Below are 54,841 nucleotides of genomic sequence, written 5' to 3'. Positions count from 1 at the left end.
GCGCAGCCACTCCGGTGCCGGCCGGCCGCCACGGAACCACTCCAACCAGCCCGGGGCCAGCCCGCGCACGTCGTCGCGGGGCAGGATCGACCCGGCCGAGTACTTGCCGGTGAGCAGGCCCATCCCCAGCGGCCCCCGGTTGACGCTCGCCAGGTCGTACTTGTCGCAGACGGCGAGCAGTTCGGGGGCGTCCCGCAGCACCGACAGGGTGTGCTGCACGGCGGTGGCGCCGGCGGCGGCGTGCCCGAACGTGGCGGCCCGGTCGGGTCGGTCAGTGCTCCACCCGTACGCCCGGATCAGCCCCTCGGCGACCAGGTCCTCGCAGGTGCCGACCAACGCCTGCGCACGCGGCACCGGCAGATCGGCGAGGTGCAACTGGTAGAGGTCGATCCGGTCGGTGCCGAGCCGGCGCAGCGAGGCGGTCACGGCCCGCCGCAGGTACGCGGGCGACGCGTCCTCCCCGGTTGCCTGCCGGCTCGACTCGTCGAAGGTGTAACCCCACTTGGTGGCGATCACGGTGTCGTCCCGGCGACCGGCGAGCGCCCGGCCGAGCACCCGCTCACCGTGCCCGGCGCCGTACGTGTCGGCGGTGTCGAAGAGGGTGATGCCCAGGTCGAGGGCCCGCCGCACCGCCCGCACGGACTCGTCGTCGTCGACCGCGCCCCAGCCCAGCGGTTGGGAGCCCTCCGCCCAGGGCCCGCCGATCGCCCAGCACCCCATGCCGAGGGCGCTGACCTCGATGCCGCTGCGCCCCAACGTCCGTGTCGTGACTGCCATCGGCAGATCGTGCCACTTCGCCGGGTCGGGGCGTAGCCGATCCGGGGCGGAAACCCGGGTGTGCGTCGACCTGCCGATGCGGCATGATCGCCGGCATGCGGAGGCTGGGTGTGGATATCGGGGGCGTGATCATCGAGCCGGCCGACGAGGACGCCGACACGTCGTTCTTCGGCGCGAACTACCTGCGCACCCCCGTCGTCGACGGGGCTTTCGAGGCGCTGGCGGCGGTGGGCCCGGCGTTCGACGAGGTGCACCTGGTGTCCAAGTGCGGGCAGTCCACCGAGCTGCGCACCCGGGAGTGGTTGACCCACCACGACTTTCCGGCGCGCACCGGCATCCCCGAGCAGCGGGTGCACTTCTGCCGCACCCGACCGGACAAGGCGCCGATCGCCCGACGACTCGGGCTGACCCACTTCGTGGACGACAAGCTGGAGGTGCTCGGCTACCTCGACTCGGTGCCGCACCGCTTCCTGTTCCGGCCCCGCCCGGCGCAGCTGGCCGCACACGCCGCGCTGCTGCCTCGCGTACACCGGGTGGAGAGCTGGCCGGAGCTGACCCCGCTGCTGCGCGCCGACTGACCCGACCGGCGCGGACGCCGCGCCGCGAACCGGCAACCGCGCGACCCGGACGGCGCGCAACGCGGACGGCGGTCAGGACGGCCAGGCGCGGCTGAGCAGGTCGCGGGTGTCGCCGAGTAGTTGCGGCAGCACCTTCGTGCGGCCGATCACCGGCATGAAGTTCGCGTCGCCGCCCCAGCGCGGCACCACATGCTGGTGCAGGTGGGCGGCGATGCCGGCCCCGGCCACCCCGCCCTGGTTCATGCCCAGGTTGAAGCCGTGCGCGTTGCTCACCTTGCGGATCACCCGCATGGCGGTCTGGGTGTACGACGCCAACTCGGTGGTCTCCGGCACGTCCAGGTCGGTGTAGTCGGCGACGTGCCGGTAGGGGCAGACCAGCAGGTGCCCCGGGTTGTACGGGTAGAGGTTGAGCACCACGAAGACGTGCTCGCCACGGGCCACCACGAGGCTCTCCTCCGGCGGCAGCTTCGGTGCCCGGCAGAACGGACATCCGGTGGGCTTCTCGTAACCCTCGGCCGGGCGGTCCTCGCCGGATATGTAGGTCATCCGGTGCGGCGTCCAGAGCCGCTCCAGGCCGTCCGCCATGCCGTCGATGTCCGTGTGCCGTTCCGCCCCTGTCACGAGCCGATCCTACGGAGCCACCCAGCCGGGCCGCGACACCCGCCGTCGGGAAACTCGTCGCTGCACGTTCCGGCTACTCCGCGGCGGCCGACGGGCCGATGTTGGTCCGCGAGCTGACCACGTCCAGGACGTGGGTCACCGCCTCGGCGATCGGCACCCCGTTGCGCTGCGAGCCGTCGCGGTAGCGGAAGGACACCGTGCCGGCGGCCACGTCGTCGTCACCGGCGATCACCATGAACGGGATCTTCTGCTGCTGGGCCGTGCGGATCTTCTTCTGCATCCGGTCGTCACCCGCGTCAACCTGCGCCCGGATGCCCTCGGCACGCAGCGCCGCGACGAAGCCGTGCAGGTAGTCGGTGTGGTCCTCGCGGATCGGGATGCCCACCACCTGCACCGGCGCCAGCCAGGCCGGGAACGCGCCCGCGTAGTGCTCGGTGAGCAACCCGAAGAACCGCTCGATCGACCCGAACAGCGCCCGGTGGATCATCACCGGCCGCTGCCGGCTGCCGTCGGCGGCCTGGTACTCCAGCCCGAACCGCTCCGGCTGGTTGAAGTCGATCTGAATGGTGGACATCTGCCAGGTCCGGCCGATCGCGTCCCGCGCCTGCACGGAGATCTTCGGCCCGTAGAACGCCGCGCCACCCGGGTCGGGCACGAGTTCCAGGCCGGAGGTCCCGGCGGCGGTCCGCAGCGCCTCGGTCGCCTCGGCCCAGTCCGCGTCGTCGCCGATGAACTTGGGCGAGTCGTCCCGGGTCGACAGCTCCAGGTAGAAGTCGTCCAGGCCGTAGTCGCGCAGCAGGTCCAGCACGAAGCTGAGCAGCGTGGACAGCTCACCGGCCATCTGCTCGCGGGTGCAGTAGATGTGCGAGTCGTCCTGGGTCAGGCCACGGACCCGGGTCAGGCCGTGCACGACGCCGGACTTCTCGTACCGGTAGACGGTGCCGAACTCGAACATCCGCAGCGGCAGCTCCCGGTACGACCGCCCGCGCGCCCTGAAGATCAGGTTGTGCATCGGGCAGTTCATCGCCTTGAGGTAGTAGTCCGCGCCCTCCAACTGCATGGGCGGGAACATGGTGTCCGCGTAGTACGGCAGGTGACCGGAGGTCTGGAACAGCTGCGCCTTGGTGATGTGCGGAGTGTTGACGAACTCGTACCCCGCCTCCTCGTGCCGCCGCCGCGAGTAGTGCTCCATCTCCCGGCGGATGATGCCGCCCTTGGGGTGGAAGACCGCCAGGCCGGAGCCGATCTCGTCGGGGAAGCTGAACAGGTCGAGGTCCGCGCCGAGCTTGCGGTGGTCGCGTCGGGCGGCCTCCTCCAACAGCTTCAGGTACGCCTTGAGCTCGTCGCGGGTCGGCCACGCGGTGCCGTACACCCGCTGCAGTTGCGGGTTCTTCTCCGACCCGCGCCAGTAGGCGGCGGCCGAACGCATCAGCTTGAACGCGCCGATCAGGCGGGTGGTCGGCAGGTGTGGCCCACGGCACAGGTCCGACCAGCAGACCTTGTCCTCCTTGGCGTCGAGGTTGTCGTAGATGGTCAGCTCGCCGCCGCCCACCTCCATCACCTCGTCGGTGTCCAGGCCCTCGCCCTTGACCTCGATCAACTCCAGCTTGAACGGCTCGTCGGCCAGCTCGGAGCGAGCCTCGTCCAGGCTGCCGAAGCGGCGGCGACGGAACCGCTGCCCGGACTTGATGATCTCCTGCATGCGCTTCTCGAGCTTGCTGAGGTCATCGGGCTGGAACGGCTTGTCGACGTCGAAGTCGTAGTAGAAGCCGTTCTCGATGGGCGGGCCGATGCCCAGCTTGGCCTCGGGGAAGATGTCCTGCACGGCTTGGGCGAGCACGTGCGCGGTGGAGTGGCGCAGCACGTTGAGCCCGTCCGGCGAATCCAGGCTGACCGGCTCGACGACGGTCTCCTCGGCCGGCGCCCAGTCCAGGTCACGCAGCTGACCCTGCGGGTCGCGGACCACCACGATCGCCTTGGGGCCGTTCGCGGGCAGTCCGGCCGCGGCCACCGCGTCGGCCGCCGTGGTCCCGGCGGCGACGACGACGGGGTCGGCCACGGCGGGGGTACGGGGTGCGGACACGGTGACTCCTCCAAGCGGTACGAAACGGTGCCGATCCTCGGCTCCTGCCGATGCTATCGGTCGGCCCGCCCCCGACCCGGAAGGGCACCTCCTTACCGCCGACGTTGAACCTTTCGCGCCTCGCAGCCGAACTACCGGGTGTGGCCGGAACCGGTGCCGGCCGCGTCGACACGGATGGGGGCACAGAATGGCGAGCACGCACGGCGGTGGACGTCGTCGGCGGATCGCGGCGGTGACCGCGCTGACCGCCGCCGGGCTGCTGCTCTGGCCCGGCCTGGCGCACGCCGCGGACGTGACGACCACTCCGGCCGAGGCTCGGCAGGGCGACGCCGTACGCCTGGAGTTCACCGTGCCGGAGGAGCGGGCCGGCACGAAGACCCGCGAGATCGAGGTCCGGATGCCGGCCGACGCGCCGATCGCCGAGGTCTACCCGATGTCGGTGAACGGTTGGGCACCCCGGATCAGCTCACGCACCCTGGATCAACCGGTGGCCGGTCTCCACTCCACCGGGGTGAGCACGGTGACCACCGCGGTGACCTGGGTCCGGGTCGGCGAGAGCGAGCCCGGGCCGGCCCGGCTGGCGCTGTCCATGGGGCCGATGCCCCAGGCGGAGCGGCTCACCTTCGAGGTCGTCCAGACGTACACCGATGGCACGGTGATCCGGTGGGCGGACGCCACCGGAGCGCACCGGGCCCCGGTGCTCACCCTGCTGCCGGCGGCCGCTGGCGCGGCCGGTCCGGTCGGGCACGGCGGCCATGGCGCCCCGGTTGCCGGTGCGCCAGCCGCCGACGCCCCGGCTGACGGTGCGCTGGCCGGTGCGGACACCGGTGTCGACGCGGCACCGGCCGACGGGGCGGACGGCGGATCCGGCAACGCCGACGGGATGCTGGCCGCCGGCCTGCTGGCCGGGCTGGGCGGCGGCGCGGCGATCGGCTGGCTGGTCAGTCGGTGGCGCCGGCGCGACCCGGCCGAAGACGCAGCGCTCGCCGAGGTGACCGGCAGCGAAGGCGTGACCGCCGACCGAGGGGTGACCGGTGAAGCAGGGGTGACCGGCGGAGAAGGAGTGACCGGCGGAGAAGCCGATCTGCCCGAGACGGGCACGTCGCCGGCTGCCGATTCGGCGCTGACCGCGCCCGTCACTGACCCGGTCTCCGACCCGGAGCCGACCGAGGTGGGCACTCCCGTCCGCGTCGGCTGATCAACGGCCGCCGCCGCGGCCCCGCGATCTTCCCGGCATGATCGACTCAATATCGCCGATGTTGGCGTATCCAGCCGCCCGGATACCCCAACCTCGGCGATACGGAGTGGATCACGGTCGCGCGGCGACGCGGCGACGCAGGCCGACCTGACGACACCGCCCCGACGGGACGGCGGTCAGGGTAGCCAGGTGGGTAACGGTTCGCGGGCGGCCAGCCACGCCTCGGGCACCCCTGCGGGAGTGCCGACGCCGGTGTACGCGGCCACCACCGCTCCCGCGATGGCGGCCGTGGTGTCCATGTCCCCGCCGGCCCGTACGCACGTCTGGATCGCCGCCGGATAGTCGTCGAGGTGGGTGGCGGCCACCCAGAGGGTGAACCCGACGGTGTCCTGGGCGGTCACCCGGGAGCCGTTGCCGAGCGCCGCCACGACCCGGGGCAGTGGCCGACCGAGCAGCCCGGCCGCCCGACTCACACTCCGGTACACCTCGGTGCCCGGGTCCAGCGCGGCGGCGATCCCGGCGAGCAGCCGCTCCGGGGCGGGGCGGTGCCCGTCGAGGCGGGCGCGGGCGGCCAGCGCGGCGGCAACTGCCACCGCGACAGCGCCGGCGATCCCCTCCGGATGCGCGTGCGTCACCTCGGCCGAGGCGCGGGCCTGCGCCGCGGCACGAGCGGTCGAGTCGGCGAAGTACGCGCCCAGCGGCCCGACCCGCATCGCCGCGCCGTTGCCGCAGGAGCCCTGGCCGTCGAAGGCGGAGGCGGCGGCCAGCGGCCACGGGGTGCCGGTGCGGATCAGCCCCAGGATCAGCATCGCGCCGGCACCGTAGCCGCGCCGGGGGTCGCACCGCTCGGCGAAGGCCAGGGCCAGCCGGTCCCGGTCGATGCCGCCGGAGTCGGCCAGCTCGGCGAGGACCGAGCAGGCCATCTCGGTGTCGTCGGTCCACTCCCAGGGTGCCGGCGGCAACGCGCCCGTGGCGAGATCCGCGGGCGGTGGCCCCGGCAGGAAGAACTGCGCGCCGAGCGCGTCGCCGGTGGAGAGACCGGCGAGGCTGTCCCGGGCGAGCGCGAGGCGGGCATCGACGAACAGGGTGAAGGACATCGCCGTACCAGCTTGCCCGCTCGCCAGGCACGTCGCAACGCGATCAACTTGCCAGGCAAAGTACGGTCTTGTCGTGGCCTCCGTGCTCCTGGTCGAAGACGATCACGTCGTACGTGGCGCGATGCTGCGGTCCCTCACCGACCGGGGGCACGCCGTGCATGCCGTGGGTACGGCGTTGGACGCCCTGCGGCGGGTCGCCGCGGAGACACCCGACCTGGTGGTGCTGGACCTCGGCCTGCCCGACCTGGACGGCTCGGACGCGCTGCGGATGCTGCGCGGCATCACCGACGTCCCGATCATCATCGCCACCGCCCGTGACGACGAGCAGTCGGTGGTCAAACTGCTGCGCGCCGGCGCCGACGACTACATGGTCAAGCCGTTCACCGGGGCGCACCTGGACGCGCGGATCACCACCGTGCTGCGCCGGGCCGGCCGGGCCAGCCGGACGGTCCAGCCGGCGGTGCACAGCGTCGGTGGGCTACGGGTGGACGTGGGCGAGCGCAGCGCCCAGCTCGACGGGGAGCCGCTGGCGCTGACCCGCAAGGAATTCGACCTGTTGGCGTATCTCGCCGCACGACCTGGGCGGGTAGTGTCCCGCCGGGAACTCTTGGAGGAGGTATGGCGGCAGCCATCGGTCGGCGAGGATCAGACCATCGACGTTCACCTGTACTGGCTCCGCCGAAAGATGGGCGAGTCCGCGGCGAAGCCGCGTTACCTGCGCACCGTGCGGGGGGTGGGGTTCCGGCTGGTAGCACCGGACTGAGGACGGCGCTGGCCCTGCTCACGGCCGGTATGTGCAGTCTCGTCGCGCTCGCGTTCCTGATCCCGCTCGGGCTCAGCCTGCGTGCGCAGAGCCGGGACGAGGCGATCGCCGACGCGGCCCGGCGCAGCGCGCTGGTGACCGGCGCGCTGGCGGTGAGCACCGACCCGGCGGTCGTCGAGCGTGCCGTGGTGGCGAGCGCCGAGGGCGCCCCGACCCGGCCGGTGGTGTACGGGCTGGGGCTGGACGAGTCCGCCGGCCGGGCCAGCGGCAGTGACCTGGACCGGGCCCGTGCCGACCGACGCTCGTTGGTCGTCGACGTCGACGGGGGTGTGGTCCGGCTCGATCCGGTAGTCCTCGGTGACCGGGCGGCGGTGGTCGAGGTGTTCCTCCCGGATTCGACGCTCGGCGAGGGCGCCGGTGGCACCTGGTTGTTGCTGTTCGCGGTCGGCGCGGCGCTGGCCGGCGCGGCGGTGCTGGTGGTCGACCGGGTCGCCGCCCGCGCGGTGGACTCGACCCGAGGCCTGGTCAAGGCCGCGCTCTCCATCGGTGACGGCGACCTGGGGGTACGCGTCGAGCCGACCGGTCCCCGCGAGTTGGCCGAGGCCGGGTACGCCTTCAATCGGATGGCTGACCGGCTGGACGCGGCCCGCACCGATGAGCGGGAGTTGGTCGCCGACCTGTCACATCGTCTGCGTACCCCGTTGACCGTGTTGCGGTTGGACGCGGAGGCGTTGGAGTCCGACGACACCAGTGTGGGTTCGTTCAGTCCGGCGGAGCTGGACCGCTTACGCGGCATCCGGCGGATCCGGCAGGCGATCGTCACCCTGGAGGGTGAGATCGACGTGTTGATCAAGACCACCCGTAAGGCGGTGGCGCACGAGGCCGGGCCGGCGATGTGCGACGTCAGCGAGGTGGTCCGGGACCGGATGGTGTTCTGGGCCGCGCTGGCCGGCGACCAGAACCGGCCGCACCGGGTGAACGGCGCGCAACTCCGCATTCCGGCGCCGGTGCCCCGGGCCGAGTTGGCCGCCGCGCTGGACGCGGTGATCGGCAACGTCTTCCGTTACACCCCGCAGGGCACCGCGTTCGAGGTTGCCGTGTCCCGGCGCGACGGTTACGTGGCGATCCGGATCGACGACGCCGGCCCCGGCATCACGAACCCGGACCGGGCGCTGCGCCGGGGGGCCAGTGACCAGGGCTCGACCGGGCTCGGCCTGGACATCGCCAAGCGGGTGGCGTTGCAGGCCAACGGCTCGGTGAGCATCGACCGCGCCCGGCTGGGCGGGGCCAGCGTGGTGATGCTGCTCGCCGACCCGGAGGCGACGCCGCGGCAGGTCAGCCGATTCGGTCTGGTCGGCCGGATGGCACGCGACGCCCGAGACACGAAGGTCGCCGGACGTCGCTGGCCCCGCCAGCGCCCCGCCGACGACTGACCGGGCGCCGGCCCGGGCTGTGCGCCGCCGCAAGTCTTCCTTAGATCCCGGTTAACGAACGCGTTTGACCGGTCGCGGGCTGACAGGATCAGAGCAAGAACCCCAACAGTTCCACCGGCCAAGCGCTCCACCCACCCACGGCCGGTGGAGCCGCGCGCGCGGCGGGAGTTTCAGGTCCCCCCACACCCACCCTCCCGCCGCGCGCCCTGCTCCCCGACTCAGCCCGCGACAGCGAGCCCAGCCGGGCCAGCCCGCGACAGCGAGCCCAGCCGCCCGCGGCAACGAGCCCAGCCGGCTCAGCCCGCGACAGCGAGGTACGCGTCGATCTCGGCCGCGATCCGTTGCTTGTCGGCGGGGTCGAGGAACGACGCGGTCACCGCGTTGCGGGCCAGCCCGGCCAGACCCTCGGGACCGGCCCCGAGCAGGCGGGCCGCCACCGCGTACTCGTCGTTGAGGGTCGTGCCGAACATCGGCGGGTCGTCGGAGTTGATGGTGACCAGCAGCCCGGCCTCGACCAGCCGGGGCAGCGGGTGCTCGTCGAGGTTGGCCACGGCCCGGGTTCGCACGTTGGACGTCGGGCAGATCTCCATTCCGATCTGCCGCTCGGCCAGGTAGGTGAGCAGCTCCGGGTCCTGGGCGGCGGAGATGCCGTGCCCGATCCGCTCGGCGCCCAGCTCGTTGAGGGCGTCCCAGATCGTCTGCGGCCCGGTGGTCTCCCCCGCGTGCGGCACCGAACGCAGCCCGGCGGCACGGGCCTGGTCGAAGTAGGGCCGGAACTGGGGCCGGGGAACGCCGATCTCCGGGCCACCCAGGCCGAAGCTGATGAGCCCCTCCGGGCGTTCCTGCAGGGCGATGCGCAGCGTCTCCTCGGCCGCGGGCAGACCTGCCTCGCCGGGAATGTCGAAGCACCAGCGCAGTTCGAGCCCGAAGTCGGCCAGGGCGCGCTTGCGGGCGTCCTCGATCGCCTCGCAGAACGCCGGTGCGGGGATGCCCCGACGCACGTGCGAGTACGGGGTGATGGTCAGCTCCGCGTACCGGACCTGTTGGCGGGCCAACTCCCGGGCCACCTCGTGGGTGAGGAGCCAGACGTCCTCGGGGTCGCGGATGAGGTCCACCACGCTCAGGTAGACCTCGATGAAGTGTGCGAAGTCGCGGAACTCGAAGTAGGCGGCGAGCGCCTCCGGGTCGGCCGGCACGGGGGTGCGTCCCTCGTGGCGGGCAGCCAGCTCGGCGACGATCCGGGGCGAGGCGGAGCCGACGTGGTGCACGTGCAGCTCCACCTTGGGCAGGCCGGCGATGAAGGTGGGCAGGTCGGTCACAGGTTCTCCTGGGCACGGTCGCCGGTGCGGGCGACGACGAAGACGCGGCGGAACGGGAAGTACACCTGACCCTGCCGCACCGGGTACGCGGCGGTGAGCCGTACCCCCAGCTCGGCACGGAAGGCGGACCAGCCGGCGGCGTCCAGCGCGGCCCGGACCGGGCGCAGCGCGGTGCCCTCCATCCAGGTCAACACCGGGTGCTCGGCGGCGGGCCGAGCCGGCAGCAGGTGCACGTAGGTAGTCTCCCAGGCGTCCACCGCGCAGCCGGCGGCGGTCAGCAGCGCCGCGTAGTCGGCCGGGTCGTCGACCGGGTCCGCGCGCAGCAGCGGGGCGACCTCGGCCCGCCAGGTCGGCAGGTCGGCGACCTCGCGCAACGCGCGATGCGAGGGTGCGGCGAAGTTGCCGGGGACCTGCATGGCGAGCCACGCGCCGGCGGGCAGCTCGGCGGCCCAGCGGCGCAGCAGCTCCTGGTGGCCGGGCACCCACTGCAGCGCCGCGTTGCTGACCACCACGTCCTCGTCGCCGGTGGGGCGCCAGTCGCGCAGGTCGGCGACGGTGAAGTCGACGGGAGCGTGCAGAGCCGCGGCCCGGTCGATCATCTCGGGCGAGGAGTCCAGGCCGAGCACCCGGCTCTCCGGCCAGCGCTCGGCGAGGGTGGCGGTGAGCTGCCCGGGGCCGCAGCCGAGATCGACCACCGTCCGGGGCCGCTCGGCCGGGATCCGCGCGACCAGGTCGTGAAACGGCCGGGATCGCTCGTCGCCATAGCGCAGGTAGGTCGTCGGATCCCACATGGTCGCCTCCAAACCGTACGTCCGTCTTGTTGAAAGGTACGGCTCGCCTGGCAGGGTCCGCAACCCGATCACTAGGCTCGGGGCATGGAACAGCGCAGCTTCAACCGGCTCGGCCGGACCGTCGGAGCGGTCGGCCTGGGCGCCTGGCAACTGGGTGCCGACTGGGGCACCGTCAGCGAATCCGACGCGATGGCGGTGCTCGCCGCCGCCGTGGACGACGGGGTCACCTTCCTCGACACCGCCGACGTGTACGGCGACGGCCGCAGCGAGCAGCTGATCGGCCGCTTCCTGCGCTCCCGACCCGACGCCGGGCTCACCGTCGCCACCAAGATGGGCCGCCGCGTCGAGCAGCTGCCGGAGTCGTACACCCTGGCCAACTTCCGGCAGTGGACCGACCGGTCCCGGGCCAACCTGGGCATGGACACGCTGGACCTGGTGCAGCTGCACTGCCCACCCACCGCCGTCTTCTCCTCCGACGAGGTCTTCGACGGTCTGGACACCCTGGTCGCCGAGAAGGCCATCGCCGGGTACGGGGTCAGCGTCGAGACCTGCGACCAGGCCCTCACCGCGATCGCCCGGCCCGGGGTGGCGAGCGTGCAGATCATCCTCAACGCGGTCCGCCACAAGCCGCTCGAGCGTGTCCTGCCGGCAGCCGCGGCGGCCGGGGTGGGCATCATCGCCCGGGTGCCGCTGGCCAGCGGCCTGCTCTCCGGCCGGTACGACGAGCACACCGAGTTCCCCGCCGACGACCACCGCAACTACAACCGGCACGGCGCGGCCTTCGACGTCGGCGAGACGTTCTCCGGGGTCGACTACGAGCAGGGCCTTGCCGCCGTACGCCGGCTGGCCCCGCTTGTCGACGCGGACCGCACGATGGCGCAGTTCGCGCTGCGCTGGGTGCTCGACCAGGCGGGCGTCACCGTCGTCATCCCCGGCGCCCGCGACGCCGACCAGGCCCGACGCAACGCCGCGGCGGCGTCCCTGTCTCCGCTCACCGACGGTCAACTGGCCGCCGTACGCGAGATCTACGACGAGCTGATCCGCCCGCAGGTCCACGACCGGTGGTGACCCGCGCACCCGGGGTGCTCGCACCGCGCCGCCCGACCAGCGATGCTGGTGGGCGGCGTGCCGCCCCGGGCGGCGGAGAGGGGACGCGATGAAGGGCTGGCTTACGCTCACCCTCGGCCTGCTGGCCGTCGTGGTCGGTGCGGTGTGGACGGTGCAGGGCCTCGGGTACGTCAGCGGCAGCGTGATGACCGACGAGAAGATCTGGGCGGTGCTCGGCCCGCTCGTGGCGTTGGCCGGGCTGGTGGTGCTCTGGCTCGGCCTGCGCTCACGTCGGCGAAGCTGACCCGCCGGTCCACAGTCGACCCAGGGGAAAGCCCCGTATCCCGGACGGGATACGGGGCTTTGTAATGACCCTGGCCGGATCGTCCCACTGGCCGGCGGGGGCCGGCCAGCACAATCAGATGGGACGGACCTGCTCGGCCTGCGGGCCCTTCTGACCCTGAGCGATCTCGAACTCCACCCGCTGGTTCTCCTCCAGCGAGCGGTAGCCGCTGGTCTGGATGGCCGAGAAGTGGACGAACACGTCAGCACCCCCACCATCGACGGTGATGAAGCCGAAGCCCTTGTCAGCGTTGAACCACTTCACGGTTCCCTGAGCCATGTGTATCTCCCTCTAAAAACTGGTGGCCGTGCACGCCGTCCGGCCGATTGGCCGTTTTCGAGCAGCGGCGTCTGAGGCGGCCCCCACGGAGGAGACTTCTCTCAACCCACGCCATCTCGCAACAGCGTGGAACAGCAAATCACGTACGCAAAAAGTCTGTCACGACCTCTGGAACGAATTTCTCCGACATGTGACCTGACGGATGCCTTGGATCCGCTGGGCGGCGTCCGACACCATGCGAAAGCCCCCTTCCCATCGATGCGGGAAGAGGGCTGAGGTCGCTGTGTGGTCAGTCCGGCCAACTGCCGGTCATCCGGCGGACGCCGACCGCGCCGCCCCGGTCCACGGCGGCCCGGACGACCGCGAAGATGGCCCCCTGCAACGCCGCGGCGGCCAGGATCTCGCCCCAGCCGCGATCCTCGTCGGTCGCGCTGGGCGCCTCGCCGTCGCCCGCCGTGACCTTCCAGACCTGCCGGAAGATCGCGCCGGCCACCGCGCCCGCGGCGAAACCCAACAACACGCCGACCGGCCGGTACGCGGCCTTGCCGATACTCTTGCTCACCTACGCCTCCCCCGCACGATCATCAGTACCACCACGGTGGCCACCGCACCGGCAGCGATAGCCGCCCACGGCAGCGGGTTGCGGCGCAGCACCTCGCCCCTGTCGTGCGCCTGCGCGCGCACCAACCCACCCTTCTCGTAGGCCTGTGCCCGCGCCATGCCGGCGCCTCGCACCGCCTGCCCGCGAACCCGGGCGACGGTCTGCGCCGCCTGCTCGCGCATCCGCTCCTTCGCCTGGCCGGCGGACTCCTTCAGGCGCGCCTTGACGTCGGCCTTGGCGGCCAACGCCTCCATCGTCTCGCCCAACTCGACCCGGGTGCGACGAATCTCCTCACGGAGCGCCTCCGTGTCGCCGGTCCCGTTGCCCGTCATTGCCGCCCCCTGTCCTTCACGGCGGCGGCGACGGTGTCCATGTCGGCCCTGAGGCTGCGGACCGTGGCCGACGGCATCGGCGGGACGGCCCGGCTGACCTGCTTCTTGCCCACCAGGGCGAGGATGCCGGCCACCAGGAAACAGGCCACCGTCACGATCAGCGCGGCGGCCCATGCGGGCAACACCAGGTCGAGCAGCAGGATCGCCGTGGCGACCAGCGCGCCCAGCCCGAAGAATGCCAGGGCCCCGCCGCCGCCGAACAGGCCGATTCCGATGCCTGCGTGCTTGCCCTTCTGGGTCAACTCTGCCCGGGCCAGCGCCAGTTCGTCCCGCACCAGGCGGGAGACCTGCTCGGTGGCTCGTTGCACCAACTCGGCGGTGGAGGGCTCGCTCCCGTTGCGGGATGTGCGGGCGTTCGCCACGTCAGCCATGCTGTCCTCCTTTCCTCATCACCGCGCTGTATGCCCGAAGTCGCCGCCCGTCAATCCTAAGACGCGCCGAGCAGCTCACCGTCCCCGTTGTCCGGACGCCGCGCCGGAGAGCCGGAACCCCGGCCCAGTCGATCGCGCCAGAGACGTCCGGCAGCAGATCCCCCACCCAAGCCCGACCAAACCTCCCACCCGGACCCCTCTCCCCCGCCCACCCACATCGGCAGGGCTGACCATGAGGATGGCGGGGGAAAAACCGGGCATACCTCCCCGCCAAGTCCATGATCGTCGCGGCTACGGGAGCAAGATCGACACAACGTCGCCGTGGTTGGGGTATCCCGTGCGCCGGATACCGCAATGTCGGTGATCTGGAGTTGACCATGCCGATGGCAGGCCACGGAGGCCTACCCATGGTTGGCCGTTGGGCGATTTGTCCGGTCTAGGCATGTCGGGCCCGGCCGGCCACCGTCGTGTGTGGGGTGGGTGTTCCGGACGGGTCAGGGGCGGGATTCCTCGGGGCCTACGAAGGCTTCGCTGCGGGCCTCGCCGTCGTCGCTGCCGCCGAAGACACGCGCGTCGTCCGGCGCCTCGGTGTCGGTGCGGCGGCGGACGGGCCGCCTCGGCTGCACCCACTGCCAGGGCAGGTCGCTGCTGGAGTCGCCCAACTCGGTGCGCAACCGGGGCATCGCGGTCGGGCGATTGTCCCGGATCCAGGCCACCAGGTGTTCCCGGACGAGGCAGCGCAGGTCCCACAGACTGCCCGCGTCGGCGGCGCTGACCAGCGCGCGCATCCGCACCATCCCGCCGGTGGCGTCGGTGACCTGCAGGACGCAGACCCGCCCGTCCCACAGCTCGGTGCCCTCGACGAGGCGGCGCAACTCCTCGCGCATCGTCTGCACCGGCACCGCCCAGTCCACGTCGAACTCGGCGGTGCCGAGCACCGCCGACTCGGTCCGGGTCCAGTTCTGGAACGGCTTGCTGGTGAAGTACGAGGTGGGCAGGATCAGCCGCCGGTCGTCCCAGATCTGGACGACGACGTAGCTCAGGGTCAGCTCCTCGATCCGACCCCACTCCCCCTCGACGACGACCACGTCGTCGAGCCGGACGGCGTCGCTGAAGGCGAGCTGCAGGCCGGCGAAGACGTTGCCGAGCAGGCTCTGCGCGGCGAGCGCGGCCACCACACCGACCACGCCGGCCGAGGTCAGCACACCGGCGCCGATGCCACGCACGCTCGGGAAGGTCATCAGCATCACGCCGACGGTCAGGATGACGATCACCGCGATGGTCAGTCGGCGCAGCATCACCACCTGGGTCCGGACCCGCCGGGCGTGCCGGTTGTCGGGGACGTCGACCCGGAACCGGGCCAGCGCGGTGTCCTCCACGACGATCAGCAAGGCGGCGACCAGCCAGGCGGTGGTGGCGATGACAGCGAGGACGAGCAGGTGCAGCGACTGCCGACGCCAGGTCTCGCCGACCGCGTACCCGGTGCTGAAGCGCACGGCGAACTGCACGGCGAGGACCGTCGCGGCGACCTGGAACGGGCGGTGCGCGTGATCGGTCAGCTCGGTCAGCAGCTGTGACCGACGGCCGAACCGGCGGGTCAGCCGGTGGACGACCTCGACCAGGAACAGGGCGACCGCCGCCGCGACGAGCGCGGCGACGGCCGTTTCGAGATAACTCTGCACGGCTTCGAGGCTCCCCTTCGATCAGGCGACGGGCACTCCGGGCAAAAGCCCAAGAGTGCCCGTCATCCTCAGATTCGACCAGCTCAGACCTTGCGGTACCGGGACTGGAGGAAGCAGAAGACGCCGAAGGCGGCGATGCCCAGGGCGACCAGGGTCAGCAGGAACACGCCGTAGGACTGCTCGCGCAGCGTGTGCAGCGCGGCGTCCAGACCACGGGCCTTCTCCGGGTCGTAGTTCACCGCCGCGACGATGACCAGCAGACCGGCGATGCCGTACGCGACGCCCTTGGCGATGTACCCGGCCATGCCCAGCCGGCGGGCCAGCGTGCGGGTCTTCGGGCTCATCTCACCGGTCTTGAGGTGCTTCTCGAACCGCTTGACGGCCCCGTAGATGACCAGGCCGACACCGATCGCGGCGAGCACCAGCCCGGCCAGGCCCACCAGCCAGCGGCCACCGCTGGAGGTCATCAGCTTGCCGGTCAACGCCTCCTGCTGGTCGGCGCTGTTCGACGAGGCGTCCTTGAAGACCTTGAAGGCGGTCCAGGCGAAGTAGAGGTAGACGATGGTCCGGCCGGCCGAGGCGAACCGTTCGGTGACCCGCTCCTTGCCCCGCTCGGCGCGGTGCCCGACCGCCGCCTCCAGCGCCTGCCAGATCGCCATCGCGAGCAGGCCGATCGCGGTGGCGATGACCAGGAACTTACCCAGGGGCTGTGCGGAGAGGGTACGCAGTGCGCCGGACTGGTCGCCGTCGTCGGACGACGTGCCGAACGCGATCTGCAACGCCAACCAGGCGAAGAGCAGGTGGACGATGCCGTAGCCGATGAAGCCGGCCCGGGCGAGGACTTCCAGCCACCGGCTGTCCGCCGTTCGGGAGGCGGTGGCTTCGGCGCTACGGGTGAGTGACATGGCGTCACAATCTCCGGTTTCGAAGATCCCCAAACGTCGGCCACCGCCGCCCGCCAGCTCAGCTGCCCGGGTTACGTGCTACGCGAATTTTGACCTGCTGGTCGGTGACGCTGTCCAGGGTGACCGAGAAACCACCGGCCTCGGCGGCCTGCTGCCCGGTGGTGAGGGTGAGCTGCTCCCCGGCGACCTCGACGGTCACCTGGTCGCCCTCGGCGCCGACCAGTTTGGCCTCGATGCCCAGGATGGTGGTCCTCGCGTCGACACCCCGATCGAAGGTGACCGTGCAGGCGTCCACCGCACAGTCGGTGGAGGCGCCCTGCGAGCTGCAGCCGGCGAGCACGGCAAGTCCGAGCGCCAGACCGGCGAAAAGGCCGGCAGCGCGGCGAATGGGGGCCATTGGGATGGTGGCGGGTCGTTTCGTCACCTCGCCAAGGGTACGAGACGAACGCGATGGCCCCGCCCAACGGTGATCACCCGGCGGCCGACCAGGGCACGAAGGGCACCGGCTAGGGTCCGGACATGCCCTTCGACATCGCCCGCACCCGGGCCGCCTACCCCGCCCTGACCGAGGGCTTCGTCCATTTCGACGGTGCCGGCGGCACCCAGACCGCGGCCGGTGTGATCGACGCGATCACCGCCGCCATGCGTACCGCGGTCGGTAACCGCAGCGCCGCCAACGTGCCGGGTCGCCGGTCGTTGGAGTTGGTGGCCGAGGCTCGCTCGGCGGTGGCCGACCTGCTCGGTGCCGACCCGTCCGGGGTGGTGCTGGGCCCGAGCGCCACCGCGCTGACGTACACCCTGGCCCGCACGGTCGGCGCGACCTGGTGCCCGGGCGACGAGGTGGTGGTCTCCCGGCTCGACCACGACTCGAACGTGCGGCCGTGGGTGCAGGCCGCCGAGGCGGCCGGCGCGACCGTGCGCTGGGCCGAGGTCGACCGGCACACCGGCGAGTTGCCCGCCGCCCAGTACGCCGACCTGGTCGGCGAGCGGACGCGGCTGGTCGCGGTCACCGCCGGCAGCAACGCCATCGGCACCATGCCGGACGTGCCGGCGATCGCCAAGACCGCGCACGCGGTCGGTGCGCTGGTCTACGTCGACGGGGTGCACTCGGTGCCGCACGGGCCGACCGACCTGACCTCGCTCGGTGCCGACTTCCTGGTCACCAGCGCCTACAAGTGGTCCGGACCGCACCTGGCGGCGATGGTGGCGGACCCGGCCCGGTGGGAGGCCCTGCACCCGGCGAAGCTGGTGCCGTCCTCGGACGCGGTGCCGGACCGCTTCGAGTACGGCACGCCGAGCTTCCCGCTGCTGGCCGGTGTGACCGCCGCGGTGGATCACCTGGCGGGCCTGGACCCGGACGCGGTCGGCGACCGGCGGGCACGGCTGAGGGCCGGGCTGGCCGCCGCTCAGGCACACGAGGAGGCCCTGTTGGACCGGCTGCTCGCCGGGCTGGCGGAGCGGCCGGCGATCACCGTCTACGGCTCGCCGGTCCGGCGGTGCCCGACGGTCTCGTTCCGGGTCGCCGGGATGTCACCGGCAGCCACCCACGAGGCGCTCGGCGCGGCCGGGTTCTGCCTCTCCGTCGGCGACTACTACGCCTACGAGTACTTCCGGTTGATGGGTCTGCGCGACAGTGGCGGCGCGGTGCGGGCCAGCATCTACCACTACAACACCGCCGACGAGGTCGACCGGTTGCTCGGCGAACTGGACGCGCTGATCGACGGTGCGGGGAGAATGGCCGGATGAGCACCCTGGTCGAGGACAACCCGGCGAAGCACCGCTTCGAGATCCTCATCGACGACGCGTTGGCCGGCTTCACCGCGTACCTGGCGCGCGGGGAGATCCTGGTCTTCACCCACACCGAGGTGGACCGGAACTTCCAGGGCAAGGGCGTGGGGGGCGCGCTGATGCGGGGCACGCTGGATGAGATCCGCGCCCGCGGCACCAAGGTGGTGCCGCAGTGCTCCTTCATGGCCGCGTTCATCGACAAGCACCCCGAGTACGCGGACCTGGTCGCCGACCTCCCCTAGCGCCGACCGGGTCGGCGCCGACCGGATCAGCGCCGGCCAGATCGGCGTCGGCCCGTCCGGCCCCCGGTCAACGGGTGCCGGTCAGTACCTCGGCGGCGGCCCGGCCGCTGGCCCGGGTGGCGCCGTGGGTGGCCAGGTGCACCGTCCCGGTGATCAGCTCGGGCACGCCCAGCTCGACCACGACCGCGTCCGGGCGGGCGACCAAGGCGCGCTGCACCGCCGCGCGCATCCAGTCGTGCCGGTGCAGGTCGCGGACCACCAGGACCAGTGGGCGGGAGCCCGCCCCGGCGCCGGGGTCGGCCGGTACATCGGGTTCGGCGTAGCGGACCGTGTCCGTGCCGGGCAGCAGCTCGCCCAGCGGTGCGCCGATGCCCCACGGGGTCTCCGCACCGATGGCGATGTTGCGCAGCGGCTCGAACTCGACGACGTGCGCGGCGCGGGTCAACGGCAGCGCGACCGTCGCGCTGGGGCCGGCGGTGACCCGGATGGCCCGGCGGGCGGCGACCAGCCCGACGTCGGCGGCGCCGCGCGCGACGGCCGAACCGGCGGTGCGGGCGGCCACCGTCCAGGCGGCGAGTTGACCGACCCGCTTGGCCGCCTCGGCGAGGCGTTCCTCGGGCAGCTCACCGGAGACGACCGCGGTGACGATGGCGTCGCGCAGCTCGCGGGCCGCCTGCTCGTCGGCCCGTTCGCCGCCGATGCAGATCGCGTCGGCCCCGGCGGCGAGGGCGCGGACCGTCGCACCGGCGAAGCCGTACCGGTCGGCGACGGCGCGCATCTCCACCGCGTCGGTCACCACCACGCCGGAGAAGCCCAGTTCGTCGCGGAGCAGCCCACCCAGGATGCGTCGACTCAGCGTGGCCGGCAGTTGCGGATCGAGGGCGGGCACCAGCAGGTGGCCGGTCATCACCGCCTGCACCCCGGCGGCGACGGCGGCCCGGAACGGAGCCAGCTCGCAGGCGTCCAGCCGGTCCCGGTCGGCGGTGATCCGGGGCAGATCGTGGTGTGAGTCGACGCGGGTGTCGCCGTGCCCGGGGAAGTGCTTGGCACAGGCGGCGACGCCTCCGGCCTGCAGCCCGCGGACCCAGGCGGCGGTGTGCCGCGCGACCAGCGCCGGGTCGGCACCGAACGAGCGGACGCCGATCACCGGGTTCTCCGGATTGGAGTTGACGTCGGCGTCCGGGGCGTAGTTGAGGGTGACCCCCGCCGCGGCCAGCTCGACGCCGAGGTCCCGGGCGACCGCCTCGGTCAGCCCCGGGTCGTCGACCGTGCCGAGAGCGAAGTTGCCGGGCCGGGAACTGCCGTGGACCGACTCGAGCCGGGTGACGTCGCCGGCCTCCTCGTCGATCGCCACGATGACGTCCGGACGCTCGGCGCGCAACGTCGCGGTGAGCGCCGCCACCTGCTCGGGATCGACGACGTTGCGGGCGAAGAGCACCACCGAACCGAGGCCCTCGCCGAGCCAGCGGCACACCCACGGTGGCGGGGTGGTGCCGACGAACCCGGGTTGCAGGACGGCGGCGGCGAGGGCCGGGAGGTGCCCGGTGGGCGTGGTCACGCCACCCCCTCCTGGCGGTTGGCGTCGGTCACCGGCGTCGATGCGCCCCCGTCGACCCGTTGGTTGCGCTCGCTCATGCGGCCCCCGTACCCCATCTCTCGCGCGCCCTCGGCGCACCGCCACCGGCCGGCGGTCCTGCCATGGTCACACCGGGCGATTCAATAGTCAATAAACCTTACAGTTGCCCCGCCGGCCCATTCCCCGGGAGAGTGCGGGGATGGACCCCGCCCTGCTGGCCGACGCGACGAGCCCGGCCGACATCCCCGGCGTACGCCTGCTCGGCCTGGTGGTCGGCGCTCTGCTGCTGCTCGCCGCGATCCGGGCGATGTTCGGCCGGCGCTGAGCACGACCCGCCGATCGACACCCCGGTTGACCGGTGTGACCGACCCCGACCGGGGTACGGGTCTGCCTGACAGCAGGTCCGCGTGCCGAAGGGGAGACCATGAAGATCGGTTACTTTCTGTCCAGTGAGGAGTTCACGCCAGCCGAACTGTTGGACCAGGCGCGCGGTGCCGAACGGGCCGGTTTCGAGGCACTGTGGATCTCCGACCACTACCACCCCTGGGTGGACGCACAGGGCCAGAGCCCGTTCGTCTGGTCGATGATCGGCGCGCTCAGCCAGGTCTGCGCACTGCCGGTGACCACCGCGGTGACCTGCCCGACCCTGCGGATCCACCCGGCGGTGATCGCCCAGGCGGCGGCGACCAGCGCGGTGCTGCACGGCGGGCGGTTCGTGCTCGGCGTCGGCACCGGCGAGGCGCTCAACGAGCACATCTTCGGCGACGCCTGGCCGCAGGCCGACGTCCGGCTGGAGATGCTGGAGGAAGCCGTCGAGGTGCTGCGGAAGTTGTGGACCGGCGACTTCGTCAACCACCACGGCAAGCACTACACCGTCGAGCAGGCCCGCATCTACACGCGGCCCGACACGCCCCCGCCGATCTACGTCTCCGGTTTCGGGCCGAAGTCCATCGACCTGGCCGCCCGGATCGGCGACGGCTACGTGACCACGATGCCGGACGCGGAGATGGTGCGCCGCTTCCGCGAGAACGGCGGCGGCGACAAGCCGTGCCAGGCCGGCTTCAAGGCGGCGTACGCCGACAGCGAGGACGAGGGCATGCGCGTCGCGTACGAGCGCTGGCCCAACGCCGGGGTGCCGGGTGAGCTGTCCCAGGTGCTGCCCTCACCGCGACACTTCGAGCAGGCCGCCGAGCTGGTCCGGCCGGAGATGCTGAAGGAGGCGTTCGTCTGCGGCAACAGTGTCGACGCCCACCTGGAGATGATCGACAAGTACGCCAAGGCCGGCTTCGACGAGCTCTACGTGGCGAACACCGGCCCGCAGTACCAGGGCCTGTTCGACCTCTACCAGCGTGAGGTCCTGCCCCGGCTGCGCTGAGCCCCGCAGCCGACAAGCCCATGATCGTCGGAACGTGTTTCGGCGGTCATGGGCTCGGGTACCTCCGGCCCTCGATGAAACTGTCCACGCACTCGATGACGCTGCGCCGCGCGGCGAGGAGCCTCTTCGGCTGGAAGGCGCTGCGGCCCAACCAACTCGCCGCCATGCGCGCGGTGATGAAGCGACGTGACGCCCTGGTGGTGTTGCCCACCGGTGCCGGCAAGTCGGCCATCTATCAGATTCCGGCCAGCCTGATCCCCGGCCCCACCGTGGTGATCTCCCCACTGCTGGCCCTCCAGCAGGATCAGATCGCCTCCCTCAACGAGCGGCAACGCCCGGAACTGCGGGCGGTGCGGATCAGCTCGAACGAGTCGCCCACCCAGCAGGCCCAGGCGATCACCGAGATCCGCGAGGGCCGGGCGGAGTTTCTGTTCATCACCCCGGAGCAGTTGAGCAACCCCGACCGGATGGCCGAGGTCGCCGCGCTGAAGCCGGCGCTGGTGGCGATCGACGAGGCGCACTGCATCTCGGCCTGGGGGCACGACTTCCGCCCCGACTACCTGGCGCTCGGGCACCTGATCGAGGGCATCGGCCGGCCACCGGTGGTGGCGCTGACCGCCACCGCGTCCCCACCGGTACGCGACGACATCATCGCCCGGCTGCGACTGCGCGAGCCGGAGGTGGTGGTCTCCGGGCTCGATCGGCCCAACCTGTTCCTGGAGGTGGCGCACTGCCCCACCGAGGACTACCGCTGGCGGCGTCTGATGGCACTGCTGCGCGACGAGGGGCGGCCGGGGATCATCTACGTGCCGACCCGCCGCGCCGCCGAGGAGCTCGCCACCCGGTTGAGCGACGCCGGCTTCCCGGCGCAGTCCTACCACGGTGGCATGTCGGCCGGTGCCCGCGCGGAACTGCACGAGGCGTTCCTCGCCGACCAGGTCCCGATCATGGTGGCGACCTCGGCGTTCGGCATGGGCATCGACAAGCCCAACATCGCCTGGGTGGTGCACATGGCGCTACCCGACTCCCCGGACAGCTACTTCCAGGAGATCGGCCGGGCCGGGCGCGACGGGCAGCCGGCCCGGGTGCTGCTGCTCTGGCAGGCCGAGGACGTCGGCCTGCAACGGTTCTTCAGCGGTGGGCTGCCCCACCACGACGAACTGCGCGACCTGGCCGCGTTGTTGCGGCGCAAGCCGGCCACCAAGACCGAGCTGCGCGAGACCACCGGCCTCGGGCCGCGCAAGCTGGGCCAGTATCTCTCCCTGCTGGAGCAGGTCGGCGCGGCCGAGCCGCGGGCCCGGCAGCGCATCGGCGCTCCCCGCTACTCCCCCACCCCGACCGACGCCGCCGCGTCGGCGCTGGGCGAGGCGGAGCGGCAGCAGACGGTGACCCGGTCGCGCACCGACATGATGCGGGCCTTCGCCGAGACCAGCGCCTGCCGGGGGCAGACCCTGCTGGCCTACTTCGGCGAGCAGATGACCGAGGTCTGCGGGCACTGCGACAACTGCCATGCCGGCACCAGCGTCACCGACCAGGGCGCGGTCGGGCCGTTCCCGGTGCACAGTCAGGTGCGCCACCCGGAGTGGGGGCACGGCATGGTGCTCTCCTACGAGGACGACAAGATGACGGTTCTCTTCGATGAGGTCGGGTACAAGACGTTGTCGGTGCGCGTGGTGTCCGAACAGGGCCTGCTGACCCTGGACTAGCCTGACCCGGGCACCGACGTGGAGCCCGGTGGATCGACCAAGCAGAGCTTCGATTGACCAAGCAGAGCGGGGCGGAAGGGGCATTGCCGTGATCGAGCAGCCGGCGTACACCGGTTTCGGTTTCTCCGACGGGGAGTGGGGGCTGCTGGTCGGCCTGCCGCAGTCGGTGCTGACCGCGGCGAGCGCCGCCGAGTCCGACGGCACCCGCCGGACCATGGCGGAGACCGCGGCCGGGCTGGAGACCATCTCCGCCGGCCGGGAGTCGGCCAGCCCGCTGGTCGCCGCCGTGGCCGGCGAGATCGTCACCCGGGTCGGTGACCCGGAGACCGGGGCGGAACTGCCGGTCATCGCGCCCGACGACCCGCGGGCGCTGATCGACGACGTGCTGCTGCGGGCCGGCCAGGCCGCCGCGCTGCTGGCCGGCCGCGTCGACGAGGGCGAGGCCGGCGCGTACAAGCACTGGCTCGTGAAGATCGCCGAGCAGGTGGTGGGTGCCGCGTCCAGCGGTGGGCTGCTGGGCATCGGCGGCGAGTCGGTGAGCGACTCCGAGCGGCGCTTCCGGGACCGGCTCGCGCACGTGCTCACCGACTGACCGACGACAACGACGTACCGGCCGGGTCGGTCGGCTCGGCGGCCAGTGCCGCGGGGTCGCCCGGCCGGACGCCGCGCAGCGCGACCAGCGCGGTGACCGCGCCCAGCACCATCGCCACCATGGCGGCGATCGCGGCGAGGTGCAGCCCGTCGGTGAACGCGACCCGGGCGGCGTGCAGCACCGCGTCGGCCAGATCCGCCGGCAGCCCCTTCGCCACCGCGAGCGCGCCCCCCAAGGTCTCCTGGGCCGCGTCACCGGCGTCGGCGGGCAACCCGGCCGGCAGGCCGTCGACGATCTCGCGACGGTAGACCGCCGCACCGACGCTGCCGAGGATCGCCATTCCCAGCGCCCCGCCCAGCTCGCTGCTGGACTCGGTCAGCGCCGACGCGACACCGGCCTGCTCGGGCGGCGCCGCGCCGAGGACCAACTCGGTGACGAGTGACATCACCATCACCAGACCACCCGCGTAGACACTCGCGCCGACGAGCAGCAGCCACAGCGGAGTCTCCGGTGTGACCCGGGTCAGCACCGCGAAGCCGAGCAGGGCGATCCCGAACCCCGCACCGATCAGGTACGACCGCTCGACGCGCTGGGCGAGCGCGGCGGCGGCCGGCGCGATGCCGCCTACGGCGAGGGACGGCACCAGGCTCCACAGTGCCGCCCGCAGCGGGCTCAGGCCGAGCACCAACTGGAGATGCTGGGTGGTGAAGATTGCGAAGCCGACGATGGCGAACATCGCCAGCAGGTTGACCGCGAGCGACCCGGCGAAGCCGCGCCGACGGAACAGGGCAAGGTCGACCATCGGGTACGCCCGGGTCCGCTGCCGGTGCAGGAACAGCGCGCCCACCAGCAGGCCGGCGACGATGGCGAGCACCCGCACACCGCTGACGCCGTCGCGGGCCATCTCCTTGATGCCGTAGATCACCGGCAGCAGCGCGGCGAGGGACAGTGCCGCGCTGAGCAGGTCGAACCGCCCGGTCGCCGGGTTGCGGAACTCGGGCACCAGGATCGGGGCGAGCAGGAGCAGCATCAGCATCGCCGGGATGTTGATCAGGAAGATCGAGCCCCACCAGAAGTGCTCCAGCAGGATGCCGCTGAGCACCGGGCCGATCGCGATGCCGCCGGTGAGGGTGGCGGTCCAGATGCCGATCGCGGTGCCACGCTGCTTGGCGTCGTGGAACATGTTGCGCACCAGGGCGAGCGTGGAGGGCATCAGGGTGGCCCCGCCGATGCCGAGGACGGCGCGCGCGGCGATCAGCGTCGCGGCGCTGTCGGCGTACGCGGCCAGCAGCGACGCCGCCCCGAACGCGGCGGCGCCGATCAGCAGGAGCCGGCGTCGGCCGATCCGGTCGCCCAGCGCGCCCATGGTGATGAGCAGCCCGGCCAGCACGAAGCCGTAGATGTCGAAGATCCAGAGTTGCTGGGTGCCGGTGGGGCGCAACTCCTCGCTGATGAACGGGACGGCGAAGTAGAGCACCGACACGTCCATCGAGACCAGGAGCAGCGGCAGCATCAGCACCGCGAACCCGATCCACTCCCGCCGGCCCGCTCGCGGAGCCGGTGTGGTCATCGTCGTCATGATCCAGTTCCCTTCTGCGTAGGTCGTACGCTGTAATGCGTAGACCATACGCAGAACTAGGATGGCGAGGCAAGGAGGAAAATGTGGCGGCGAAGACGGACGACAGCGGGCCGGTGCTCCCACCGGCCATCGAGAGCGCCTGGGGGCTGCGGGATCGGCCACCCAAGGGCCCCCGGCCCCAGATGAGCGTGCCCACCATCGTGGACGCCGCCGTCCGGGTGGCCGACGCCGACGGGCTGGCGGCCGTCTCGATGAGTCGGGTGGCCAAGGAGTTGGGCGCCGCCACCATGGCCCTCTACCGGTACGTCGGCTCGAAGGACGAGCTGCTGATGCTCATGGTGGACACCGGGTACGGCCCGCCGCCCGGCCCGCCCCCGGCGGAGGCCGACTGGCGTGCCGGCCTGACCCGGTGGGCCTGGGCCGACCACGAGGTGCTGCGGCGTCGGCCCTGGTTGCTGCACGTGCCGATCAGTGGCCCGCCGATCACCCCGCAGCAGCTCGGCTGGATGGAGGACGGGCTGCGCTGCCTCGACGACACCACCCTGGCCGAGGGCGAGAAGACCTCCGTGCTCCTGCTGATCACCGGCTACATCCGCAACGAGGCCTCGCTCACCGCCCAGATCATCGAGGGCAGCCGGGCCGCCGGGATCGAGCCGGGCGAGATGATGCCCGCGTACAGCCGGATGGTGGCGCGGCTCATCGACCCGTCCCGCTTCCCGGCGCTGCACCGGGTGCTGGCCGCCGGCGTGCTCGACCAGGACGACGACCCGGACGACGAGTTCACCTTCGGCCTGGACCGGATCCTCGACGGCATCGAGGCCCTGATCCGCCGGCGAGCGGCCTGAGGACACGGGATGCTGCACCGGGAGACCCTCGAGCCGGGCGTTCCGGGCGGCGTACGGGACGAGCCCGCAGGAGTATCGCGAAGGCGGGTCGCATCCGGCGCGGATCGTCAACCGCCCGGCGTCAATGGTCAACCCGTTACCGGCAGACTGACACCAACGCGGCCTACCACCCTGGTGGGCTGCGCCAACGGGGGCCGCGGCGAGGCGCCCGCCGCGCGTGCGGCGGGCGGCCGCCCGGTGGCCCGCTCAGGCCTCCTCCAGCAACTCCAGGACGAGCCGCTCAGCCTCCTCGCGCGGCGCCCGCGGGTCCACCGACGCCACCACCCCGTCGTGGTAGAGGTCGACCACCCGCGGATCCACGTACGACGCACGAGCCACCGTCGGAGTGTTTCCCAGCAGCTCGGCCACCGCGCGCATCACGGTGACCACCGCCTTGCGCCGGGCCGTCACCGAACGGGCCGGGCCGACGGTGGCCAACTCGGTGGCGGCGAGGACGGTGGCGTGCCAGGTGCGGAAGTCCTTGGCGGTCATCTCCCCACCGCTCGCGTCGCGCAAGTACCCGTTGACCTCGTCGCTGCGCACGTCACGCCACTCCCGACCGTCCCAGTAGCCGAACAGCCGGTCCGCCCAGCGCCGACGACGGCGCAGATTGACGAGCACCTGGCACAGTTCCGGGTCCTCGATTCGGCGTACCTGCTCGATGCCACCCTTCGCCGGAAACACGAAGACCACGCAGCCGCCCCGGGACCGGGCATGCTCGGGGCGCAGGGTGGACACCCCGTACGTCGGGTCGTCGCCGGCCGCGTACTGGTCGCTGCCGACCCGGAACATCCCCATGTCCAACAGGCGGGCCACCGTGGCCAGCACCCGGTCCCGGCCCAGTCCCCGACCGTCCAGGTCACGGCCCACCCGCTCCCGCAGCACCGGGAGCCGCCGAGCCACCTCCAGCATGTGATCGAACTTCGCCTCGTCCTGCTTCTCCCGCCACAGTGGGTGGTAGACGTACTGCTTGCGACCCGCCGCGTCGATCCCGATCGCCTGGATGTGCCCGTTCGGGTAGGGCGAGATCCAGACGTTCTGCCAGGCCGGCGGGATGACCAGCTCCCGCAGCCGGGCCAGGACAGCCGGATCCCGGACCGGAGCGCCGGTCGGGTCGACGAAGACCCAGCCCCGTCCGCGCCGGCGCCGTCCGTACCCCGGTCGTCCCGGGTCGCTACGCCGCAACCGCACCGGAGACCCGCACCACCCTCTCCACCTCGGACACGGCGGCCAGCACCTCGTCGAGACGCAGAGCCGTCATCGTCGGGTGGCTTCCTACCCCGTCCCACCTGGGCCAATCCCCGTCGCCGGCCCAGAGCACCCGGTGCCGGGGCCGGTCCGGTGGCGGCCCCCAGTGCGCCGGCGGCACCGGCCCGAAGAGGACGACCGAGGCGGTGCCGTACCCGGTGGCCAGGTGGGCCACCCCGGTGTCCCCGCTGACCACCAGCCGGGCGTGCGCCACCAGCGCGGCGAGCGCCCCGAGGTCGGTCCGGCCCGCCAGCACCGAGTCGGACGCCAGGCCGGCGGCGTCGGCCACCCGGGCCGCCAGCGCCCGTTCGTCTGCCGAGCCGGTGAGCAGCACCCGGTGCCCCCGGTCGGTGAGCGCCCGGGCCAGGGCGGCGAACCGCTCGGCGGGCCAGCGCTTGGCGGGGATCTTGCTGCCGGGATGCAGCACGGTGGCTCCGGTCGGCAACCCGGTCGAGCCGGGCCGACGCAGGCCGAGGTCGGTCCGGTCGGCCGGAATGTCGTACCAGGACAGCAGCCGGCACCACCGGTCCACCTCGTGCTCGTCGGCGGCCCACCGGGGGCCGTGCGCGCAGCCGGCCTCCGGGTTGGCGAAGGCGAGCAGCCGGCCGGGCCGGCTGGCGGCGAGCAACCGGTGCGACTGCGGGCCACGCCCGTGCAGGTTGACCGCGACCGCTGGGGCCGAACCGACCCGTAGCGGCCGATCCAGGCCCGTGGTGTCGACCAGCCGGTCGACACCACCGACCAGGTCCACCAGCGGGGCCAGCCAGGCGGGCGCGGCGAGCGCCAACTCCCGACCGGGGTACGCGGTCCGCAGCGCCCGCAGCGCGGGCACCGCGGTGACCAGGTCGCCGACGCCGAGGGCGCGCAGCACGAGGATCACGGGTACGAGGTCTCCTGCTCGGCGCAGACCACCAGCTCGCGCACGGCACAGCCGGGCGGCTGGTTGAGCGCGAACATGATCGCGGCGGCGGTGTGGGCGGGATCGTTGAGGATCGCGTCCGCCCCCGGTTTGTACTGCGGGTCACGTTCGTCGAAGAACGCGGTGCGCATACCGCCCGGGATGAGCAGCGTGACGCCGACCTGACCGGCGAGCTCGGCGGCGAGGGCGCGGGTGAAGCCGACCACCCCGAACTTCGCCGCGCAGTACGCCGTCGCGTCACTGACCGCCTTGACGCCCAGGGTCGAGGCGACCGTGACGATGCGGCCCCGGGAGGTCAGCAGGAAGGGCAGCGCGGCACGGATCACCGCCGCGGTGGCCAGCAGGTCGACGGCGACGATCCGGTCCCAGGTCTCGCCCGGCACATCGGCGAGTCGACCCGGAACGTCGGTGCCGGCGGCGGTGACCACCGCGTCCAGCCCACCGGACTGCTCGGCGAGATGCTGGGTGGCCACCTCGGCCGCCCGGGTGTCGGCCAGGTCGCACTCGGTCCAGCTCACCCCGTCGGCCGGGGGCTGCCGGTCCAGCACGACAGGTCGACCACCGGAGGCGGCCACCGCGGCGACCACCGCGGCACCGAGCCCACTCGCGCCGCCGGTGACCAGGACGGTGGGTCCGGCGCCGGACCGCGTGGCGGTCATCGGGTCCGCTCCCCGCTGGAGCGAACGATCATGTCGGTGGTGGAACGGCCGTCCAGGTAGGGCACCACCACCGTGTTCCCGCCCCACCGGCGCAGAACCTCCGCCTCCGGCAGAGTGGCGGTGGTGTCGCCACCGCCGGTGGCGTAGTCGCCGCCCTTGACCCAGATGTCCGGTCGCACCCAGGACAGCACCGCCTCCGGGGTCGGCTCGTCGAAGATGAGGACCGCGTCGACGCAGCTCATCGCGGCCAACAGCCGGCTGCGGTCCCCCTCGGACAGCACCGGTCGATCCGGCCCCTTCAGCCCGGCCACACTCGCGTCGGAGTTCACGCAGACGATCAGACAGTCGCCGAGCTGCCGGGCGGCCTGCAGGGTCGCCACGTGCCCGGCGTGCACCAGGTCGAAGCAACCACCGGTCGCCACCACCGTGCCGCCTGCGGCCCGGACCTCACCGAGGAGCGTGGCAACCGCCGCGACCCCCACCCGTTCACCCCCCGGACCGATGACGCCTGCCGACATCCGGCTGCCCTTCGTCCGCGATTGCGGGGCTCGCACCAACGACTCACTCCTCGCGCTCAGTGGCAGCGCCGCCGCCACTCCCCCACCAGCCACGTACGCGGACGCCTCGGCGACCGCCGCCTGCACCGCCTCGGAGACCAGCGCGCCCTGGGCCAACGCGAGGCTGGCGGCGGCCGCGAACCGGTCGCCGGCCCCGCAGGTGTCCCCCTCGGCGCTGCCCGGTGTCGGCACCACCAGCGGTGTCGACCCGGCGTGGCAGAGCAGCGCGCCGTCACCACCCAGCGTCACCGCGACCGCACCCGCCCGCCAGCGACGCCGTAGGCCCTGCGCGCCCCGCGACGCGGTGGCCAGCCGGGAGGCACCGGGGAGTGCGGGGACCAGTTCGCGCACCTCCGACTCGTTCGGGGTGGCCAGATGCACGCCGGGGATCGCCGCCGGGCCACGCGGGTGTGGGTCCCACACCACCGGCGCGCGGGTGGCCGCCAACGCGTCCCGCAGCGCGGGCTGCCGGGCCATCCCCCGGCCGTAGTCGCTGACCAGCACCGCGGACGCCGAACGGATCACCCGGAGCACCTCGTCGGAGGGCTGACCCGGCTCCCCGGAGGGGCCGCCGCGGTCGTGGCGCAACAGCACCCGCCCCCGGGCCCGCAGCCGAATCTTCTCCGGCGTCGCACCGGGCAGGGCCAGCGGGTACACCTGCACGCCGGCCGCGGCGAGCAGCACGCCCAGTCGGGCTCCGCCGGCGTCGTCGGCGAGCGCGGTCACCAGCACCACCTCGGCGCCCTGCGCGGCGGCGAACACCGCCGCCAGGCCTGCGCCGCCAGGTCGGTCGCTGGCCGCGGTCTCGTCGAGGACCGGCACCGGGGAGTCCGGGCAGAGCCGGTTCACCACCCCCTCCACGTCCCGGTCGAGCAGGGTGTCCCCGAGCACCACCACAGGTCCCCTCACGCTTGCCTCCCCATCGTCACGCGTCGACCTGCTGTCCGGTCCCACCGTCGAGCACCACCTCGACCCCGGCCCGCACCGGCCCGGACGGGAGCCGGCCCGCCGGCGCGGGCTCCTCCGGCGCGTGCTGGCCAACCGCTGGGCCGGTGGCCGCGGCCAGCTCTTGTTCGAGGTACTCGCAGAGCAGGTGACTGGTCACCAGGTGCAGCTCCTGGACGACCTGGGTGTCGGGGGACGCGACGGCCAGCACGTCGTCGCAGGCGTCGGCGAGGGGATTGGGGGCGGCGCCGGTGAGCGCCCAGGTCGTCAGACCGACGCTGCGCGCGGCCTGCGCGGCGCTGACCAGATTGGGGCTGGTGCCGCTGGTGCTGAGCAGCAGCAGAACGTCGCCGGGGCGACCGTGGGCGCGCACCTGACGGGCGTAGACGTCGGTGTAGCCGTAATCGTTGGCGATCGCGGTGAGCGCGCTCGTCTCGGCGTGCAGGGCGATCGCGGACAGCGGCTGACGGTCGTCGTGCAGCTTGCCCACCAGCTCGGCGGTGAGATGCTGGGCTTCGGCGGCGCTCCCGCCGTTGCCGGCGACCAGCAGGCGACCCCCGCCGGCCAGCCGGTGGGCAAGGTCGGCCCCCCAGCGCGCCAGCTGCGACTCGCACCGCCGGTACGGCACCAGCGCGGCGGCGAGATTCGTCAGGTGGGTGTCGAGCAGACTGCCCGCCGGCATCAGGCCACCACCCGGGCCGGCCGGCGCACGGCGGCCACCTCGCTGTAGACCTCGACCAGCCGCTCCGCGGTGGCGGCCCACGAGTACCGTGCCCGGGCCCGCTCACGCGCCGCCGCGGCGTACGCGAATCGCCTGATCCGGTCGTCGAGCAGCCCCTGGATCGCGGTGGCCAGCGCATGCGGGTCCCGTGCCGGCACCAGGTCACCGGTCGTCCCGTCGACCACGGTGTCGCGGATGCCGCCGACGGCGGTGCCGACCACCGGCACCCCACAGGCCATCGCCTCCAGCGGGGTCAACCCGAACGGTTCGTACCAGGGTGCGGCGACCAGCAGGTCCGCCGAGCGGTACCAGCGGCCCATCTCCTCCCGGGGTACCGCGCCGACCAGGTGCACCCGGTCGGCCACCCCGCACGACTCCGCGAGAGCCCGCAGCCGCCGGGCGTACGGGTCGGTCTCCAGCAGCCCTTCGGGCGGCCCGCCAACCACCACGCATTCGGCGTCCGGGACCAGCGCCATCGCGCGGATCACGGTCTGGAAGCCCTTGCGTTCGACCAGCCGGCCCACGGTCAGGATCCGGGCCCGCCCCGGTTCGCGATCAGCGGCCGGCCCGAGCGGCGCGAACGTGGCGAGGTTGACTCCGGAGGGCACGACGGTCATCCGGGACCGGGGCACCCCCATCCGGACCAGTTCGCCCACCTCGTCGCGGCACTGCGCGACGATCCGGTCCACCGAGCGGCCCAACTCCCGCTCGTAGGACACCCGCCGGGCCGGGCTGGTGTCCTGCACGCCCTGGTAGCGGCGCTTCACCGTGCCCAGCGCGTGGTACGTCTGCACCACCGGCACCCCGGTCTGTCGGCCGGCCGTCAGCGCCGCCAGGCCACTCATCCAGAAGTGCGCGTGGACCACCTCGGGCACCCAGTCCCCGCCCCGCCAGCGATCGACAAGCCACCGACTGAACTCCCGCATGTGCGGCAGCAGCGCGTCCTTGGCCACCGGCTCGGCCGGGCCGGCCGGTACGTGCACCACGTCGTACCCGTCCGGGCTGCGGACGGTCACCGGCAGGTCGAGCGCGTCCCGGCGGGTGTAGACCCGCACCTCGTGCCCAGCGGCGGCGAGCGCGGCGGACAGCTCCGCGACGTGCGTGTTCTGGCCGCCGGCGTCCTCCCCTCCGAGGACGGCGAGCGGGCTGGCGTGCTCCGAGATCATCGCGATCCGCATACTTCCTCCTCCAGCAGCCGGTCCCAGTCAGCGAGGAAACGGTCGAGGCCGTACCTGTCGCGCGCGGCGGCTCGTGCCGCCGCGCCGGCCTGGTGCGCGGTCGCCGGTTCGGCGATGAACCGGCGGGCGGCGTCGAGCAGGGTGTCGGTGCGGGTGGCGAGGGCCCCCGCCTCCGGAGGCACCGCCATCACCGCCTCGGTGGTGGCGAGCGCGACGACCGGCATGCCGATCGCCATCGCCTCGATGAGGCTGAGCCCGAGTGAGGTCCACCGGCACAGGTGCAGGTACGCACGCCGCCGGGCCAGTTCGGCGTGCATCCGGTCCTGGGGTACGTCGTCGTGGCTGGTGAGCCGGTCGGCGGGCAGCCCGAGGTGGTCGGCGAGGCCGGCGACGCCCATGCCGAACACGTCCAGCGGCGCGATCTCGGCGAACCGGGACAGCAGGTCGGTACCGGTGACCCGGCCTCGCCGTACCGGCTCGTTGATCACCACGGCGAGCCGGTCGAGCTCGCCGGTGTAGGACGCGGTGGGGGCGACGATGCCGTGGTCGACAACCGTGGTGCGGGAGGCGCCGGTGTCCCAGAAGATCTGGTTGAAGCCGGTGACGTGGGCGATGAGCAGGTCGTCGCGGTCGGCCATCGGGTGACGCGTGTTGGGCACGTCGCCCTTCGGGGTGTTGTGTTCGACGTAGATGGCGGGGACGTCGCGGCCGGGCCGGCGGCGCAGCCACGCCTCGGCCCGGTCGATCTCCTCGGGGCGTTGCAGGATGACCAGGTCGACGTCGGTGCCCGGCAGGTCCTCCGGGGTGACCTCGACCGCGCTGTCCGGCCACGGGTAGGTGCGGGCCCGGCCCAGGCCGTAGGGGCCGCGGTCGGGTGTGGTGGGGATCAGGTAGCGGTGGCTGCCGTGCACGAACGACGTGGTCCAGGATCCGTGCACGTGCCAGAGCAGGATGTTCATCGGCCGCCACCACCACCGCTGACGGCGAGCGTCCGCAGCGCGTCGACCACCTCGTCCGGGTCGATGCCGCTGAGGCAGGGGTGCCCGGGGACCGGGCAGTTGGCTGCGCGGGTGTCCCGGCAGGGCGTGGCGGCGTCGCCGAGTCGGACGGTGGGCACCCGGTAGGGCCCCCACTGGCCGAACGGAACGGTCGGCGCGAAGAGACTCACCACCGGCACGCCTGCCGCGGCGGCCAGGTGCGCGGGCCCGGTGTTGCCGACCACGACCGCGCCGGCGTCCGCCACGATCGCGGCCAGCCCGGCCAGGTCGGTCCGGCCACCCAGGTCGGTGCCGCCGGCCGCCGCGACCCGGGCGGTGACCCCACGCTCGTCGGCGCTGCCGGTGACCAGCACCCGGTGCCCGGCGGCGGTCAGCGCCCCGGCGATCCGGGCCGCCAGATCCGGCGGGCAGGCCCGACTCGACGCGGCCGAGCCGGGGTGCAGCACCACGTAGCCCGGGTCACCGAGATCGGCGGGGCGGGGCGCCACGGCGTCCCGGCGCAGCCGGAGCACGGGTTCGTCGCCGTCGGGCAGTCGGTGGCCCGCGGCGGCGGCGAGGGAGAGGGCACGTTCGGGTTCGGGGACGCCCACCGGCACCCGGTGCCGGATGTCCAGCAGCGAGCCCGGGTAGTCGTCGCTGATCGCCGCGATCCGGCCGATCCCCGCCATCCGCAGCAGCAGCGCCAGGGGCAGGGCGGACTGGTGGAACGAGGTGAACACCACCGCCTGGTCCGCGCCGACCGCGCCCAGGCGTGCGGTCAGGCCCCGCATGCCCTCCGGGTCGACCGGTGCCGGCATCGGGTCGATCCACGGCAGCGGGTGCTCGATGATCTCGTCGACACCGGGCAGCAGGTCGGCGGCGGCACGGCCGCGCGGCCCGCACAGCAGCACCACCCGCTGCGCTCCGGCCGCGACGGCGCGGATCGCCGGCCCGGTGACCAACACGTCCCCCGCCGAATCCGACCTGACCACCAGCGCTGTGCGCACCGGACCGCCGGGTGGGGTGGCGGGCTGCACGGCTTCTTGGCGGCGCAGGATCTCCTCCACCGCCGCCGGCAGGTCGTTGGCCACCCATCCGGCGGCGGCGACCTCCTCCGGCCGGGTCACCGGTGTCGGCACCAGCACCCCCGCGGCACCCGCGGCCAGCGCGGCGGCGACGTCCCGGCCGATGTCACCCACCAGTACGCACCGGGACGGGGTCGTACCCAACTCCCGGGCGGCGGCGTGCACCAGGCCGGGCGCCGGCTTGCGGCAGTCACAGCCGTCCGCGTCGTCGTGCGGGCAGACCAACCACGCGTCGAACCGGCCCAGCAGCTCCTCGACGCGGGCGTGCACCGCCCTCATCTGTTCGCCGGTGAAGTAACCGCGGGCCAGGCCCGACTGGTTCGTCACGACCGCCAGCCGCAGCCCGGCCGCCCGCAACCGGTCCAGCGCCGCCCGCGCCCCCGGCACCGACCGCACCTTCTCCGGATCACCGTTGTACGGCACGTCCTCGATCAGGGTGCCGTCGCGGTCCAGCAACACCGCGTCGTACAGGACTCCTCGGAGGCTCCCGAGGGACCCGGAACCGGCGCGGTCAGCAGCGGCGTACGCCCGGGCTGACCTGCGCTGATACGGATCCTCCTGGTCCTGTCGCACAGCCGGCGGGTTCCCTGCGCCCCGAGGAGTAAACGTCGTCACCGAGGCGGTGGGCGGCGCGCGCCGGCGGTGCCCGTGTCGGCCTTACCCGCCGCGCGGGAGAAGCTAACCAGCCAACCGTTATCCGTGCCGTCGTACGGGTATGGGAGCCCAGTGGCGATTGTGGAGAAAGTGATCGACGCTCCCCCGCAGCAGGTGTTCGACGTGCTCGCGGACGGGTGGACGTACAGCGACTGGGTGGTGGGTACGGCACACGTGCGTGACGTGGACGACGCCTGGCCCCGAGTGGGCAGCCAACTGCACCACAAGGCCGGGCCGTGGCCGTTCTCCTTGCAGGACGCCTCGACGGTGCTGGTGTCCGAGCCGCCGCATCGGCTCGTACTGAAGGCTGGTCTCTGGCCGGCCGGCGAGGCGATCGTGGCGTTCACGCTGCAACCGGTCGACGGGGGCGCCACCCGGGTCCGCCTCGGGGAGGATTTCGCGTCCGGCCCGCTGCGCTGGGTCCGCAACAAGGCCAACGATCTGGTGCTGCACCTGCGTAACCGGGAGACGCTGGACCGGCTCGCCGACATCGCCACCCGGCAGAAGGGGTCGCCGTGACGCAGACCGTGGTGGTGACGGGCGCGAGCGCCGGCGTTGGCCGCGCGGTCGCGCACGCGTACGCGGCGCGGGGCGCCCGGCTGGCGCTGCTGGCCCGGGGAGACGCCGGCCTGGCCGCCGCCGAGCGGGAGTGCCGGCTACGCGGCGCCGCCGACGTGCGCGTGTACCGGGTCGACGTGGCCGACGCGGGTGCCGTGCAGCAGGCCGCCGACGACGCGGTGCACCGGTGGGGCCGCATCGACGTGTGGGTCAACAACGCCATGGTGTCGGTGCTCGCGCCGGCGTGGGAAATCCCGGCGCGCGAGTTCCGGCGGGTCACCGAGGTGACCTACCTGGGCACCGTGCATGGCACCCTGGCGGCGCTGCGGCACATGCGGGCGCACGGGCGGGGCACGATCGTGCAGGTGGGCTCCGCGTTGGCCTACCGGGGTATTCCGCTGCAGTCGGCGTACTGCGCGAGCAAGCACGCCGTGCAGGGCTTCAACGACTCGCTCCGCGCCGAGCTGCTGCACGACTGCCCGGGAGTGAAGCTGTCGATGGTGCAGTTGCCGGCGGTGAACACGCCACAGTTCTCCTGGGTGCGTACCCGACTGCCCCGGCATCCGCAGCCGGTCCCGCCGATCTTCACGCCGGAGCTGGCCGCCCGGGCGATCGTGTGGGCCGCCGACCGCGGCACCCGGGAGTTGAACGTGGGCGGCCCGACGTGGGAGACCCGACTGGCCGACGTCCTGTTCCCCCGCCTGCTCGAGCGGAAGCTGGCCCGCGACGGGTACGAGAGCCAGCAGACCGGGGATGAGATCGATCCGAGTACCTGGCGGGACAATCTCCACCATCCCGCCGATGAGGACACGGACCGGGGCACGGCAGGCGTCTTCCATGGGCGGGCGCGTAACCGGTCAGCGGCGCTCTGGGTCGGCACCCACAAGCCGGCGTTGTCCGGTGTCGCGCTCGCCGCCGTGGCGCTCGCCCTCACCGCCGTGGCCAGTCGCCGACGTTGAACGCCTGCCCCGGGGCGCTGGCACGCACGTCATCGCGGTGCGGCGGACGGGTCCGATCGCCAATGCGCCCGACCAGCGCATCGATGCCTGGACGACTACGAAGCGCGGCCATCCCGCAACGCCTGGACGGGGTGCCTCTTCAACCCGGGGATGGCTACTGGATACCCTTTCTGGGAGCCCCCTTCCGCAAACCGAGGATATCCGCATGATCGAGCCTGTGCAGCTGCCGTCGCCGTGGCGGGACGCACGCCTGACCGTTGTCGTGCCCACCTACAACGAGGCAGGCAACCTACCCACGCTGGTGGAGCGGTTGCTGGCCCTGCCGCTGCCCGGCCTGCGCATCCTCGTCGCCGACGACAACTCCCCCGACGGCACCGGCGATGTGGCCGACAAGCTGGCCATCGAGCATCCGGACCGGATCGAGGTCGTGCACCGTGCCGGCAAGGAGGGCCTCGGCCGGGCGTACGTCGACGGGATGACTCGGGCGATCGAGGGCGGCGCCGAGTACGTGGCGCAGATGGACGCCGACCTGTCGCACCCGCCGGAGGCGCTGCCGGGGATGCTGGGGGCGCTGGTCTCCACGCAGGCCAGCGTGGTGATCGGTTCCCGCTACGTGCCCGGTGGAGAGCTCGACGAGAACTGGCCGCTGTACCGTCGGGCCCTCAGTGGCTGGGCGAACCTCTACGTGCACACCCTGCTGCGGGTGCGCATCCGGGACCTGACCGCCGGCTTCAAGATCTGGCAGGCCGACGCGCTGCGCGACATCGGCCTGGACCGGGTGCAGTCCAACGGCTACAGCTTCCAGGTGGAGATGCACTACCTCGCCACCAAGCTGGGGCACACCATCCTGGAGGTGCCGATCCGCTTCGAGGAGCGGCGCGACGGCGTCTCGAAGATGACCACCGCGACCAAGGTGGAGAGCGCCCTCATGCCGTTCCGCCTCCGCAGCAAACACCGCAACATCACCCGCTAAAACCCCACCCCCCGCCCCCACTCCCGCCCGACCCGGCCCACCCTCTCCGGTTGATCATGAGGTTATTGCCACTCGCGTCGGCGTGTCGTCGCAATAACCTCATGATCAACGGGCGGGGCGGGGCGGAGCGGGGGCGGCCGGGCCGGTGGGGGTGGGGTGGGGTGGGGGGGTGGTTAGGTGGGGTAGATGGTGCGGTGGGCTGTTGCTATGGCTGCGGCGTAGGCGCGGCCGGTCAGTGCGCGGTCGCGGGCCAGCGCCGCGCGGGCGGCGTTCGCGCCGGGTGCGCCGTGCACCCCACCGCCGGGGTGCGCCGAGGCGCTGGCCAGGAAGAGGCGGTCCACCGGGGTGTCCGCCCGGCCCAGGCCAGGGATCGGGCGCAGGAAGAGCTGCTGGTACGCGGCGGCGGTTCCGCCGCCGAGAGCCCCACCGACCAGGCTCGGGTTGCCCTTCTCCAGGTCGGCCGGCCCGGCCACGTGTCGGCCGACGATCAGTTGCCGGAAACCCGGTGCCGCCGCCTCCAGCACGTCCTCCATCCGCTGCAGGTGCGCGGCGACGTCCTCGGCCCGCCAGGTGCGGCGAAACGGCAGGTGGGTGTACGACCAGAGCGACTCGGTGCCCGGCGGGGAGTGGCTCGGATCGGCCACGGTCATCTGCCCGACCAGCAGGAACGGGTTGCGGGGCAGCTCGCCCCGGGCCAGTTCGCCCGCGTAGTGGGTCAGTCCGTTCAGGTCCGCGCCGAGGTGCACGGTGCCCGCGCCGGCGAGCTCCCGGTTCGTCCACGGCACCGGCGCGGAGAGCGCCCAGTCGACCTTCAGCGTCGAGCCGTCCCAGCGGAAGTGCGCCAGGTCCTCAACGAGCCGCGACGGGAGCGCCGCCGCGCCGACCAGGTCGAGGTAGAGCGCGGGCGCCGGCACGTCGGCGAGCACGGCCCGACGGGCCCGCCACAGTGCGCCGCCCTCGGTGCGTACCCCCATCGCCCGGCCCCGGGCGGTGAGCACCCGGTCGACGCGGGCGCCGTAGAGGATCGTCCCCCCGCGCCCCTGCAGCCTGGCCACCAGCGCGTTGGTGATCTGCTGGGCGCCGCCGACGGGCACCGGCCAGCCGATCTGCTGGCCGAGCATGGCCAGCAGCCAGCCGTACACGCCGGAGCCGGCCTCCTCGGGGGACAGGTCGGTGTGCAGGGCGCAGCCGGCCAGCAGAGCCGGCCCGCCGGCGCCGTCGAAGAGTTCGTCGCCGAGTTTGCGGACCGGCACCACAAGGCGCCGGGCCAGGCGCAGCGCGCCGGCCACGCGGAGCCGACGCAGCAGACCCAGCCCGCCGCGTACCGGTGGGAACGGCGAGGTGATGGCCTCCAGCATCGGCTCGGCCACCTCGAGCCAGTCGGTGTACGCGTTGAGCCAACGTTTGCCGTCACCGGGGGCGAACTGCTCCAGCGAGGCGGCCGTGACGTCCGGATCCCGGTTGATCACCGCGGACCGGCCGTCGGGCAGCAGGTGCGCCAGCACGTCCGGCGCATGTCGCCAGGACAACCCGTGCCGCCCCAGGTCGAGGCCGCCCAGCACCGGTGAGGCGTACCCGAGGGGGTAGAACGAGCTGTAGAGGTCGCTCAGGTAGCCGGGCGCGGTCACCTCGGCGGAGCGGACCGCGCCGCCGGGCACCGCGGTCGCCTCCAGCACCACCACCTCCCAGCCGGCGTCCGCCAGCAGGTTGGCCGCCACCAGGCCGTTGTGACCGGCCCCGACGATGACGGCGTCCACGCTCTGCGCGGAGGTGGTTGTCATCGGATCCGCCTACCCGGCGCGCAACCGGGCGAAACGCGTTTGCCTCGCCGGGGCCGGGGCATCCAGCGCCGCATGTACACGGTTGCGCAGTTGGTGGGTGGGGTGTGGGGCGCGGGCGGCGACGGCGGCGAACTGGTCGTGCATGATCCGGCGGACGGCTCGCCGGTCAGCACGGTGCCGGTGGCCACGGCCGACGAGGTCGGCAAGGCGACCCAGGCGGCACGCAATGCGGCGGCCCAGTGGGCGGCGACCGCGCCCGCCGAGCGGGCCGCAGCGCTGCACCGGGCCGCGGACGCGGTGGAGGCGGTCGTCGAGGAGCTGTCGGCGGCGGTCACCGCGGAGATGGGCAAGCCCATGGCGGACGCCCGCGGCGGCGTCGAGGCGGGCATCGGCACCCTGCGACAGTACGCGGAGCTGGCCCCGCTTCGCGGCGGGCGGACGCTGAACGGCGAAGCGGACGCACTGGACTTCATGACCCCGCAGCCGCGCGGTGTGGTGGCCGCGATCACGCCGTGGAACGACCCGGTGGCGGTCTCCTGCGGGCTGCTCGGGGCTGCCCTGGTCACCGGCAACGTGGTGCTCTACAAGCCGAGTGAACGGACGCCGGCGACGGGCTGGCTGCTGGCGCGGGCGCTGGATCAGGCGTTGCCGGCCGGCGTGTTGTCGCTGCTCACCGGCGGTCCGGAGGTCGGTGCGGCGGTGGCGGCCCAGGAGGTCGACGTCGTGGCGCACGTCGGGTCCACCGCGACCGGGCGGGCGATTGCCGCCGCCGCGGCCCGCACCGGCGCGAAGGTGCTCCTGGAGAACGGTGGCAGCGACCCGTTGATCGTCGACGCGGGCGTCGACGCGGAGTGGGCGGCTGGTCAGGCCGCGCTCGGCGCGTTCGCCAACGCGGGGCAGATCTGCGTGGCGGTGGAGCGGATCTACGTGCACCGGGAGGTGGCCGAGGACTTCGTCGCCGCACTGGTGCGGTGCGCCGAGGCGCTGCGGGTCGGGCCGGGCCGGGACCCCGGCACCGAGCTGGGCCCGCTTGTCGACCGGCGGCACCGGGACCACGTGCACGGTCAGGTGGCGGCGGCGGTGGCGGCCGGTGCCCAGGTCCGACTCGGCGGTGCGGTCCCGGACGGCCCGGGAGCGTTCTACCCGGCCACCGTGGTCACCGACTGCCGGCACGACATGCCGCTGGTGCGGGAGGAGACGTTCGGGCCGGTCGCCCCGGTGGTGGTGGTCGACTCGTTCGACGAGGCCCTGCGCTGCGCCGCGGACTCCCCGTACGGGCTGGCCGCCACCGTGTTGACCGCGTCGATGAGTCACGCCCAGCGGGCCTGGCGGGAGCTGCCGGTCGGCACCGTCAAGGTCAACGCGGTGTTCGGGGGTGCGCCGGGCGGTGCCGCGCACCCGCGCGGGGCCAGTGGGCAGGGCTTCGGGTACGGCCCGGAACTGCTGGACGAGTTCACGGCCACGAAGGCGGTGCACATCAAGGCGCCGGGCGGCGGGCACTGGTGAACGGCACGGGCGGACGCAGGGGTGGCGCGTCCGCCCGTACCGCGTCGGTGTGCTTTGGTGCGGTGGTGGTCAGTCCCCGCGAGCCTTGCGGGTGGCCCGGTCGTTGGCCTTCTCGATCGCCTTGACCAGGTCCGGCTTGGTCATGCTGGACCGGCCGGGTACGTCGAGTTTGCGGGCCACCGACATGAGGTGGTCCTTTGTGGCGTTGGCGTCCACTCCACCGGCGGTGGGGGCACGCCGTTCCGGCCCGCCACCGGCGGCCTGCTGGTCGCTGGGGCCCTTGTGGCCCTTCGGCTCCCAGTGGTCGCCCACCTTCTCGAACTGGTGCTTCACCGCGGCGAAGGCGGTGCGGTGGGACCGCTCCCCCTCACCGTAGGTCTCGACCGCCGAGTCGTGCGTCTTCTCCCAGGTGCGCTGCGCCTTCTCCGGGGAGCGTCGCAGCGTGCTGGGCAGGTCCTCGCGCCCGGGCATCTCGTCCTCCTCCGTGTCGACGGGGTCACCCTGACCGTTCCCCGGTGACCGGGCGGCAAACCATACGCGGCACCGGCGCGGCGCCGGGCGGGTTTGTCGATTTCGTGATCCGGGTACCGGCGGGCCAGGCCCGACCGGACGCCCGGTCATCCGGTGGCCGGGGCGCAGGGAGCGGGCATGACGACCACGGAGCCCGGTACGACGCGCGAGGGCGCACCCGACACGCGTGTTCCCCGACGGATGCGGCAGCTGAGCTGGCGGACCTGGCGCGGGGTGCTGGTCCGCAGCGTGCGGGACTTCGTCAACGACAACTGCTCCGACTGGGCCGCCGCGCTGACCTACTACGGGGTCCTGGCGCTCTTTCCGTCCGCCATCGTGGTGGTCGCCCTGGTCGGTCTGGTCTCCGACGGCGAGCGGACCCTGGACACGGTGGTCGACCTGGCCAACCAGGTGGGTGCCGGGTCGGTGGTGACCGGCGACGACGGCGGCGTGGTCGGCGTGCTCCGGTCCGTGGTGGTCCAGGAGCACAACGCCAAGGTGCTGTTGAGCTTCGGTCTGCTCGGCGCGCTGTGGTCCGCGTCGGGTTTCATCGGCGCGTTCACCCGGGCCTCGAACGCCGTCTACGGGGTGACCGAGGGCCGGCCGGTCTGGAAGCTTCGGCCGTTGCAGATCGGCCTGGCGGCGGTCACGTTGGTGCTGCTCGCGGTGGTCGCCCTCGGTCTGATCGTCAGTGGCCCGGTCACCGACGCGGTCGGCGATCTGATCAACGCGGGGGGCCTGGCCCGCACGGTGTGGAGCGTGGCGAAGTGGCCGGTGCTCGCCCTGGTCATGATGGTGTTGCTGTCCCTGTTGTTCTGGATCGCCCCGAACGTGCGCCAGCCCCGTTTCCGCTGGCTCACCCCCGGCGGCGCGGTGGCCCTGCTCTCCTGGGCGGCGGTCTCCTTCGCCTTCGGCTTCTACGTGGCCACCTTCGCCTCGTACCGAACGACGTACGGCAGCCTCGGTGCCGCCATCGCGTTCCTCGTCTGGCTCTACCTGTCCAACTCGGCGCTGATGCTGGGGGTGCAGATCAACGCCCAGGTGCAGCGTGGGCGGCAGTTGCAGGCCGGTGACCCCGACCCGGAGGAGCCGGTGCTGCCGCCACGCAAGCCCGCCGACGACTGACCCCGGTTCGGGGTCGGATGTCCGGTCCGGGGCCGGGTTGAGGGCCGGTTCGTGGCCCGGTGCCGGTTTACCGGGCAGCGGGCCGGGTAGCGCAGAAGGCATGGAGCGTGGCAACAGCAAGCACGGACCGAGGATCGACGAACAGATGAGTCAGGAGGTCAGCGGCCTCGTGCAGGGGCCGGGGACCGGCGGCTCTCGGGTCGACGAGTCGCGGGTGCCGGAACCGGCTGGCGAGGACCAGCCGGAGACGACCACCGCCCCGGCCGGCGACCTGCGCACCGGCACCCCACAGGGGATGAGTTCCACGGACGTCGAGCAGCGCAGCCGGCTCGGCCGGTTCATCTCGATGAGCGCGCTGCCGGGCGACCGCCTGGTGCTCATCGCCAGCGCCCGCGAGAACGAGGCGCCGGACGACATCGTGGCGGCCCTGGAACGACTGCCCGAGGGCACCCTCTACCAGACGGTTTCCGAGGTGTGGGCCGCGCTCGGCAACAAGAACGAGACGACTCGCTGGTGAGAGGAATCGCCCCCGATTCGACGACCATCAGCGGCTGAAGGAGGTTCTCCCATGAGTGGCGTTACCGAACATGTGGAAGTTTCCGTGCCCGTCCGCACCGCGTACGACCAGTGGACGCAGTTCGAGCAGTTCCCCGAGTTCATGGAGGGCGTGCAGGAGGTCCGGCAGCTCTCCGACACGATGACCCACTGGACGGTGGACATCGCCGGGGTGAAGCGGGAGTTCGACGCCGAGATCACCGAGCAGCTTCCCGACGAGCGGGTCGCCTGGCGCTCGACCGACGGCACCCAGCAGGCCGGTGTGGTGACGTTCCACCGGCTCGACGCGGACAAGACCCGGGTCACCCTGCAGCTCGAGTTCGAGCCGCACGGGGTCGTCGAGCAGGCCGGCGACAAGCTCGGCATCGTCGACCGGCGGGCCAAGGGCGACCTGGAGCGGTTCAAGACCTACATCGAGCGGCGCGGTCACGAGACCGGCGCCTGGCGCGGATCGGTGGACCGTCCGCAACCGTGATCCCGTGCACGAACAGCGCTTGATGGCCGCCGGAGTTCCGGCGGCCATCGCCGTGGCTGAGCCTGGTCGCGCGGCACCGTTTGCGATCATCACGCCCGGGTACGGCTGATGGTATGACCGACGACAGGGTGTGGCGGGACGAGGAACGGCTTCCGTTGGAAGAGCTGGAGCGCGCCGTGTCGGGCTCCAGCCTCGACGGGGAGGCCGACGACGTGACGGGCAACGACGCCGGCGAGGAGGCCGCGTTCGGGCACGGGCCGGCAGCGGCGGGCACCGGGGCGAACGGCCGGGAGGCCACCGACCCGGAGCGGGCCTACCGCCCGTCCACCACCGGCCGGACCGGGCCGGACGTCTGATCCTCCCCGCCGGGCTGAGCCGGCACCGGTGGCGCGACCGGCTCCGCGGCGGGCCGGCCGGTCGATCGGCGCGCACCCCACTCGTACAGCGCGATCAACGCCAGCGCGAGCACCACCAGGGCCGAGCCCAGCACCTCCACCGAGGTGTGGCCGATCAGCACGCCGAGCCCGCCGGGGACGAGCGCCGCGCCGACGCCGGCGGCGCCGATCTGCAACCCGATGGCCCGGTCCGCGTGCGCCGCGCCGACTCGTTCGGCGGTGGTGAGGGTGAGCAGCGGGAACACCGGCGCGGCGGCGAAGCCCACCACGACCAGGCCGAGCACCGCCAGGGCGGCCGGCCCGGGCACGGCGATCAGCGCCGCACCGACGGCCATTCCGGCCAGGCTGACGCGCAGCACTGTCGCGGCCCCCAGACGCTCCGCCACCACACCCTGCACCACCCGGCCGACGAAGAGGCTGGCCCAGTACGCGGAGACGCAGCCGCCGGCAACCGTCGCGCTCAGGTCACGCCCCTCGGTCAGCAGCAGGAACGCCCACAGGCCGGCGGACACCTCGATGGCGACGTACAGCACGAAGGCGAGCGTCCCCGACCAGACCGCGGCCAGCCGCAGTGTCGCCCGGATCGGAACCCGGACGGCCGGTGACGTCTCGGCGCCCGCGTCGGCGGGTGCCGTCTCGGTCTGGCCCGGCTCGGTGGTGGCGCCGCGGTGCCAGGCGCGCACGGTGAGCGCGAACGCGATGGCCAGGACGAGTTGCGCGGCGGCCACGATGCCGTAGCCCCAGCGCCAGGCCAGCCCGGCGCTCAGCACCCCGGTCATGATCAGTGGCCCGATCGCCACGCCCAGGCCGAAGAAGGCGTGCAACCAGTTCATGTGGCGCGCCCCGAACGCCCCGGCGGCGTACGCGTTGAGCCCGGAGTCGACCGCGCCGGAGCCGAGCCCGAGCAGCAACGCGCAACCGACCAGCACGGCCAGCACCGGGCTCAGGGAGTAGCCGGTCAGCGCCAGGCTCGCCAGCAGGGTGCTGCCGGCGAGCAACGCGCCGACGCCGACCCGGGCCAGCGTGAACCCGGCCAGCACACTGGAGGTGAGGTAGCCGACGGTGGCCGCGGTGAGCACCCAGCCGACCGCCTCCGTCGGTACGCCGAAGTCGCCCCGGATCGAGGGCCAGGCGACGCCGAGCAGGCCGTCGGGCAGGCCGAGGCTCACGAAGGCGAGGTAGGCCAGCAGGAGCAGCGAGGCGCGGGGGCGCGGGGGCGCGGTGGACACGAGACATCATCCTGCCGCAGGCGCGCACTCTAGCGCCGGAGCAGTCCGATCGCGCGCGGCGGAAAGAAATCGTGTCCGGACGGTCGAGAAAGCGGACAGCTCATCCAGAATCGGCCGATCGGAGGACGGCAAACCGGCTGATTCGCGTAAGAATTTCGGGATGTCTCATGGCTCCGGAATCCTCTCGACGCGTCAGCGCCGGCTCGCCTGGCTCGGCTTCCTGCTCGCCGCACTGCAGGCGCCCGTGTCCGCCAAGCTCGTCGCCGACGAGTCGTGGCTGTTCAGCCTCTGCGTCGCGCTGATGGTGGCCACCGTGATCATCGCTGACGACGCGGCACGGCGCCGCCCGGCCGACGCGACGAGCGACTAACCCCCGCTGGCCGGCCGGGCTTCGTGACCCGGTCGGCCCCGACTGCGGCGGCGTTCCTTCATCTCCGCCTCGTAGAGGTGGCGTCGCCCGCCCACCAACTCGTCGCGGGCCTGCTGGTCCACCTTCCGGAACAGCGCGTGGTAGCCGTCGTCGAAGTCCTCGACGATCTGGAACGTCCACCGGCCGGCGATGACGTTACGGCCCAGCAGCTCCGTGTCGATCCGGTCGGCGAGTTGCGGATGCCCGGCGGCGCGGAACTGCTCCACCGCGTCGTCGAGCATGAGGTCGGCGTGGCCGATCAACTGGTGCAGCGAGTACAGATGCCCCCGGGCCCGCTCCACGCACTCCAGCGCCTCGCTGAGCTTGCCGAGCGCGGCGACCGTCGCGTCGCTCACCCCGGGCGGTCGCCGGTGCTGCTCGTCCGGTCCGTCCGGCTGTTGTCCCATCGCGTGCCTCCGTGCCGTGTGCCGCCCTGTGCGCGTGGTTCTCCTGGTGCCCCGTCTGTGCCGGATCAACCCCCGCGGCCAGCACTTGTCGTCCAGGTGGCGCAGGCGACACCCGCCGGGCGGCCGAGGTCGACCCGGTGACCCGTCGGTTAACCTCGGTCACCATGCGTGTGCCGTTCAACCGGGTCGCCTCCCGTACCGCCGTCGACTCGGCGCGGTCCACCCTGGCCGCCCTCACCGTCTCCGTGGGCACCGTCGGGCTCGCCGCCGCCGCCGCGCGACCGGGGCTGTTGGCCCTCGTCGACCAGCACGCGGCCGCAGTACGGGACAGCCTCGACGGTGACCGCCAGCCGTTGACCGCCGCCGCCCTCGCCGGCTACGCCGAGGGGGTTCGCGCAGCAGCCCTGGAGCACGGGTGGGCGCCGCCGGACGGGTCGGTGGACTGGAGCCAACCGGAGTGGCTGCTCACCCGACTGCTCGCGGTCTGCGCGCTGGCCCGCTCGATCGACCTGGCCTGACGGGACGGGGAGGGCACCCCGCGTCGTCCGCGGAACACCCTCCCCACCATCCGTGCCTTTTGCCGCCCTACGCGCGGTACTGCGGGGCTTCGTCCACCTGAGGCATGACCTGGGTACGATCGCCCCCGCGGTCGGCCATCTGCCGCTCCACGTCGCTCCGCCCGGCCACATTGGCCTGACGCTGTTGCTGCACCGCCCGGGCTTCCCGGGCCGCCCGCTCCAACCAGCCGTCCCAGCGGTTCTGCATCGGCTTCACGAGACCGCCACCGACACCGACGACCAGGATTCCGCCCACCGTGGCGAGCACCGCGATCAGCACCGGGGTCGTCACCGTGGTGGCGATACCCACCTGGTTCAGCGCGGCGATCACGCCGAGCGCGATGATGAAGATCGCCGTCAGGTCGGCCAGGACCTTGCCGTACGAGAGCCCGCCCAGCGCCCCGGTGACCAGATCCCGGACGGCGTTGGCGATCGCGGCTGCCACCACCACGATGACGATCGCGACGAACGCACGCGGCAGCCAGGACACCACGCCGCTGATCAGGTCACTGATCGCGTTGGGCCCCCAGACTCCGAACGCGAACTGCAGCGTGAACAGCAGTACCGCGTAGTACGCCAGTCTGGCCAGAATGTCGGAGGCGTCGTACTTCGTTCTCTCCAGGGCCCGTTTGATGCCGCCGCGTTCGACGGCCTGGTCGAAGTGCACCCGTTCGAGCACCGTATCCACGATCTTGAGGACGGCTCTGGCGATGAGCCAGCCGACCACGAGGATGACGATGAAGGCCACTGCCTTCGGGATGAAGAGCAGCACCGACCTCCAGGTGTCGGCGATGGCATCGCCGATGTCGGCCTGCCGGACCGCGAGGGTTTTCAGCATGATGTCCCTCCTGTCGCATGGACTGCGCCGGGCGCATACCCGGCTACCGGTCTGGCAGTCCGCGCAACGCGCCGAGTTTTTTCCGGCTGGCCGCCGGACCGGGGCCCTGAACTGCCCGAACGGCCACCACGACAGGGAGAGCGACGGCCCGCCGACATGATCGGATGCCTTTTCCGGTCAGCCGACTAGGCTGCGAACATGCCAGGAACGGTCGGGCGAGTCCCCACGCCAGCAACTCCGGCCCCGGGCGCATCCACCGGGCCCGGGGCTGCCGCTGACGTGCTCGCCCACGACTGGGCCGGCACCCCGCTGGGGCCACCCGAGGGCTGGGACGTGGCGGTCCGGGCCGTGGTCGACCTGATCCTCGCCTCACCGATGCCCATGGCCCTGGCGTACGGCGACGACCTCGTCCTGCTCTACAACGCCGGCTACGCCGAGTTGCTGGGCACCAAACACCCGGGCGCCCTCGGCCGCCCGGCCGCCGAGGTGTTCGCCGAGATCTGGGCGCTGCCCGGCGTCGGCCAGGTGTTCGAGCGCACCTACCGGCAGGGCGTGCCGTTCCTGGAGAAGGAATCCACCCTGCCGCTGGTCCGTGGGCATTCCGCGACCGTGGAGCAGGCGGTCTTCACCCGGGGCTACTCGCCGGTACGCGACAGCGCCGGGCGGATCGTCGGCACGTTGACGGTCGCGGCCGAGACCACCCACGTCACCGAGCAGTTGCAGAGCCTCAGCGAGGTGGCCGCGGCGCTGGCCGGCACGCTCACCCTCGACGACGTGGCCCGGGTGGCACTGCGGTACGCGATCACCACCTTCGACCCCGACCAGGTCTCGTTCGCGGTCGACGAGGGCGGCGGCGGCTGGCGCATGGTGCGCCGGGTCCGGGGCGAGTTGCTGGACGAGGCCGACGAGCGACTTCCCCCGCTCTGGCGACGTGCTCCGGCGGGCTGGACGGCCCCGGTGGTGCAGGCGGCACACTCCGGCGGCCCGTCCTTCGTCCGCGACGGGCAACCGCTGCGGGAGATCGCGGTGGACCGCCACGACCAGAAGATCCGCTCGATGGCGGCCCTGCCCCTGGGCACCTCGGTGGTCCGCGGCGGGCTGGCGGTCGGCTACCAGGTGCCGCACACCTGGTCGCCCGCCGAGCGGGCGCTGCTGGCCGCCTCGGCCGAGTTGATCGGCCAGGCCGCCGAGCGGGCCCGCCGGTTCGAGACCCAGCACGGCACCGCCCAGCTGTTGCAACGCAGCATGTTGCCGGAGCACCTGCCCGACCTGCCCCGGCTGCGGGTCGCTGCCCGCTACGACCCGGGCGTGGACGGCAACGCCGCCGGTGGTGACTTCTACGACGCGTTCCTGCTGCCCGGCGGCGCGCTCGGCGTGGTGCTGGGCGACGTCGCCGGCCACGACGTGCAGGCCGCCGCGCGGATGGGTCAGGTCCGCGCCGCCCTGCGCGCGCTGGCTCTGGCCGACCCGGCGCCGGACGCGGTTTTGACCGGGTTGGACCGGCTGGTGACCAGCCTCGGCGCGGAGGCCGGCACACACGAGCTCTTCGTCACCGTGGTGTTCGGAGTGATCGACGCGGAGCGGCGCGAGCTGACCCTGGCGAGCGCCGGCCACCCCGCGCCGCTGATCCGCCGCAGCGACCCGGAGGGCCGCTCGCACGCCGAGTACGTCGACGTGCCGGCTGGTCCCCCGCTGGGTCTCGGCGGTCGGCCGCGCACCAGCACTGTCGCGTTCCGCCCCGGTGACACGCTCCTGCTGTTCAGCGACGGGGTGGTGGAGCGCCGGCGGCAGAGCCTCAGCGCCGGGCTGGCCACCCTCGGCGACGCCGTCGCCAAGGCCGGCAGCGGCGACCCTCGCGCGCTCTGCGCGGTGGCCACCGCAGCGGTACCGGGCAGCACGGAGGACGACGTGGCCGTGCTGGCGGTGGAGCACGCGCTCAAGCCGAGTCGTTCCGCGAGCATGGAGGTGCCCGCCGAGCCGACCGCGCCCAGCCGGGTTCGGCACTGGATGACCGGCCAGCTCGCCGAGTGGCAGGTGCCGGAGTCGGTGATCGGGGCCGCCGTGCTCTGCACCAGCGAGCTGACCACCAACGCGTTGCTGCACGCCGGCACGGCCGCCCGTGTGGAGATCGACCTCAGCCCCGAGCGGCTGCTGGTCTCGGTCGCCGATTCCGGTACCCGGGGCGCCGTGACCCGGACCCGCACCGACACGTTGAGCAGTCGTGGGCGCGGCCTCGGCCTGATCGAGGAGCTCAGTGACGCCTGGGGCACCGACCCGTCGGTCCGCGGCTCCACGGTCTGGTTCGAGATTCTGACGCCGCCGACCGCGCATCCCTGAGACGCCCGACGGGTAGGAGGACGCCCATGCGTACCGACCAGCCCAACGGAGTTCTCTTCGACGTCGACGGCACCCTGGTCGACACCACCTACCTGCACACCGTGAGTTGGTGGGAGGCGCTGCGGCAGACCGACCAGCCGGTGCCGATGGCGCTGGTGCACCGTTCGATCGGGATGGGTTCGGACAAGCTCCTGGACCATCTGCTCGGCCCTGAGCGGGACCGGGACGCCGACACGAGGCTGCGCGACGCGCACGACACCCTGTACGCCGAGTACTGGGAACGGCTCACGCCGCTGCCCCGGGCGGCGGACCTGCTGCGCGCCTGTGCCGAGCGGGGGCTGCGGGTGGTGCTCGCCACCTCCGCCTCGGAACCCGAGGTCGGCGCGCTGCGTCGGGCGCTGGCCGCCGATGACGTGATCGACACGGTCACCTCCTCGGCGGACGCCCAGCAGAGCAAGCCGGCACCGGACATCCTGGTCGCCGCGCTGGAGCAGTCCGGGTTGGCCGCCGAGCGGGTGGTCTTCGTCGGCGACTCGGTGTGGGATGTCGTCGCGGCCGGCAAGCTGAGCATTCCGTGCGTGGGGTTGACCTGCGGCGGCACCAGCCGCGGCGAGCTCGCGGGCGCCGGCGCGGTGGCGGTGTACGACGACCCGGCCGCACTGCTGGGCGAACTGACCGACTCCCCGCTCACCCAGCCGAGGTGAGCCTCACTCCGGTTCGCCGGCCCGTACGCGCATAGCCGGCGGCCCCCCGGGGCATGGTCTGTCACCACCTGCCCCGCGCCTCGCGGGCGCGGCTGAAGGGTGGTGTCGTGGAGCCGGTAGACGTGGCGTTCGCGCTGGTGGGCCTGGGCGCTCTGCTCGCGGGTGTCCTGCCGCGGGTGCTGGACCAGCGCCCACTGTCCATGCCGATCGCCTTCCTCGCTCTCGGCATGCTGGTCTTCCTGCTGCCGGTCGGGCTACCGACCCCGGACCCGCTGGCCCACCCGGAGCTGACCACCCACCTCACCGAGATCGGGGTGATCGTCGCGCTGATGGGTGCCGGGCTCAAGATCGACCGCCCGTTGAGTTGGCGGCGGTGGTCGTCCACCTGGCGCCTGCTGGTGATCGCGATGCCACTGTGCATCGCGGCGGTGGCGCTGCTCGGGTGGTGGTGGGCGGGGCTGGTGCCGGCCGCCGCACTGTTGCTGGGCGCCGCGCTGGCCCCGACCGATCCGGTGCTCGCCGCCGACGTGCAGGTCGGCGAGCCGACGGACGTGGAAGATTCCGAGGACGAGGTCCGTTTCGCGTTGACCTCCGAAGCTGGCCTCAACGACGGGCTGGCGTTCCCGTTCGTCTACGCCGCCATCGCCATCGCCTCGACCAGCCTCGCCCCGCGCGACTGGTTCGCCGAGTGGTTCACCGTGGACGTGCTCTGGAAGGTGGGCGTCGGGGTCGGGGGCGGCCTGCTCATCGGCTGGCTGCTCGGCAAGTTGTTCTTCCGTGCGCCCAGCGAGCTGCGGCTGGCCCGGCACGCCGAGGGTTTCCTGGCGCTGGCCGCCACGTTCCTGGCGTACGGGCTGGTGGAGGTGCTCGGCGGGTACGGCTTCCTGGCGGTGTTCGTGGCCGCGCGGGCGATCCGGGCCGCCGAGCGGACCCACGAGTTCCATTCGGTGCTGCACGACTTCGCCGAGCAGGTCGAACGGCTACTCACCCTGGTGCTGTTGCTGCTGCTCGGCGGGGCGATCGTGGGTGGCCTGCTGGTACCGCTGACCTGGCCGGCGGCCGCCGTCGGGCTGGCGCTGGTGTTTCTGATCCGGCCGCTGATCGGCTGGTTGTCGCTGCGCGGGGCGCCGGGGCGGTCGGCCGAGCACTGGGTCATCTCGTTGTTCGGCATCCGCGGTGTCGGCTCGTTCTACTACCTCGCGTACGCCACGACGAAGGCCGACTTCCCGCAGGCCGAGCTGCTCTGGGCGACCGTGGGGCTGGTGGTGCTCGTCTCCGTGGTGGTGCACGGCATCACGGCGACTCCGGTCATGCAACTGCTGGACTCCGAGGGCGAGCGGACCTCCGACCCGGCGGAACGTGACACCGACGACCGACCGGTCGCCGCGGCCGGGCACGCCTAGGGTTCTTCAGCTCGCCACCGGGTACGCGCTCGGCCGCGAGCTCACCCGCCGCCCTCCTCGTCCGCGCCGGTGGCCAGGAAGAGTCCCCTCGGCGCTAACCGGGGGGAAGCCTGTCCGGGTCGAGGATCATGTCGATGGCGGCAATGCGATCGTCGTGAACGGTGAAGCCGACGACGGCGACAGGTCTGCCGCTCCGGTCTCGGGCGACGACGCCGGCGACGCCGTTGACCATCGCGGGAGCGCAGAGGCGCGCGAACCGTGGCCCGGCGTCGGCCGCCCGTGCGGCCACGGCGCGGGCGCCGGTGAGCAGGGCGGGTGCGAGCCGAGCACGGCGTCCGTTCTCGGAGCGGAACACGACGTCGGGCGCCAGCAGGGCCAGCAGGGCGTCGAAGTCACCGGCGCGAGCGGCGGCCAGAAACGCGTCGACGACACGTCGCTGGGCGGGCAGGCCGGCGCGGGGCTGCGGGGCATGCTCGCGCAGTCGCCGCCGGGCGCGGCTGGCCAGCTGCCGGGTGGCCGCCGGTGTGCGCCCCACGACGGCGGCCACCTGCTCGAACGGCATACCGAACATGTCGTGCAGCACCACCGCGAGCCGCTCGGCAGGCTCGAGGCTGTCCAGCACCACGAGCAACGCGATGCCGACCGCGTCGGTGTGCAAGCTGGCTTCCTCCGGATCACCGTACTCGCTGACGAGCGGCTCCCACGTCGCGCTCAACTGCTCGCGGCGCGACTGGCGGGCCCGCAGCATGTCGATGCACACCCGGCCGACCAGCGTGGTCAGCCATGCCGCCGGATTGGTGATCAGAGCCGGATCGGCGCGCGTGGTGCGCAGCCACGCCTCCTGCAGCGCGTCATCGACCTCGGTCACCGACCCCAGCAGCCGATAGGCGACGGCCCGCAGGCGCGGGCGGTGCTGCGCCAACTGCTCGGCGAACCACTCCTGGTCGTCCATCTCCCTATTTCCCGAACGCTTCCCGCCGCAGCATCCCCAATAGTGTCGGAGCGCCCTCCCCGGTGGTGACAGCCACGGTCCGGCCGACCCACGCGGTGTCCGTGGCCTGGGCGAGCAGACAGGCCGCCAGGTCCTCGCGGCTGGTGAAGATACCGTCGGCGCAATTCTCGGACAGCCGGTAGCGAGTGACGCTGGCACTGTCGAAGAGCCCCGACGGGCGCACGATCGTCCAGTCGAGGTTGCTGTCCCGCACCAGCCTCTCCATGACGCGCATGTCGTCGTAGGTGGACTTGCCGATCGTGGCGGTGACCAACGGCTGGATGACGCGGTTGAGCAGGAAACCGCCCTCGGCGTGGCGATGCGGCTCGGTGGCGCTGGAACTGACCACGACGAGCCGCCGCACACCCGCGCCGCGCATCGCGGCCAGGATCGTCGCGGTGCTCCGGCTGTAGACCAGCACCGGTTGCCGACTGAACGGCACTCCGAGCGTCGACAGCACCACGTCGGCGCCGTCCACCGGGGCATCCACGGTCACATCGGCGGCCACCACCTCCAAGCCCGGGCCCTTGACCGGGAACGATTCCGGTTGCCGGGTCACCGCCCGTACGTCGTGGCCAGCGTCCAACGCCTGCTGTACCAGGCGACGGCCCGTGCCCCCGTTCGCGCCGAGAACGACGATACGCATCTGGTGTGCTCCCTCCCGAAGTGGCTTTCCGCAGTGACGTCGATCCGCTCCGATCGTTTGTGACAAGGCACAGGTCATCGGCGCGTCAACACCCCGGGGGCCGGATGCCGGGCAGGGGCCCTCAGGCGAGCCGGGCGGCGATAGCACGTCCCAGGTCGCGACCGGAGCGCCAGGCGCTCTGCACCCGGGGCTTGCCGAACGCGTCGCCGGCCAGGCCGATCCCGTCGGCGTCCAGGTGGTGGCTGGCACCGGCGGTGTTGCCGGTCGGCTTCGCGTACGTCCAGCGGTGCACGTGCACGTGCACGGCCTGCTCCGGCAGGCCCAGGAGGTCCCGGACGGCCTGCTCGACCTCCGGGCCGGCCCCCGTGGGCTGGGCGAGGTGCCGGGCGGCGAACTCCGGCACGGTGTGCGCGACCAGCACCGGCGCACCGTCACCACGCCGGTCGCCGTCGTCGCAGACGAGGCTGAGGACCGGATGATCGTTGACGAACGCACCACGGAAGTCCGGCCAGCGCCGGCGCGGGAAGCGCAGCGCCGCGGCCAGTGACGGCGACCAGTGCTGCGCCTGTACGACCCCGGTGGCGTCGGCCAGGGCCGGGTCGAGCAGCAGGGCGGCCTGTGGACCTGGCATGGCCAGGACGACCGCCGCGCACGACTCCCCGTCCACGGCCGGCCCGGGCTCCACGCTGAGCACCAGCCGGTCGACGGTCACCGGCACCGCGCCGGCCAGGTGCTCGACCAGCGAGCGCAGCCCTTTCGGGGCGGCGAAGCGCATCGGCCCGGGCACGTCGTGCTGCCCACTCTGGTCGTACGCCTGGAAGGTGTCGGTCCATTCGCGGACCAGGCCGGCTGCGCGCCACTGCTCGACCACGGCGACGAAGTCCGGGTCGGTGGCGGTGAAGTACGCGGCGCCGATGTCCGCGGGCCGGCCCTCGAAACGCTTGCTGGCCATCCGGCCGCCGCAGACGTGGCCCCGCTCGCGGACCTGAACCGGCACCCCGGCCCGGGTCAGCTCCACCGCGCAGGCCACCCCGGCGATGCCCGCCCCGACCACCACCACATTCGACCGGTCCACGCTCATCCGGCGATCCTAGGTGGCGGCGAGCGGGCAGGCATGAAGGAGCGCAGATCAGGGTACTGGCACACCTGTTCGAAGAAAGGATGACGACGATGACTGACCGAGGCAACGAGCGGGCCGACCAGAGCGCCGCGATCAAGGAACCGGACGAGTGGGTCACCGGTGACGAACCGCCCACCGCGGCACAGGAGTCCTATCTGAGCACCCTGGCCCGGGAAGCCCATGCGGAGCTGCCGCCCGACCTGACCAAGGCCGAGGCCTCCAAGCGCATCGACGAACTCCAGGCAAAAACCGGCCGAGGCCAGTAACCCCGCCCCGCCCCACCCCGCCCCGCCCGGGCCCGCCCGGGCCCGCCCGGGCCCCGCGATCTTGCACTTTCTGTCGCGACATAGAACCCATAAGGGACGAACCGACAACAGCAAGTGCAAGATCGCGGGGCG

58 protein-coding genes (1 of these 58 cut by a window edge) are annotated in these 54,841 nt (G+C 72.8%); 27 read left to right on the top strand and 31 right to left on the bottom strand.

The annotated features are described in order from the left end of the window. Window positions 1–777 carry the 5' portion of an aldo/keto reductase gene (locus C7C45_RS18690; RefSeq protein ID WP_110564963.1) on the bottom strand. The gene continues 282 nt to the left of window position 1, outside the view, so the window shows 777 of its 1,059 coding nt (coding positions 1–777); its start codon is at window positions 775–777; the stop codon falls past the left edge of the window. A gap of 95 nt (window positions 778–872) precedes the next feature. Between C7C45_RS18690 and C7C45_RS18685 the strand changes: the two genes are divergently transcribed. Further along, window positions 873–1,355 carry a hypothetical protein gene (locus C7C45_RS18685; RefSeq protein ID WP_244200438.1) on the top strand — a complete coding sequence of 161 codons (483 nt, stop codon included), beginning with the start codon at window positions 873–875 and terminating at the stop codon, window positions 1,353–1,355. Window positions 1,356–1,427: 72 nt separating this feature from the next. On the opposite strand, the gene C7C45_RS18680 is transcribed toward C7C45_RS18685, so the two are convergent. Beyond that, a complete protein-coding gene (locus tag C7C45_RS18680) occupies window positions 1,428–1,940 on the bottom strand; it encodes an HIT family protein (RefSeq protein WP_208641219.1) in 513 nt (170 codons plus the stop codon). Between the two features lie 109 nt (window positions 1,941–2,049). Continuing rightward, window positions 2,050–4,059 (bottom strand): threonine--tRNA ligase, encoded by a 2,010-nt coding sequence (thrS, locus tag C7C45_RS18675; protein ID WP_110564960.1) that lies wholly within the window; start codon window positions 4,057–4,059, stop codon window positions 2,050–2,052. 187 nt (window positions 4,060–4,246) lie between these two features. Between thrS and C7C45_RS18670 the strand changes: the two genes are divergently transcribed. Beyond that, window positions 4,247–5,257, top strand: a complete 1,011-nt coding sequence (locus tag C7C45_RS18670) for a DUF1775 domain-containing protein (RefSeq protein WP_110564959.1) — start codon at window positions 4,247–4,249, stop codon at window positions 5,255–5,257. Window positions 5,258–5,433: 176 nt separating this feature from the next. On the opposite strand, the gene C7C45_RS18665 is transcribed toward C7C45_RS18670, so the two are convergent. After that, window positions 5,434–6,354, bottom strand: coding sequence for an ADP-ribosylglycohydrolase family protein (locus tag C7C45_RS18665; RefSeq protein WP_110564958.1), 921 nt, complete (start codon window positions 6,352–6,354; stop codon window positions 5,434–5,436). Window positions 6,355–6,427: 73 nt separating this feature from the next. On the opposite strand from C7C45_RS18665, the gene C7C45_RS18660 reads away from it, so the two are divergent. Together C7C45_RS18660 and C7C45_RS18655 are read left to right on the top strand one after the other, a co-directional pair. Then, window positions 6,428–7,117, top strand: a complete 690-nt coding sequence (locus C7C45_RS18660; protein ID WP_030489108.1) for a response regulator transcription factor — start codon at window positions 6,428–6,430, stop codon at window positions 7,115–7,117. A 29-nt stretch (window positions 7,118–7,146) separates the two neighbouring features. Continuing rightward, entirely contained in the window at window positions 7,147–8,550 is a 1,404-nt protein-coding gene (locus tag C7C45_RS18655; RefSeq protein ID WP_208641214.1) for a HAMP domain-containing sensor histidine kinase, read from the top strand. Window positions 8,551–8,846: 296 nt separating this feature from the next. Here C7C45_RS18655 and C7C45_RS18650 read toward each other — a convergent pair whose 3' ends face one another. After that, window positions 8,847–9,869, bottom strand: a complete 1,023-nt coding sequence (locus C7C45_RS18650) for an adenosine deaminase (RefSeq protein ID WP_110564957.1) — start codon at window positions 9,867–9,869, stop codon at window positions 8,847–8,849. Beyond that, a complete protein-coding gene (locus C7C45_RS18645) occupies window positions 9,866–10,660 on the bottom strand; it encodes a trans-aconitate 2-methyltransferase (protein ID WP_110564956.1) in 795 nt (264 codons plus the stop codon). Before C7C45_RS18645 ends, C7C45_RS18650 begins: the two co-directional genes overlap by 4 nt. 84 nt (window positions 10,661–10,744) lie before the next feature. Between C7C45_RS18645 and C7C45_RS18640 the strand changes: the two genes are divergently transcribed. After that, the gene (locus C7C45_RS18640) at window positions 10,745–11,728 is read left to right on the top strand and encodes an aldo/keto reductase (protein WP_110564955.1); all 984 of its coding nucleotides are present in this window, start codon (window positions 10,745–10,747) and stop codon (window positions 11,726–11,728) included. Between the two features lie 88 nt (window positions 11,729–11,816). Further along, complete coding sequence (locus C7C45_RS18635) at window positions 11,817–12,011, top strand: hypothetical protein (RefSeq protein WP_110564954.1); 195 nt, start codon at window positions 11,817–11,819, stop codon at window positions 12,009–12,011. A gap of 114 nt (window positions 12,012–12,125) precedes the next feature. Here the strand turns inward: C7C45_RS18635 and C7C45_RS18630 are convergent, their stop codons facing one another. From C7C45_RS18630 to C7C45_RS18600, 7 genes are all read right to left on the bottom strand, one after another. After that, window positions 12,126–12,329, bottom strand: a complete 204-nt coding sequence (locus tag C7C45_RS18630; protein WP_030338233.1) for a cold-shock protein — start codon at window positions 12,327–12,329, stop codon at window positions 12,126–12,128. Between the two features lie 289 nt (window positions 12,330–12,618). Next, the gene (locus C7C45_RS18625) at window positions 12,619–12,891 is read right to left on the bottom strand and encodes a DUF4235 domain-containing protein (RefSeq protein ID WP_110564953.1); all 273 of its coding nucleotides are present in this window, start codon (window positions 12,889–12,891) and stop codon (window positions 12,619–12,621) included. Then, complete coding sequence (locus C7C45_RS18620; RefSeq protein WP_110564952.1) at window positions 12,888–13,262, bottom strand: DUF3618 domain-containing protein; 375 nt, start codon at window positions 13,260–13,262, stop codon at window positions 12,888–12,890. The genes C7C45_RS18625 and C7C45_RS18620 overlap by 4 nt, the downstream gene beginning before the upstream one ends. Next, complete coding sequence (locus C7C45_RS18615; protein WP_110564951.1) at window positions 13,259–13,693, bottom strand: phage holin family protein; 435 nt, start codon at window positions 13,691–13,693, stop codon at window positions 13,259–13,261. Before C7C45_RS18615 ends, C7C45_RS18620 begins: the two co-directional genes overlap by 4 nt. Window positions 13,694–14,187: 494 nt before the next feature. Next, on the bottom strand, window positions 14,188–15,375 hold the full coding sequence (locus C7C45_RS18610) for a mechanosensitive ion channel family protein (protein WP_110564950.1): 1,188 nt from the start codon (window positions 15,373–15,375) through the stop codon (window positions 14,188–14,190). Window positions 15,376–15,458: 83 nt separating this feature from the next. Continuing rightward, window positions 15,459–16,280 carry a DUF1206 domain-containing protein gene (locus C7C45_RS18605; RefSeq protein ID WP_110564949.1) on the bottom strand — a complete coding sequence of 274 codons (822 nt, stop codon included), beginning with the start codon at window positions 16,278–16,280 and terminating at the stop codon, window positions 15,459–15,461. Window positions 16,281–16,338: 58 nt separating this feature from the next. Next, window positions 16,339–16,704 (bottom strand): hypothetical protein, encoded by a 366-nt coding sequence (locus C7C45_RS18600; protein WP_425271146.1) that lies wholly within the window; start codon window positions 16,702–16,704, stop codon window positions 16,339–16,341. Window positions 16,705–16,799: 95 nt separating this feature from the next. Here C7C45_RS18600 and C7C45_RS18595 point away from each other — a divergent pair, with 95 nt between their 5' ends. After that, the gene (locus C7C45_RS18595; protein ID WP_110564947.1) at window positions 16,800–18,026 is read left to right on the top strand and encodes a cysteine desulfurase-like protein; all 1,227 of its coding nucleotides are present in this window, start codon (window positions 16,800–16,802) and stop codon (window positions 18,024–18,026) included. After that, window positions 18,023–18,310 carry a GNAT family N-acetyltransferase gene (locus tag C7C45_RS18590; RefSeq protein WP_110564946.1) on the top strand — a complete coding sequence of 96 codons (288 nt, stop codon included), beginning with the start codon at window positions 18,023–18,025 and terminating at the stop codon, window positions 18,308–18,310. The genes C7C45_RS18595 and C7C45_RS18590 overlap by 4 nt, the downstream gene beginning before the upstream one ends. 67 nt (window positions 18,311–18,377) lie before the next feature. Here the strand turns inward: C7C45_RS18590 and C7C45_RS18585 are convergent, their stop codons facing one another. After that, the gene (locus tag C7C45_RS18585) at window positions 18,378–19,868 is read right to left on the bottom strand and encodes a glycoside hydrolase family 3 protein (protein WP_110564945.1); all 1,491 of its coding nucleotides are present in this window, start codon (window positions 19,866–19,868) and stop codon (window positions 18,378–18,380) included. A gap of 217 nt (window positions 19,869–20,085) precedes the next feature. On the opposite strand from C7C45_RS18585, the gene C7C45_RS35540 reads away from it, so the two are divergent. The 4 genes from C7C45_RS35540 (at window position 20,086) to C7C45_RS18570 (ending at window position 23,559) form a co-directional block, all read left to right on the top strand. Continuing rightward, window positions 20,086–20,211, top strand: a complete 126-nt coding sequence (locus tag C7C45_RS35540; protein ID WP_255421242.1) for a hypothetical protein — start codon at window positions 20,086–20,088, stop codon at window positions 20,209–20,211. 99 nt (window positions 20,212–20,310) lie between these two features. Next, window positions 20,311–21,261 carry a TIGR03557 family F420-dependent LLM class oxidoreductase gene (locus C7C45_RS18580; protein ID WP_110564944.1) on the top strand — a complete coding sequence of 317 codons (951 nt, stop codon included), beginning with the start codon at window positions 20,311–20,313 and terminating at the stop codon, window positions 21,259–21,261. A gap of 74 nt (window positions 21,262–21,335) precedes the next feature. Further along, on the top strand, window positions 21,336–22,967 hold the full coding sequence (locus C7C45_RS18575) for a RecQ family ATP-dependent DNA helicase (RefSeq protein WP_110565014.1): 1,632 nt from the start codon (window positions 21,336–21,338) through the stop codon (window positions 22,965–22,967). 88 nt (window positions 22,968–23,055) lie between these two features. After that, a complete protein-coding gene (locus C7C45_RS18570; protein ID WP_110564943.1) occupies window positions 23,056–23,559 on the top strand; it encodes a hypothetical protein in 504 nt (167 codons plus the stop codon). On the opposite strand, the gene C7C45_RS18565 is transcribed toward C7C45_RS18570, so the two are convergent. Then, a complete protein-coding gene (locus C7C45_RS18565; RefSeq protein ID WP_482805343.1) occupies window positions 23,549–25,138 on the bottom strand; it encodes an MFS transporter in 1,590 nt (529 codons plus the stop codon). The genes C7C45_RS18570 and C7C45_RS18565 overlap by 11 nt on opposite strands. An 83-nt stretch (window positions 25,139–25,221) precedes the next feature. Between C7C45_RS18565 and C7C45_RS18560 the strand changes: the two genes are divergently transcribed. Continuing rightward, complete coding sequence (locus C7C45_RS18560; protein ID WP_110564942.1) at window positions 25,222–25,983, top strand: TetR/AcrR family transcriptional regulator; 762 nt, start codon at window positions 25,222–25,224, stop codon at window positions 25,981–25,983. A gap of 246 nt (window positions 25,984–26,229) precedes the next feature. Here the strand turns inward: C7C45_RS18560 and C7C45_RS18555 are convergent, their stop codons facing one another. Genes C7C45_RS18555 through C7C45_RS18520 form a run of 8 tightly spaced genes read right to left on the bottom strand, consistent with a single transcriptional unit; the run spans window position 26,230 to window position 34,884 of the window. Next, entirely contained in the window at window positions 26,230–27,213 is a 984-nt protein-coding gene (locus C7C45_RS18555; protein ID WP_110564941.1) for a DNA topoisomerase IB, read from the bottom strand. Next, on the bottom strand, window positions 27,197–28,150 hold the full coding sequence (locus C7C45_RS18550) for a glycosyltransferase family 9 protein (RefSeq protein ID WP_110564940.1): 954 nt from the start codon (window positions 28,148–28,150) through the stop codon (window positions 27,197–27,199). The genes C7C45_RS18555 and C7C45_RS18550 overlap by 17 nt, the downstream gene beginning before the upstream one ends. Continuing rightward, window positions 28,147–28,848: an SDR family oxidoreductase gene (locus tag C7C45_RS18545; protein WP_110564939.1), complete on the bottom strand. Its 702-nt coding sequence runs from the start codon at window positions 28,846–28,848 to the stop codon at window positions 28,147–28,149. Before C7C45_RS18545 ends, C7C45_RS18550 begins: the two co-directional genes overlap by 4 nt. Next, complete coding sequence (locus tag C7C45_RS18540; RefSeq protein ID WP_110564938.1) at window positions 28,845–30,314, bottom strand: PfkB family carbohydrate kinase; 1,470 nt, start codon at window positions 30,312–30,314, stop codon at window positions 28,845–28,847. Before C7C45_RS18540 ends, C7C45_RS18545 begins: the two co-directional genes overlap by 4 nt. Window positions 30,315–30,330: 16 nt before the next feature. Continuing rightward, entirely contained in the window at window positions 30,331–31,035 is a 705-nt protein-coding gene (locus C7C45_RS18535; RefSeq protein WP_110565012.1) for a D-sedoheptulose-7-phosphate isomerase, read from the bottom strand. Next, window positions 31,032–32,249, bottom strand: a complete 1,218-nt coding sequence (locus tag C7C45_RS18530) for a glycosyltransferase (RefSeq protein ID WP_110564937.1) — start codon at window positions 32,247–32,249, stop codon at window positions 31,032–31,034. The genes C7C45_RS18535 and C7C45_RS18530 overlap by 4 nt, the downstream gene beginning before the upstream one ends. Then, window positions 32,234–33,208: a glycosyltransferase gene (locus tag C7C45_RS18525; protein ID WP_110564936.1), complete on the bottom strand. Its 975-nt coding sequence runs from the start codon at window positions 33,206–33,208 to the stop codon at window positions 32,234–32,236. Before C7C45_RS18525 ends, C7C45_RS18530 begins: the two co-directional genes overlap by 16 nt. Continuing rightward, on the bottom strand, window positions 33,205–34,884 hold the full coding sequence (locus tag C7C45_RS18520; RefSeq protein ID WP_110564935.1) for an HAD-IIIA family hydrolase: 1,680 nt from the start codon (window positions 34,882–34,884) through the stop codon (window positions 33,205–33,207). The genes C7C45_RS18525 and C7C45_RS18520 overlap by 4 nt, the downstream gene beginning before the upstream one ends. A 171-nt stretch (window positions 34,885–35,055) precedes the next feature. Here C7C45_RS18520 and C7C45_RS18515 point away from each other — a divergent pair, with 171 nt between their 5' ends. The 3 genes from C7C45_RS18515 (at window position 35,056) to C7C45_RS18505 (ending at window position 37,455) form a co-directional block, all read left to right on the top strand. Continuing rightward, window positions 35,056–35,484 (top strand): SRPBCC family protein, encoded by a 429-nt coding sequence (locus C7C45_RS18515; protein WP_341866498.1) that lies wholly within the window; start codon window positions 35,056–35,058, stop codon window positions 35,482–35,484. Then, window positions 35,481–36,482, top strand: coding sequence for an SDR family oxidoreductase (locus tag C7C45_RS18510; RefSeq protein WP_110564933.1), 1,002 nt, complete (start codon window positions 35,481–35,483; stop codon window positions 36,480–36,482). Before C7C45_RS18515 ends, C7C45_RS18510 begins: the two co-directional genes overlap by 4 nt. Before the next feature lie 205 nt (window positions 36,483–36,687). Continuing rightward, window positions 36,688–37,455: a polyprenol monophosphomannose synthase gene (locus C7C45_RS18505; RefSeq protein ID WP_110564932.1), complete on the top strand. Its 768-nt coding sequence runs from the start codon at window positions 36,688–36,690 to the stop codon at window positions 37,453–37,455. Between the two features lie 173 nt (window positions 37,456–37,628). Here C7C45_RS18505 and C7C45_RS18500 read toward each other — a convergent pair whose 3' ends face one another. Next, entirely contained in the window at window positions 37,629–39,236 is a 1,608-nt protein-coding gene (locus tag C7C45_RS18500) for a phytoene desaturase family protein (protein WP_110564931.1), read from the bottom strand. Between the two features lie 72 nt (window positions 39,237–39,308). Here C7C45_RS18500 and C7C45_RS18495 point away from each other — a divergent pair, with 72 nt between their 5' ends. Then, window positions 39,309–40,742, top strand: a complete 1,434-nt coding sequence (locus C7C45_RS18495; protein WP_110564930.1) for an aldehyde dehydrogenase family protein — start codon at window positions 39,309–39,311, stop codon at window positions 40,740–40,742. Window positions 40,743–40,811: 69 nt separating this feature from the next. Here C7C45_RS18495 and C7C45_RS18490 read toward each other — a convergent pair whose 3' ends face one another. Beyond that, a complete protein-coding gene (locus C7C45_RS18490; protein WP_110564929.1) occupies window positions 40,812–41,213 on the bottom strand; it encodes a ChaB family protein in 402 nt (133 codons plus the stop codon). Window positions 41,214–41,390: 177 nt separating this feature from the next. Between C7C45_RS18490 and C7C45_RS18485 the strand changes: the two genes are divergently transcribed. The 4 genes from C7C45_RS18485 (at window position 41,391) to C7C45_RS18470 (ending at window position 43,763) form a co-directional block, all read left to right on the top strand. After that, entirely contained in the window at window positions 41,391–42,377 is a 987-nt protein-coding gene (locus tag C7C45_RS18485; RefSeq protein WP_110564928.1) for a YihY/virulence factor BrkB family protein, read from the top strand. A gap of 100 nt (window positions 42,378–42,477) precedes the next feature. Continuing rightward, a complete protein-coding gene (locus C7C45_RS18480; RefSeq protein WP_110564927.1) occupies window positions 42,478–42,894 on the top strand; it encodes a DUF2795 domain-containing protein in 417 nt (138 codons plus the stop codon). 51 nt (window positions 42,895–42,945) lie between these two features. Further along, complete coding sequence (locus C7C45_RS18475) at window positions 42,946–43,407, top strand: SRPBCC family protein (RefSeq protein WP_110564926.1); 462 nt, start codon at window positions 42,946–42,948, stop codon at window positions 43,405–43,407. 113 nt (window positions 43,408–43,520) lie between these two features. Next, window positions 43,521–43,763, top strand: a complete 243-nt coding sequence (locus C7C45_RS18470; RefSeq protein ID WP_110564925.1) for a hypothetical protein — start codon at window positions 43,521–43,523, stop codon at window positions 43,761–43,763. Here the strand turns inward: C7C45_RS18470 and C7C45_RS18465 are convergent. Continuing rightward, entirely contained in the window at window positions 43,721–45,031 is a 1,311-nt protein-coding gene (locus C7C45_RS18465) for an MFS transporter (protein ID WP_110564924.1), read from the bottom strand. The two genes, C7C45_RS18470 and C7C45_RS18465, sit on opposite strands and share 43 nt — an antisense overlap. A 160-nt stretch (window positions 45,032–45,191) precedes the next feature. Between C7C45_RS18465 and C7C45_RS18460 the strand changes: the two genes are divergently transcribed. Continuing rightward, on the top strand, window positions 45,192–45,401 hold the full coding sequence (locus tag C7C45_RS18460) for a hypothetical protein (protein ID WP_110564923.1): 210 nt from the start codon (window positions 45,192–45,194) through the stop codon (window positions 45,399–45,401). Here C7C45_RS18460 and C7C45_RS18455 read toward each other — a convergent pair. Beyond that, a complete protein-coding gene (locus tag C7C45_RS18455) occupies window positions 45,398–45,847 on the bottom strand; it encodes a hypothetical protein (RefSeq protein ID WP_110564922.1) in 450 nt (149 codons plus the stop codon). The genes C7C45_RS18460 and C7C45_RS18455 overlap by 4 nt on opposite strands. Before the next feature lie 164 nt (window positions 45,848–46,011). Between C7C45_RS18455 and C7C45_RS18450 the strand changes: the two genes are divergently transcribed. Continuing rightward, window positions 46,012–46,365: a DUF6401 family natural product biosynthesis protein gene (locus C7C45_RS18450; RefSeq protein ID WP_110564921.1), complete on the top strand. Its 354-nt coding sequence runs from the start codon at window positions 46,012–46,014 to the stop codon at window positions 46,363–46,365. 67 nt (window positions 46,366–46,432) lie between these two features. Here the strand turns inward: C7C45_RS18450 and C7C45_RS18445 are convergent, their stop codons facing one another. Then, a complete protein-coding gene (locus C7C45_RS18445) occupies window positions 46,433–47,242 on the bottom strand; it encodes a mechanosensitive ion channel family protein (RefSeq protein ID WP_110564920.1) in 810 nt (269 codons plus the stop codon). Window positions 47,243–47,440: 198 nt separating this feature from the next. On the opposite strand from C7C45_RS18445, the gene C7C45_RS18440 reads away from it, so the two are divergent. The 3 genes from C7C45_RS18440 (at window position 47,441) to C7C45_RS18430 (ending at window position 51,686) form a co-directional block, all read left to right on the top strand. Continuing rightward, complete coding sequence (locus C7C45_RS18440) at window positions 47,441–49,579, top strand: ATP-binding SpoIIE family protein phosphatase (RefSeq protein WP_110564919.1); 2,139 nt, start codon at window positions 47,441–47,443, stop codon at window positions 49,577–49,579. 26 nt (window positions 49,580–49,605) lie between these two features. Then, window positions 49,606–50,283 carry an HAD family hydrolase gene (locus tag C7C45_RS18435; RefSeq protein ID WP_110564918.1) on the top strand — a complete coding sequence of 226 codons (678 nt, stop codon included), beginning with the start codon at window positions 49,606–49,608 and terminating at the stop codon, window positions 50,281–50,283. Between the two features lie 107 nt (window positions 50,284–50,390). Beyond that, window positions 50,391–51,686 carry a cation:proton antiporter domain-containing protein gene (locus C7C45_RS18430; RefSeq protein WP_110565011.1) on the top strand — a complete coding sequence of 432 codons (1,296 nt, stop codon included), beginning with the start codon at window positions 50,391–50,393 and terminating at the stop codon, window positions 51,684–51,686. Window positions 51,687–51,780: 94 nt separating this feature from the next. Here C7C45_RS18430 and C7C45_RS18425 read toward each other — a convergent pair whose 3' ends face one another. The 3 genes from C7C45_RS18425 to C7C45_RS18415 form a co-directional block, all read right to left on the bottom strand. Continuing rightward, on the bottom strand, window positions 51,781–52,638 hold the full coding sequence (locus C7C45_RS18425; protein WP_110564917.1) for a sigma-70 family RNA polymerase sigma factor: 858 nt from the start codon (window positions 52,636–52,638) through the stop codon (window positions 51,781–51,783). Window positions 52,639–52,642: 4 nt separating this feature from the next. Next, window positions 52,643–53,323, bottom strand: coding sequence for an NAD(P)-dependent oxidoreductase (locus C7C45_RS18420; RefSeq protein ID WP_110564916.1), 681 nt, complete (start codon window positions 53,321–53,323; stop codon window positions 52,643–52,645). A 121-nt stretch (window positions 53,324–53,444) separates the two neighbouring features. Next, window positions 53,445–54,383, bottom strand: coding sequence for an NAD(P)/FAD-dependent oxidoreductase (locus C7C45_RS18415; RefSeq protein ID WP_208641218.1), 939 nt, complete (start codon window positions 54,381–54,383; stop codon window positions 53,445–53,447). Between the two features lie 110 nt (window positions 54,384–54,493). On the opposite strand from C7C45_RS18415, the gene C7C45_RS18410 reads away from it, so the two are divergent. After that, entirely contained in the window at window positions 54,494–54,709 is a 216-nt protein-coding gene (locus C7C45_RS18410) for a DUF3072 domain-containing protein (protein WP_208641212.1), read from the top strand. Window positions 54,710–54,841: the final 132 nt, after the last annotated feature.

Source organism: Micromonospora arborensis (assembly GCF_003205615.1).
GTDB lineage: Bacteria > Actinomycetota > Actinomycetes > Mycobacteriales > Micromonosporaceae > Micromonospora > Micromonospora arborensis.
Note: the sequence above shows the minus strand (reverse complement) of the source record. Positions and strands in the feature narration are given on the sequence as shown.

Bases quoted from the DNA above. Each gene is read 5' to 3' on its own strand.
- C7C45_RS18505 (WP_110564932.1), top strand. From the start codon at position 36,688: ATGATCGAGCCTGTGCAGCTGCCGTCGCCGTGGCGGGACGCACGCCTG.
- C7C45_RS18590 (WP_110564946.1), top strand. From the start codon at position 18,023: ATGAGCACCCTGGTCGAGGACAACCCGGCGAAGCACCGCTTCGAGATC.
- C7C45_RS18655 (WP_208641214.1), top strand. From the start codon at position 7,147: ATGTGCAGTCTCGTCGCGCTCGCGTTCCTGATCCCGCTCGGGCTCAGC.
- C7C45_RS18615 (WP_110564951.1), bottom strand. From the start codon at position 13,693: ATGGCTGACGTGGCGAACGCCCGCACATCCCGCAACGGGAGCGAGCCC.
- C7C45_RS35540 (WP_255421242.1), top strand. From the start codon at position 20,086: ATGGACCCCGCCCTGCTGGCCGACGCGACGAGCCCGGCCGACATCCCC.
- C7C45_RS18470 (WP_110564925.1), top strand. From the start codon at position 43,521: ATGACCGACGACAGGGTGTGGCGGGACGAGGAACGGCTTCCGTTGGAA.
- C7C45_RS18530 (WP_110564937.1), bottom strand. From the start codon at position 32,249: ATGCGGATCGCGATGATCTCGGAGCACGCCAGCCCGCTCGCCGTCCTC.
- C7C45_RS18490 (WP_110564929.1), bottom strand. From the start codon at position 41,213: ATGCCCGGGCGCGAGGACCTGCCCAGCACGCTGCGACGCTCCCCGGAG.
- C7C45_RS18475 (WP_110564926.1), top strand. From the start codon at position 42,946: ATGAGTGGCGTTACCGAACATGTGGAAGTTTCCGTGCCCGTCCGCACC.
- C7C45_RS18480 (WP_110564927.1), top strand. From the start codon at position 42,478: ATGGAGCGTGGCAACAGCAAGCACGGACCGAGGATCGACGAACAGATG.
- C7C45_RS18455 (WP_110564922.1), bottom strand. From the start codon at position 45,847: ATGGGACAACAGCCGGACGGACCGGACGAGCAGCACCGGCGACCGCCC.
- C7C45_RS18525 (WP_110564936.1), bottom strand. From the start codon at position 33,208: ATGAACATCCTGCTCTGGCACGTGCACGGATCCTGGACCACGTCGTTC.
- C7C45_RS18620 (WP_110564952.1), bottom strand. From the start codon at position 13,262: ATGACGGGCAACGGGACCGGCGACACGGAGGCGCTCCGTGAGGAGATT.
- C7C45_RS18500 (WP_110564931.1), bottom strand. From the start codon at position 39,236: ATGACAACCACCTCCGCGCAGAGCGTGGACGCCGTCATCGTCGGGGCC.
- C7C45_RS18440 (WP_110564919.1), top strand. From the start codon at position 47,441: ATGCCAGGAACGGTCGGGCGAGTCCCCACGCCAGCAACTCCGGCCCCG.
- C7C45_RS18445 (WP_110564920.1), bottom strand. From the start codon at position 47,242: ATGCTGAAAACCCTCGCGGTCCGGCAGGCCGACATCGGCGATGCCATC.
- C7C45_RS18580 (WP_110564944.1), top strand. From the start codon at position 20,311: ATGAAGATCGGTTACTTTCTGTCCAGTGAGGAGTTCACGCCAGCCGAA.
- C7C45_RS18410 (WP_208641212.1), top strand. From the start codon at position 54,494: ATGACTGACCGAGGCAACGAGCGGGCCGACCAGAGCGCCGCGATCAAG.
- C7C45_RS18435 (WP_110564918.1), top strand. From the start codon at position 49,606: ATGCGTACCGACCAGCCCAACGGAGTTCTCTTCGACGTCGACGGCACC.
- C7C45_RS18605 (WP_110564949.1), bottom strand. From the start codon at position 16,280: ATGTCACTCACCCGTAGCGCCGAAGCCACCGCCTCCCGAACGGCGGAC.
- C7C45_RS18670 (WP_110564959.1), top strand. From the start codon at position 4,247: ATGGCGAGCACGCACGGCGGTGGACGTCGTCGGCGGATCGCGGCGGTG.
- C7C45_RS18685 (WP_244200438.1), top strand. From the start codon at position 873: ATGCGGAGGCTGGGTGTGGATATCGGGGGCGTGATCATCGAGCCGGCC.
- C7C45_RS18420 (WP_110564916.1), bottom strand. From the start codon at position 53,323: ATGCGTATCGTCGTTCTCGGCGCGAACGGGGGCACGGGCCGTCGCCTG.
- C7C45_RS18495 (WP_110564930.1), top strand. From the start codon at position 39,309: ATGTACACGGTTGCGCAGTTGGTGGGTGGGGTGTGGGGCGCGGGCGGC.
- C7C45_RS18665 (WP_110564958.1), bottom strand. From the start codon at position 6,354: ATGTCCTTCACCCTGTTCGTCGATGCCCGCCTCGCGCTCGCCCGGGAC.
- C7C45_RS18485 (WP_110564928.1), top strand. From the start codon at position 41,391: ATGACGACCACGGAGCCCGGTACGACGCGCGAGGGCGCACCCGACACG.
- C7C45_RS18460 (WP_110564923.1), top strand. From the start codon at position 45,192: ATGTCTCATGGCTCCGGAATCCTCTCGACGCGTCAGCGCCGGCTCGCC.
- C7C45_RS18450 (WP_110564921.1), top strand. From the start codon at position 46,012: ATGCGTGTGCCGTTCAACCGGGTCGCCTCCCGTACCGCCGTCGACTCG.
- C7C45_RS18680 (WP_208641219.1), bottom strand. From the start codon at position 1,940: ATGGCGGACGGCCTGGAGCGGCTCTGGACGCCGCACCGGATGACCTAC.
- C7C45_RS18545 (WP_110564939.1), bottom strand. From the start codon at position 28,848: ATGACCGCCACGCGGTCCGGCGCCGGACCCACCGTCCTGGTCACCGGC.
- C7C45_RS18595 (WP_110564947.1), top strand. From the start codon at position 16,800: ATGCCCTTCGACATCGCCCGCACCCGGGCCGCCTACCCCGCCCTGACC.
- C7C45_RS18575 (WP_110565014.1), top strand. From the start codon at position 21,336: ATGAAACTGTCCACGCACTCGATGACGCTGCGCCGCGCGGCGAGGAGC.
- C7C45_RS18425 (WP_110564917.1), bottom strand. From the start codon at position 52,638: ATGGACGACCAGGAGTGGTTCGCCGAGCAGTTGGCGCAGCACCGCCCG.
- C7C45_RS18565 (WP_482805343.1), bottom strand. From the start codon at position 25,138: ATGACGACGATGACCACACCGGCTCCGCGAGCGGGCCGGCGGGAGTGG.
- C7C45_RS18635 (WP_110564954.1), top strand. From the start codon at position 11,817: ATGAAGGGCTGGCTTACGCTCACCCTCGGCCTGCTGGCCGTCGTGGTC.
- C7C45_RS18640 (WP_110564955.1), top strand. From the start codon at position 10,745: ATGGAACAGCGCAGCTTCAACCGGCTCGGCCGGACCGTCGGAGCGGTC.
- C7C45_RS18630 (WP_030338233.1), bottom strand. From the start codon at position 12,329: ATGGCTCAGGGAACCGTGAAGTGGTTCAACGCTGACAAGGGCTTCGGC.
- C7C45_RS18645 (WP_110564956.1), bottom strand. From the start codon at position 10,660: ATGTGGGATCCGACGACCTACCTGCGCTATGGCGACGAGCGATCCCGG.